Below are 57332 nucleotides of genomic sequence, written 5' to 3' on the forward strand. Positions count from 1 at the left end.
AGGGCACCATCACCGCCGTGCGCGTGCTCGCTCACAACGAGACCCCCGGCCTTGGTGACAAGATCGAGCTGAAGAAATCGGACTGGATCAACCGCTTTGCCGGAAAATTCCTGACCCATGACAACGAGCCCCAATGGGCGGTGAAGAAGGATGGCGGCGAGTTCGATGCCTTTACCGGCGCCACCATCACCCCGCGAGCCGTGGTCAAGGCGGTGAAGAACCTGCTGAAACTGCAGCAGGAGCAACCCGAACTGCTCAGCAACGCCCCGGCTTGTCCGGCGGCGCACTAACGGAGTCGAGCCATCATGAACCAGATGGAACAGATTGAAACGAGCGCAGCCCCGATTGCCGAGCTGGAAAGCCGCAAGGGCGAGCTCAAGGAGCTGATGAGTCAGGGGCTGTGGAAGAACAACCCCTCGCTGGTGCAGGTGCTGGGTCTGTGCCCGACCCTCGCCGTCTCCTCCACCTTTACCAATGCGCTGGGGCTGGGCCTTGCCACCATGGCGGTGCTGGTCTGCTCCAACCTTGCGGTCTCGCTGGTACGCAATTGGGTGCCGAAGGATATTCGCATCCCGGTCTATGTGATGATCATCGCCTCGCTGGTGACCAGCGTGCAGCTGCTGATGAACGCCTACACCTATGGCCTCTATCAGGCGCTCGGCATCTTTATCGCCCTGATCGTCACCAACTGCATCATCATCGGCCGCGCCGAGGCGTATGCCTCCAAGAATCCGCCGCTGCTGGCGGCCCTCGACGGCCTGATGATGGGCCTTGGTTTTACCCTGGTGCTGCTGGTACTGGGCGGCATGCGCGAGATCATCGGCATGGGCACCCTGTTTGATGGCGCCGAGCTGCTGCTGGGCGAGTGGGCCAAATCCCTGCGCATCGAGCTGTTCCACGCCGATGCCAGCCTGCTGCTGGCGATTTTGCCGCCGGGGGGCTTTATCGGGCTGGGGCTGCTGATCGCTGCCAAGAATGCCATCAACGACTGGCGGGATCGCAAACAGGCAACCACTCTGGTTCACAGTAATGGGGCCCACTGCAACGTTGCCCCGGCTCGCGTCCGGGCGACCGAGCTATGATCGGACGCAAGGCATGAACAACCAGAAACGCAGAGAGATCCTGGATCGGCTGCGGGAAAACAATCCCCACCCCACCACAGAGCTCAACTTCAACTCGCCGTTCGAGCTGTTGATTGCCGTGCTGCTCTCGGCGCAAGCGACCGATGTCAGCGTCAACAAGGCAACCGACAAACTCTATCCGGTGGCCAACACCCCGCAAGGGATGCTGAGCCTCGGGGTGGACGGGCTCAAGGAGTACATCAAGACCATTGGCCTGTTTAACACCAAGGCCGAGAACGTCATCAAGACCTGCGCCATCCTGCTGGAGCGCCATGGCGGCGAGGTGCCGGAAAACCGCGAAGCGCTGGAAGCCCTGCCCGGCGTCGGCCGCAAGACCGCCAACGTGGTGCTCAACACCGCCTTTGGCTGGCCCACCATCGCCGTCGATACCCATATCTTCCGGGTATCGAACCGCACTGGCTTTGCGGTAGGCAAGAACGTGGATCAGGTGGAGGAGAAGCTGCTTAAAGTGGTGCCCACCGAGTTCAAGCTGGATGTCCACCACTGGCTGATCCTGCACGGGCGTTACACCTGTCTCGCTCGCAAGCCCCGTTGTGGTTCCTGTATCATCGAGGACTTATGCGAGTATAAAGAGAAGGTCTATCCGGAAAACTGACCGATCTCCTTTCTAGCCTCACGGCATACAAATCACCCACCCGGAGAACTGAGCAATGAGAATTCTGCATACCATGCTGCGTGTCGGCGATCTGCAACGCTCCATCGACTTCTACACCCGCGTGCTCGGCATGAAGCTGCTGCGCAAGAGCGAGAACAGCGAGTACAAGTACACCCTGGCCTTCGTCGGCTACGGTGACGAGAAAGATGAAGCGGTGATCGAGCTGACCTACAACTGGGGGGTGAGCGAGTACGAACTGGGCTCTGCCTACGGCCATATCGCGCTGGAAGCGGACGACATCTATGCCACCTGCGACGCCCTGCGCGCAGCCGGTGCCAAGATCACCCGCGAGCCGGGCCCGGTCAAGGGCGGCACCACCGTCATCTCCTTCGTCGAAGATCCGGACGGTTACAAGATTGAACTGATCGCCAAGAAAGATGCCGGTACTGGCCTGGGTGACAGCTTCTAAGCGACCCGACTGCTGCCGGATGGCAGGATCAAAAAAGAGCGCAGATGCGCTCTTTTTTATGCCTCTCTGCCGGGGACTGCGCTAGATCTCGCCGTTGCGCCCCATGCTGATCACCACCCGCCGGTTCTTGGCACGACCCTGCTCGGTTTCATTGGAGGAGACATGCTGCTTCTCGCCGTGCCCTTCCACCGAGATCTTGCCGGGTTCCAGCCCCAGATCGACAAACACCTTCTTGATGGCATCGGCCCGCTTCTCGGAGAGCTTCTGGTTCGGCCAGCGGCCGCCGTAGCTGTCGCTGTAGGCGTCGATCACCACTACATCGATGCTCTTGTCCGCCTTGATAAACTCGCTGATCATCGCCAGTCGCCGTTTGGAGGGGATGGAGAGCTGATCGCTGTTCTTGTCGTAGGTGAGCACGCTAAAGGCGATGTCGTTGAAGCTGTAGGGCAAGAGCCCGCTCAAACAGTCGATAAAGGCCTGATATTTGACCCGAAAATTGACTGACGACAGTGACACCCGCACCGCGCGGTTCTGGCGATACCAGTCCCGATACTGGAAAGTCGGCATCCGCCCCCCCTCCAGCTCGTCGAGCATGGTCCAGGCGGTTTGCCCCTCCACCAGCCCATCGAACTGCTGATAGAAGCGCAGCTGGCTCACTTCTCGCCCGGCAATCCCCGGGCGCCATACCGGCGGCATGATGCCAAGGCTCACCGTCTGGGTCTGGGCCTGTGGCCGCTTGCCCTTGAGCTCAAAGTCGAGGTTGATCTTGCGCCCTGCGCGGCTGACAAAAGCCCCCGTTCCCCAGTTGGGAATGGGGTGCTCGAGGCGACACTCAATCTGGGTATCGGAGGTCAAACGCCAGACGGATTGATCCAGACCGGCACCGAATTCGGTGACCCCAGCCTGTAACTGCATACTCACGGATATGCTGACCAACCCCAACAACCAAGCGTTCAATTGCCTGCCCTCCACACGATCTCACAAGAGATATCGGCGGCAAGGCGCCAAGCTTTAGCGACAAACTGCAAAGTGCTGCCGTGTGTGTGGCAAAAGCTTGCCCCGTTGGCAGCCAGCAACAATCGGCTCTCATTGGCCACATTTCCCCCGTGCCAACCAACGGGAAGCTCGCTACAGTAAAGCCAGAACAGCCAGAGGCCGCTTATCGGGAACCACTCGCATGCTCCGACCTTTATCCTCATTGCAGATATTGTTGCTGATGCTGCTGGCGCTATCCGGCAGTGCCGTCCATGGCGCGACACAAGAGCAGGAGTGGGCACAGGATCGTGCCAATGCGGTGCTCTCGCTGATGACGTTCACCGTGGTGCCCGACATCACCGCCAGCAACCTGGATATCGGCAGCGGCACCGATCAATCCGCCGCCCTCAACATGACCCAGATCGGCGGCGGTGCCACCATGAGCGAGGCCGTGCCCATCTATCTGGAAGGGGCGATCGGTTTTAGCCGCTACGATCCCCAGTTTGTGGTGAGCAACGGCACCGAGAGCCGCACCATCCCGACCAAATGGAACAGTGTGACCGCCTCGGGCGGGGTCGGCTGGGATATCGCTCTTCATGAAGACCCGCGTGGCGGTCACTGGGTACTGCGCCCCATCGCCAACGTCTCGCTGGGCACCATGGCCAGCGATCTGCGGATCGGCAACTGGCTGCTGAATCGCACCAAGGGCTACTCGCTGGATTTTCTCGATAACGGTCAGCTCAATATGTACGGGCTGGGGGGCTCGCTGATGCTCGACTACGAGCTCTTCTCCAAAACCCAGGATATCGATGCCGAATTGCGTTACTCCTACCAGCACCTGCAGAGCTTTGGCAACACCACGCAAAGCGTGCGCGGCAGCGCCGAGGCGGAGAACCTCGGCCTCTATCTGCGCCGCCGGGCTCCGGTGTTTGACTGGACCCTGCTCGATCGCCCGCTGCGCTATGTGATGGAGGGGGCGCGCACCGAATACCTCGGCGCGCAGCGCGGCCTGCTCGGGTTCAACTCCCTCAACTCACTTGGTCTGGGGCTGGAGATCGACAGCAGCAAATACGACATCATCGTCAGCCGCACCCGTCTGGTCGCCCGCTACATGTTCAGCCACAACACCAACGGTTATTCCATCGGGCTGGCCATGAGTTTTTAAGCTGTCGTTTCACGCCCGGCAAAACCGGGCACTTTTCCGATATATAGCCGCGACAATCCCGATAACCACGTCCACATTGACGGTCGTTTTATGCATTAGCCTACAGCCATTCCGTATTTCCCCCAGCTTTCCCCCTGCGCAGTGATATCTGGCAAAGAACAAGCTGTCTGTTTGGCAACAACTTTGCCACAGCAAAATCATCGTACACCGATTTTTGATGTCGTAGTGGTCATACAGGCTGTGAGTAACGGCTGATTTGCCCTGTGCTGGCAACGACCAGTGCCTGTTCGATTGCCCCCCCACACATGCCTTGCCAGACACCAAACCCTGTCAGGAGCTCTTGTGCAACTGACCAACACCGGATCTGGCTCCCGTCTCGCCACATCCCGTCCGCTTGTTGATAAAAAACCGGTCAGCAATGACAGCGGTCTGAACAAGGAAGGTTTTCAATAGGGTCATAACCAATAAGGAGTGGCCTCATGATCCACCAGCAAACATTACTCGATGCCTTTAGCGAACAACATGGCTTTCCCCCGCTGCAACTCGATGACGAGGGGGGTTGCCAGCTGCTGATCGACGATAAACTCCCCCTCTCACTGCTCGCTTATTCCCTCCAACACGAACCGGCCCTGATGCTGAGAGCCTCCATCGGCTTGCTGGCTGCAACGGGAATCCTTCGTCAACAGAGCCTCGAGCTGCTCGCTCGCGCCAACTACAGCACAACCGATGCGCCGGGACACACCCTGGCTCTGGCTCCTGATGGCTGCCAGCTGGTGCTGTTCGGGTTGCGCCCCCTCGCCACTCTCACACCGCAGGATCTGGCCGAATGGCTGACGCAGCTGACCCGACAGGCCCTCGAGTGGCAATCCCGCTTTGCCCTGCTGCCAGAGCAACTGGCCCTGAGCAGTACACTTCCGTCACAGCACGATGCCATTCGCATCTAGGAGGCCCCATGAAAACCAGCTTTATCACAGGTGCACCCGTTCCCGATCTTGCCAGTTTCATCACTCATGCCGCGCCGGACGATACCCGGCTTCTCAGCAAACGGGGTGACGTAAATGCCGCCCCCCTGTTCCACCGAGGCCACAAATATGAACTGCTCAACAAGCATCTGCTGCACAGCACTACCAGCCGTGTCAAGCAGGAGAACATCAAGACCCACCTCGATCTTAAAGAGGCGCTGAAAAATGCAGCCCCTCAAGATATCGCTCTGCAAGCCTTCTCCCTGTTGAGTCCGGCTGCTTACCGGGGCGAACCTTTGACTCGGGAGACGATGATGGAAGTCACCGCCCTACTGGCAGATCTCAAGGCCGATCCCACCAGTTATGGTCAACTCAAGCAGCAGTTTGACCAGATCAGCCAGGATCCGAGGCTACAGGTCTGCCTGGAGCAGCAATACCCAGGCAAGATGGATGGGCTGGGCAAGGAGCTGAAAAATAAAATCATAGATTTTACCAGTACCACTGGCGTCAATATCGCCATCAGCCTACTGTTGCCCGGGATAGGCACTTTCATTGCCGCCGGACGGGAATTTTATCAAGTGGCAAAACACAGCGACCGGCTGAACCACCATCATCAGGTTGCCCAGATCGGAGAACTGCCCGGTCGCACCAGTCGACTCGCCAGACTAAGCCAGCAGACATTGAGTCAGGGCCATGACAAAGCCGCCATTGAAGGGGCAACCAGCGTCACCTTGGGCGTCGCCCTCTCTGGTCTCGGCAACTTCGGCATTAGAGGTGCGACAACCGGCGTGGCAACCATCGCGGCCAAAGCCTTGCCCACAATAGCAGATACGGTGTTGATGACGGGGCTGCCTGCCGCAACCAAGATGGGCGCCGCCTACCTGATCAATCAGCAGGCCAGCACGATGCCACAAGGGAACCAGCTCTTGCCCGTATTACCGCGCCTTGAAATCTGCAATACCAAAGGGAACTTCAGTTTCAGCATGCTGGACGGGGCCGCGGTGCGCGCCCTGCTCACCTATCTTGGGCCAAAGGCCGACGAGAGCCTGCTCGGGGTCGATACGCCGGTGGCGATCAAAGAGATGGAACAAGCCAGATTGACCCTCAAAGCCCAGCTCGGCTCACCGGCCCATGAACACCTGTTGCCGGGTGACAAACAAGCAAACGCCCCAACCACCGAGCTCAAACTCAGTCATGAGGTGTTCGAGAAGTTGTTGGCAGAGGATTACACCTGGCTACTACACGCCGTGCGTCTGCTCGACAAAGGAGAGAGCAGCGACCTCAACCATGAGCTGACTTACAAGGTGCCCCTCGAGTTCGACAATCGCACTGTCTATCTGGATAAGAGCCCCGACCTCAGCCAACCCCAGCTGGATGCCCTCAAGGTGTGCGGTGCCCCCAGCCAGCTCAAGCTGATTTATCTGGCCGAAGGTTGGTTATAACTCCCCCGTTGACCCATGGCCGCAATCCTGCGGCCATCTTCTCCCGGCAAACTCGAGCCGCGTCACAGTTAGTGCAATCAATCACATATTCCTTTTGATGGAATGGGTAGAATGGTTCAATTTGGCACCCTACGCCCCCGTTCCAAAGCGAGTTGAAATGGACTTCACACCCGTTATTACGGTTCTGCTGGGCCAGTTCTGGTATCTGCTGCCCCTGCTGTTGATTGGCACCCTGATCAAAACGCCCAGGTTCAAGGGGATGATCGGGGAGGCATTTATCAATTTGGGCATCCGGCTTTTTCTCGACAAGCGGGAGTACCATCTGCTCAAGGATGTGACGCTGCCAACCCCGCAGGGCACCACCCAGATCGACCATGTGATCGTCTCGCGCTTCGGGCTGTTTGTGATCGAGACCAAAAATATCAAGGGGTGGATATTTGGCAATCCTGCTCACAAGAGCTGGGCCCAGCAGCTCTATCGCCGCAGGCATACCTTTCAAAATCCGCTGCGCCAGAACTATCTGCACCTGATGACGCTCAAATCCCTGCTGGGTCTTGCTGATCATCAGCTCCATTCGATCATCTACTTTATTGGCGACTGCACCTTTAAAACCCCGATGCCGGATAACGTGATGAACCGCGGGCTTATTCGCTATATCAAAGGCAAAACCACGCCGGTGTTGACCCCTGCCGAAGTTAATCGGGTGATCGACACCATCCAGCGGGGACGACTGGCCGCCAATTGGCAGACCCATAAACAGCATGTGGCGCAGTTAAAAACGCGCCACAGCGAGGTTCCCCACCCGCCTTTATCCGTAGCTGCGATGCCAGTCATACATGAGGTGGTGAAGGCCGTGCCAACCATCACCGAATCGCTCACCAAGCCAAATCCGCTATGCCCCAGATGCGGCAACCAGATGGTATTGCGTACCGCCAAACGGGGGGATAACAAAGGCAATCAGTTTTGGGGATGCAGTGGATATCCAACATGTCGGGGAATTACACCACACCAATAAACATGCCGACTTAAAGTACGACCCGAGCCATAAAATTTTCACCCATATTCACATTCACAAACCAAAACACATCTATTCAAAGGGAGTTGATTAATGAACATCAAGAAAATGTCGGTATTAGCAGCAGTGGCCAGCATCAGCATGCTAATGACATCCTGTGCATCACCACCACAACCGACATGGAAAAAAGAAGGCGTTACAGATGACGATACCCTCACTGCATTATCTCAATGCAAATATGAGATACGTCTTAACGATATTTCTGCTGAAGAAAAAAACGAAGTCATCACTGATTGCATGCAAGCTAAAGGCTTCCGTTGGAGAGTCTATTAAGCATGTCTGCGGGTTGTCATTAACAATGGCAACCCGCATGGTAAACCCAGCCCTACCTAATAGTCGCCATCTGCCGCACGCAGCGTTGTTCCCTGTCATCCACCCGCTTGGCAAACCAGGCGGTGGTGAGGTTGCGGGTGATTTTCGGGCTCTTTAGCACAATGCCGGGCAGGATGGCGCGGGGCTGCCGCTTGCCCGCTTGCTTGTCGGCCAGGGTAAAGATGCGATGGTAAAGATCGGTCTCGGCAAACTCGGCGGTATCGCCAAGTTTGAGGCTCTGGTGGATCGCCTGTTTGCTCATATTGACCCGGTTGGCGAGGGTGTAGACGGCCAGCTCAGTGTTGCCCGGCAGATCCGAGTCATAGCGGATAAGGTCTCCGTCCAGCGCCAGGGTTTTGCCACTCAAACGGCTGACGGCGGCCTGAAAGGCGGCGTTGCGGCTGGCATACCAACCGGCGTTGAAGTCGGCAAAACGATAGAGGGTATCGGGGTACTCCGCCTCATAGCCGAAGATATGCTTGGTGCCAAACCAGATGCCGCCGCGACGGGTAAAGACTTCGTGGCGAATGGAGTCCTTGATTGGATAGGGGTAGCCACGGGCGTTGGCCTCGGCAAAGGCGATACTCACCTGCATCGGACCACCAGTATGCACCGGGTTGAGGTTGCCAAACAGCGTCTTGCCCATCGGCAGCATGCTGATCATGTCTTCGAAAATTTCGCTCATCTCCCGCTCGGTACGCAACTTGTCGATCCGCTCGGCGTAGCTCTTGCCGGTGGGCGAGTTGATGGAGAGCGCAGCCCGCACCATAAATTCGGGGATCAGCAGCTTGGCCGCCCGCGAGTTGATCTCTTTCCAGGCGATCTTGCCAAGGCCCGGCACCACAGGGTCGGCCTGATAGGTCGCCTCCTGCTCAGCCACCGCCAGCACGGTACAGACGTTGTGATCATTGACCGTCACCCCCTGGGTGGTGAGCGCCGTCACCACGTCGTTGGCCCACCCCTGTTTGTCAGACACCTGACGGGGCAAGAAGCGCACGATGCGGCTCTTCATATCCGCCGGTTTGCGCGGCTGCATGGCGGGTGGTGTCGTTTTTTGGGCTGGCGTGGTGGTGCCCGTTGCGTCGCTCGGCGTAGGGGCAGAAGCAGGATCGCTGGCACAACCGGCCAGCAGCAAGGCAGAGCAGAAGGCGAGAAGACGACAGGAAGGCAAAGCGGTCATAAGCATGTCCATTTTTTGTTGGCCCTACAGGCAGCGCCGCTGGCACTGCACTGACAAGCAAAGTGGCGCCATTGTAGAGGATTGGCTGCTGCAGTTGAAACCCGCGCTCACAGCATCCCCTCCCCTTGCCTGCTTTTGCCACCCCACGCGCCATCCGCTGTCTGCAATGCAGCACTCATCACCGTCCTCAATGACTCACTCGTCCCGAACCGGGCGGTTAGCAACAGATAAAAAGAAACCCCCGCCATCGCTGGCGGGGGTTGATCGTCTGGCGAGTCGGGCTGATGCCCGATGCAAACCGTTTAGCGGTTTTTCACCTTCTGGTGCAGCTCCTGCACCGAGTTGACGTTGGCGGTGGCATCCACGCTGATGGCCATGCAGGTGGCAAACGCCTCATTCATGGTGGTGGTATACGCCACCTTGTTCTGCAAGGCGGCGCGGCGCAGCTGCTTGGAGTCCTGGATCGCTACCCGCCCTTCGGCGGTGTTGACGATGTAGGTGTACTCACCATTCTTGATGCGGTCGAGAATGTGCGGGCGCCCCTCGTGCACCTTGTTGACCAGACGCGGGTTGATGCTCGCCTCGCCCAGCGCCACTGCGGTGCCGTGAGTGGCATCCAGCTCGTAGCCCAGCTCCAGCAGCTTGGCGGCCAAGTCGACCACCTGCGCCTTGTCGCTGTGACGCACCGACAGCAGGGCGCGCCCCTCTTTCGGTACGGCGTGGTTGGCACCCAGCTGCGCCTTGGCATAGGCCTCGGCAAAGCTGCTGCCCACCCCCATCACCTCACCGGTAGAGCGCATCTCCGGCCCCAGCAGCGGGTCAACCCCAGGGAACTTGGCGAACGGCAGTACCACCTCTTTCACCGAGTAGTAGGGCGGGATGATCTCTTTGGTAAAGCCCTGTGCTTGCAGTGACTGACCGGCCATCACGCGAGCGGCAATCTTGGCCAGCGGCGCACCGGTCGCCTTGGAAACGAACGGTACGGTACGGGCGGCACGCGGGTTCACCTCGATGAGGTAGATGTCATCGCCCTTGACCGCGAACTGCACGTTCATCAGGCCGATAACGCCGAGCTCCAGCGCCAGTTTGCGCACTTGCTCGCGGATCTCGTCCTGAATTTTCCTGGACAAGGTATAGGGAGGCAGAGAGCAGCCGGAGTCACCGGAGTGGATACCGGCCTGCTCGATATGCTCCATGATGCCGCCGATGACCACATCGGTGCCGTCGCAGATGGCATCCACGTCCAGCTCGGTGGCATCGTCCAGGAAGCGGTCCAGCAGTACCGGCGATTCGTTGGAGACGCTCACCGCCTCGGCGAAGTAGCGACGCAGGTCGGTCTCGTCATAGACGATCTCCATGGCGCGGCCACCCAGCACGTAGGAAGGGCGCACTACCAGCGGGTAGGTGATCCGCTCGGCGGTCAGCACCGCCTGCTCCAGCGCGGTGACGGTGCCATTTTCCGGCTGCTTGAGGCCGAGGCGCTCAACGGCAGACTGGAAGCGCTCGCGGTCTTCGGCGCGGTCGATGGCATCCGGGCTGGTACCGATAATCGGCACGCCGTTGGCTTCCAGCGCGCGGGCCAGTTTCAGCGGGGTCTGGCCACCGTACTGGACGATGACACCCTTGGGTTTTTCGATGCGCACGATTTCCAACACATCTTCCAGGGTCACCGGCTCGAAGTAGAGGCGATCCGAGGTGTCGTAATCGGTGGAGACGGTCTCCGGGTTGCAGTTGACCATGATGGTCTCGTAACCGTCTTCGCGCAGGGCCAGCGCCGCGTGCACGCAGCAGTAGTCGAACTCGATACCCTGACCGATGCGGTTCGGGCCGCCGCCGATGATCATGATCTTGTCGCGGTTGCTCGGCGCCGCTTCGCACTCCTCGTCATAGCTGGAGTACATGTAGGCGGTGTTGGTGGCGAACTCGGCGGCGCAGGTATCGACCCGCTTGTAGACCGGGAAGATGTTGTGGCGGGCACGCAGTTTGCGCACTTCGCCTTCGGCCACGCCGAGGATCTTGGCCAGACGGGCATCGGCAAAGCCTTTGCGCTTGAGGGCGCGCAGGAAGTCGGCATCGAGACCGGCCATGCCGCGCTCTTTCACCTCTTCTTCCAGCTTCACCAGATCTTCAATTTGCACCAGGAACCAGGGGTCAATCTTGGTCAGCTTGAAGATACCGTCCATGGAGAGACCGGCGCGGAACGCATCGGCGATGTACCAGATACGGTCGCAGCCAGCGTCCTGCAGCTCGTGGCGAATGCGGGTCAGGGAGTCCGGGGCATTGAGGTCAACCATGGGGTCGAAGCCGGTTTTGCCGGTCTCGAGGCTGCGCAGCGCCTTGTGCAGGGACTCCTGGAAGTTGCGGCCGATGGCCATCACTTCACCGACCGACTTCATCTGGGTAGTCAGACGGTCGTTGGCACCGGCGAACTTTTCAAAGTTGAAGCGCGGCACCTTGGTGACTACGTAGTCGATGGCCGGCTCGAAGGAGGCCGGAGTGCGACCGCCGGTGATGTCGTTCATCAGCTCGTCGAGGGTGTAACCGATGGCGAGCTTGGCAGCGATCTTGGCGATGGGGAAACCGGTCGCCTTGGAGGCCAGCGCGGAGGAGCGCGACACCCGCGGGTTCATCTCGATGATGACCATTCGGCCATCTTTCGGGTTGATACCGAACTGGACGTTGGAGCCGCCGGTCTCGACGCCGATCTCGCGCAGCACCGCCATGGAGGCGTTGCGCATCAGCTGGTACTCCTTGTCAGTCAGCGTCTGGGCTGGCGCGACCGTGATGGAGTCACCGGTGTGGATACCCATGGGGTCGAAGTTTTCGATGGCGCAGACGATGATGCAGTTGTCGTTGCGATCCCGCACAACTTCCATCTCATACTCTTTCCAGCCGATCAGCGACTCATCGATGAGCAGCTCTTTGGTCGGCGACAGGTCCAGACCGCGCTCGCAGATCTCGACGAACTCTTCGGTGTTGTAGGCGATGCCGCCGCCCGAGCCGCCCATGGTAAAGGAGGGACGGATGATGCAGGGGAAGCCCACCATCTGCTGCACACCCCACGCCTCTTCCATGTTGTGGGCGATACCGGCGCGCGGGCACTCGAGGCCGATGCTCTTCATGGCGATGTCAAAGCGACGGCGATCTTCGGCCTTGTCGATGGCATCGGCAGTGGCGCCGATCATCTCGACACCGAACTCGGCCAGCACGCCGTGCTTCTCCAGATCCAGTGCGCAGTTGAGCGCAGTCTGGCCGCCCATGGTGGGCAGGATGGCGTCCGGGCGCTCTTTCTTGATGATCTCGCGCACCACTTCCCAGGTAATGGGCTCGATGTAAGTGGCGTCGGCCATCTCCGGGTCGGTCATGATGGTGGCCGGGTTGGAGTTGACCAGAATGACGCGGTAGCCCTCCTCACGCAGGGCTTTGCACGCCTGGGCGCCGGAGTAGTCAAATTCGCAGGCCTGGCCGATGACGATGGGGCCGGCGCCGAGGATCAGGATGCTCTGAAGGTCGTTACGTTTTGGCATGAAACTCTTTCCTCTATTCCTTAGGCGCGATACTGCTTAATCAATTCAATAAAGTGGTCAAAGAGACCGGCACAATCGTGCGGGCCCGGGCTCGCTTCGGGGTGACCCTGGAAGCTGAAGGCCGGACGGTCGGTGCGATGGATGCCCTGCAGGGAACCGTCGAACAGGGAGACGTGGGTGGCACGCAGGCAATCCGGCAGGCTGTTCTCGTCTACCGCAAAGCCGTGGTTCTGGGCAGTGATCATCACGGTGTTGTCATCGAGGCTCTTCACCGGGTGGTTGGCACCGTGGTGGCCAAACTTCATCTTGACGGTCTTGGCACCGGAGGCCAGACCCAGCAGCTGGTGGCCCAGACAGATGCCAAATACCGGCGTGTTGGTATTAAGGAAAGCCTTGATGGCCTCGATGGCGTAGTCGCAGGGCTCGGGGTCGCCGGGGCCGTTGGAGAGGAAGATGCCATCCGGGTTCATCGCCAGTACCTCGGCGGCCGGGGTCTTGGCGGGCACCACGGTCAGGCGGCAGCCACGGTCAACCAGCATCCGCAGGATGTTGCGCTTGACGCCAAAGTCATAGGCCACCACGTGGTATTTCAGCTGGTCGGCATCCGGGGTAACGTGCCCCTTGCCAAGCTGCCAGCTCCCTTCGGTCCAGTTGTACGCCTCACCAACCGTGACCTCTTTGGCCAGATCCATCCCTTTAAGACCGGGGAAGGCGCGGGCCTGCTCGAGGGCGAACGCTTCATCTATCTGCTTGCCAGCCAGAATGCAGCCAGCCTGAGCGCCTTTCTCGCGCAGGATGCGGGTCAGTTTACGGGTGTCGATGTCGGCGATGCCAACGATGTTGTGAGACTTGAGGTATTCGGAGAGGGATTGCTGATTGCGGAAATTGGAGGCAAGTATCGGAAGGTCCCGGATGATCAATCCCTGAGCGTGGATTTGACTGGACTCTTCATCTTCGCTGTTGGTGCCGGTGTTGCCTATATGGGGGTAAGTGAGGGTGACTATCTGACGGGAATAAGAGGGATCGGTGAGGATTTCCTGATAGCCCGTCATCGACGTATTGAAAACCACTTCACCAACGGAACATCCCTCGGCGCCTATCGACACGCCTTTGAACACAGTTCCATCTTCCAGCACTAGCAATGCAGTGTGATTCAAGACAACCTCCAGTTATTTAGCTTTAAATTCAGCAATTTACCTGGGTGTTGCGGGCTCGGTTCCGGTCTTGGACAGGACTCGAACCCGGCAGATTTCTGGCAAATTGGGCGCATTCTACTTAAAAAAAGTGGCATTTCAACGTCTTTTCTCAGATGAAATGCATCTAAATTCAATAAACAAGCAACATTACCCATTATCTATGCACTCTATCGCTTTGCAACCCCCTCTCGCGAAAGAAAAGGAAAAACCACTACCAAAAGACGCACCCAAACCCGTAATAACGACAAAAACAAAAAAAAACCCAATAAAAACAATTGGTTTATTTTTAAAGTAAAAATGATTGTTGATGAATTTGACTTCTTTTTGGCGACAAAGCTGAACGGGAAAAATAGAAAACGTTTTTCTGTGTTTGAATTTTTAGTCTTTTTCGTGATGTGTAAAAAAATGGCTGCGCCAGCCATAAAGATGCTCAAATCCGTTACCTGGCGATGACATTCAGAAAGGAAAAATCTGGAGGATAAATCAATAATGCGATTTATAAGGCGTTTGGATGAAAAATTGCCACAAACCATCTTTTTACACAAACTCTGAACAGCAGACAGCAAAAACCCCGGCAAGCCGGGGTTCTTCACTGGGTACCAGTCGCACAACCGTGCCGCACAGAGGCATCACTTGAGATTGAGCACGTCCTGCATGTCATAAAGACCGGCACCCTGCTGGCCAAGCCATTTGCCCGCCCGCACCGCACCGTTGGCGAAGGTCAGGCGGCTGGAGGCCTTGTGGCTGATCTCCACCCGCTCGCCGATATCGGCAAACATGACGGTGTGCTCCCCCACCAGATCGCCGGCGCGGATGGTGGCGAAGCCGATGGTGTTGCGATCCCGCTCACCAGTGATCCCCTCGCGGCCATAGACGGCGCACTCCTTGAGATCGCGACCCAGCGTTTTGGCGACCACCTCCCCCATGGAGAGCGCTGTGCCGGACGGCGCATCCACCTTGTGGCGATGATGGCCTTCGATGATCTCGATGTCGGTGTAGTCGCCCATCACCTTGGCGGCCTGCTCCAGCAGCTTGAACACCAGGTTGACCCCGACCGAGTAGTTGGAGGCGAAGACGATACCGATCTGCTTACCCGCCTCTTTCAGGGCGGCCTTGCCTGCCTCGTCAAAGCCGGTGGTACCGATCACCATCTGCTTGTGGTGGGCCTGCGCAAAGGCCAGATTGGCCAGCGTCACCTCGGGGCGGGTAAAGTCGATGATAAGATCAAACTCATCGCGCACCTTGTCGAGACTGTCGCTGATCGCCACCCCCAGATGGCCCAGCCCGTTGAGCTCACCGGCATCGAGACCGATCACCGCAGAGCCCGGCCGCTCCAGCGCTGCCCCGACCACCACGCCATCGGCATGAGTAATGGCCTCCAGCAGCACCTTGCCCATACGACCATTACAGCCCATCACGGCCACACGGATCGGATTGTCCATCTCCACCCTCTCATCTCTTTATTATGGAAAGAGACCGTTTTACCAGCCCGCGCCCGCTTTGAAAAGCTCACTCTGCGCCGCCACACCACCTCGACATATAAACGGAAATATTGGATAAATCAGAATATTTGACGGATTTATTCACACAGACAAAATCACCAAACAAAAACACCTATCCGTCTGGACGTCTATCTTGACCTTGCAGGGTTGACTCACTACTGTGGGCCCCCCAATGCGGCAGGATGCCCGCCCTGTTTTCCCCCTATCCCTATCCGATACAGGCACAAAGCAGTTCATGACAGGAGGTCATTGTTCAATTTCAGAGGAACACATGATCCAGACTCAACCCAGTGCCAGGGCCTTGCTGCCACTTCTGGTTTTTCTCGCACTCTTTATCGGTACCGGTACCTGGCTGACCCTGCAGGGGGTCGAGTTCGCCTTCTATCAGCTGCCCGCCCCCGTGGCGGCCCTGCCTGCCGTGATGCTCGCCCTGCTGCTTGGCAAAGAGGGCTTCAACAGCAATCTGGAGACCTTTTTCAAAGGGGTCGGCCACAGCAACATCATGGCGATGTGCCTTATCTATCTGCTGGCGGGGGCCTTCGCCAGCGTGGCCAAGGCCACCGGCGGGGTTGATGCCACTGTGGCGCTGGGTCTGTCGCTCATCCCCGGCTGGGCGCTGTTGCCCGGGCTGTTCCTGATCTCTGCCTTTATTGCTACCGCCATGGGCACCTCCATGGGCACCATTGGTGCCGTAGCGCCGGTGGCCCTTGGCGTGGCGCAGGCAGCCGGTATCGATCCGGTGCTGATGGCAGGCACCATTCTCTCCGGCGCCATGTTTGGCGATAACCTCTCCATCATCTCCGACACCACCATTGCGGCCACCCGCAGCCAGGGCTGCGAGATGAAGGACAAGTTCCGCGAGAACTTCAAGATTGCCGCCCCCGCCGCCATCACGGTGATCCTGCTCTATCTGACCCTGGGGTCTGTGGGTGAAGCCCCTGCCAACGACACTGCCATCGAGCTGTTCAAGGTGATGCCTTACCTGCTCATTCTGGGGCTGGCGCTCGCCGGGGTGAATGTGTTCGTGGTACTGGGGATCGGCATTCTGGCCGCCGGTGCAGTGGGCATGATCAACGGCTACGCCATCGGTCAGTTCAGCAAGGATATCTATCAGGGCTTTACCGGCATGCAGGAGATCTTCCTGCTCTCAATGCTGATCGGTGGCCTCGGCGCCCTGATGGAGCGTCAGGGGGGGCTGGCCTGGATCAGCGAGCGCATCAGCGCCCTGATTGCCCGCTTTACCCGCGAGCATAACGGTGAACAGAACGAGAAAGCGGCCGAGCTCGGCATCGCAGGGGTGGTGAGCCTCACCAACCTCTGCACCGCCAACAACACGGTGGCCATTATCGTCGCCAGCAAGGTAGCCCGCGATCTGGCCGAACACCACGGTGTCACCCCGCGCCGCGCCGCCTCCATGCTCGATATCTTCTCCTGCGTGGTACAGGGTCTGATCCCCTGGGGCGCACAGGCGCTGCTGCTGGGCTCCATCTTCGCCCTGTCGCCGCTGGCGGTGGTGAGCATGAGTTTCTACCCGATGGCGCTCGCTGTGGCGGCACTGATTGCCGTGTTCGTGAAGCATCAGATGCGCAGCAAGGCTGACAAGTAACAGACCAGACGCTGGCGTGCTGAGATGCCATCAACAGGGGCCGCACCTTAGCCCTTGTTGATTCACTATCGGATACGCCAGCATTTATCCCACCGCCCCTTGGCATCAGCCGTTCGGGGCGAGTGTTCCCCTGTCACCCCCCCTTAACGTCCAGAGTGAATGTGCTAAGGTAGAGCGCGTTCAAGCCATCGATGCGCAGCTATACCAGAGGTTCCCCATGCATGAGTCCCAACCCGAACGTCAATCCCTGCGCCAACTGGTTCGTCAACGCCGCAAAAATCTGAGTCCGGCCGAGCAGCAAGCGGCGGCCCAACAGCTGCTGGCCCAGTTCAAGCAACACCCCGAGATCCTCGCCGCCAAGCGCATTGCCCTCTATCTGGCCAATGACGGGGAGATCAATCCCCTGCCCACCATCCACTGGCTGTGGGCCCAGCACAAAGAGGTCTACCTGCCGGTGCTCCACCCCTTTACCCCGGGTCACCTGCTCTTTTTGCGCTACACCGCCACCAGCCCCATGGTGCGCAACCGCTACGGCATCGAAGAGCCGGAGCTGGATATCCTGCAGGTGGTGCCCCACAGCACCCTTGACCTGATTTGCACCCCGCTGGTTGCCTTCGATGCCCAGGGCAATCGCCTTGGCATGGGCGGCGGCTACTACGATCGCACCCTCGCCATCTGGCATGAGCACAAACTGGGCCCCAAGCCACTCGGTATTGCCCACGACTGCCAGCAGGTGGATGCGGTCCCGCAAGAGGAGTGGGATGTGCCACTGCCCCAGATCATCACCCCGAGCTACTGCTGGCGCTTTGAATAGGCTGTTTTTGGCCGGCAACCCCGGCTTTGTGCGCGCAAACGCAGAATAAACAGGCAAACGATTTACCTATCACCGCTTTTTGCCCCGGAACGTGAGCAACAAGGTCGCGACGGGGTACAGGGTTGGATATAATGCGCCCGCTTTTTTCTTAAGGAACGATCATGACTCAAGATGAAATGAAGAAGGCGGCCGGTTGGGCTGCGCTCAAGTATGTGGTTCCCGGCACCATCGTCGGGGTGGGTACCGGCTCTACCGTCAACCACTTTATCGACGCGCTGGCGACCATGAAGGACGAGATCAAGGGGGCGGTATCCAGCTCCGTGGCCTCCACCGAGCGCCTCAAGGGCTTCGGCATCACCGTGTATGATCTCAACGAGATCGACGCCCTCTCCGTCTATGTGGATGGCGCCGACGAGATCAACGGCACCCGCGACATGATCAAGGGCGGTGGCGCGGCCCTGACCCGCGAGAAAATTGTTGCCGCCGTGGCTGACAAGTTCATCTGCATCATCGACAACACCAAAACCGTCGAGGTGCTGGGCCAGTTCCCGCTGCCGGTGGAAGTGATCCCGATGGCCCGCGAATACGTGGCCCGCGAAATCCGCAAACTGGGTGGCAACCCGGTCTGGCGTGAAGGGGTGGTCACCGACAACGGCAACCACATTCTGGATGTGAAAGGCATGGCCATTACCGACGCCAAGGCGCTGGAAGTGCAGCTCAACGCCATCGTAGGCACCGTCACCAACGGCCTGTTCGCCGCCCGTGGCGCCGATGTGGTCCTGATCGGTACGCCGGATGGCGTGATTACCCAGTAATCCCGACCCCGATGGCACAGTGCAGCGGCATAGTCCCTCGTCCGCCATCGCCACTCTGCCCGTTCTGGAGCAGTAGCGGCGTTGATTGGCCCCCGGGATGGGATACTGACCCAAACATTGCACTGTGAATAAATGACGGCGCCTGATGGCGCCGTTTTTATTTATCCCTCAACAAGTTGCATACGGATGTTTACAACAATCGTTGATAACTTCAAAGAATTTGACTTTCGTCACAAATATTCCCTCTCCCAAACGTTTTTGCTACTTTACGGTTTTCTTCGCACACCAAATCTGCACTTACGTTTGCACATACAGAGGGATCGTCATGACTGCCAAGTTTTCGTTGGACAAGGATAAAATCAAGGTTCTGCTGCTGGAGGGAGTCCATCCCAACACCGTAGAGACCTTTCGTGCCGCAGGTTACACCAGTGTGGAGTATCTGAAGACCTCTCTCTCCGAAGAGGAGCTGATCGAGCAGATCCGCGACGTTCATTTCATCGGGCTGCGCTCCCGCACCCAGATCACCGAGAAGGTACTCGACGCCGCCAACAAGCTGGTCGCCATCGGCTGCTTCTGCATCGGCACCAACCAGGTCGAGCTGGAAGCGGCCCAGATCCGCGGCATTCCGGTCTTCAACGCCCCCTTCTCCAACACCCGCTCGGTCGCCGAGCTGGTACTGGGTGAGATCCTGCTGCTGCTGCGCGGCATCCCCGAGAAAAACGCCAAGTGCCATCGCGGCGTGTGGGAAAAACTGGCCAATCGCTCGGTGGAAGCGCGCGGCAAGAAGCTTGGCATCATCGGCTATGGCCACATCGGTACCCAGCTTGGCATCATCGCCGAGAGCATCGGCATGAAGGTTTATTACTACGATATCGAGAACAAGCTCTCGCTGGGTAACGCCATTCAGGTGCCGAGCATGATCGAGCTGCTCAATATGTCTGACGTCATCAGCCTGCACGTGCCGGAGACCGCCTCCACCAAGAACATGATCGGTGCCGAGCAGCTGCGGATGATGAAACCGGGCGCCATCTTCATCAACGCCGCCCGCGGTACCGTGGTGGATATCGACGCGCTGGCAGACGTCATCAAGAGCGGCCATATCGCCGGCGCCGCCATCGACGTCTTCCCGGTCGAGCCCAAGTCCAATGACGAGGAGTTCCAAAGCCCGCTGCGTGGGCTGGAGAACGTCATCCTTACCCCGCACATCGGTGGCACCACCCATGAAGCGCAGGAGAACATCGGGCTGGAAGTGGCCAACAAGCTGGTCAAATACTCCGACAACGGCTCCACCCTCTCCGCCGTCAACTTCCCGGAGGTGTCGCTGCCGGGCCACAAGGGCTCCAGCCGCCTGCTGCACATTCACCGCAACCAGCCGGGCGTGATGAACAAGATCAACCAGATCTTCGCCGAAGAGGGGATCAACATCGCCGGTCAATACCTGCAGACCAGCAGTCATATCGGTTACGTGGTGATCGACGTGGAGACCGAGCACAGCGAGAAGGCGCTCGCCAAGCTCAAGGAGATCAGCGGCACCATCCGCGCCCGCATCCTGCACTGATTAACCTGCAGAGCCACCCAGCAAAAAGCCCGTCGTGATGACGGGCTTTTTTATGATGCGATGCTCAACGCACGTCCGCGTCTTGGCGCTTTTGCCCCCTTCTCCCCTCGCGGGAGAAGGGTTGGGGATGAGGGGCAGAAGATTCAACCCTCACCCTGCCCTCTCCCGGAGAGAGGGTGCAAACGCACCCGCAAGATATGTGATCTACCACCAGCCCAACAGATTGCGGCCTACCAGCGCGCCCCAAACCAGCGCATTGAGGGCCAGCGCGATAAACACCGCAGCAGAACCGAGATCCTTGGCGCGGCCGGAGAGCTCGTGATGCTCGGAGCCAACCCTGTCAACCACGGCTTCGATGGCGGAGTTGAGGATCTCGACGATCACCACCAGCCAGCTGATGACGATAAGCAGCAGGATCTGGTTGAGAGAATCCCCCAGCCAGAAGGCCAGTGGCATCAGCAACAGGATCAGCATCAGCTCCTGCCGAAACGCCGCCTCATTAATCCAGGCTGACTTGAGCCCCTTGATGCTGTAACCGGTTGCGTTGATGATGCGGGTGACCCCGGTTGCCCCTGGCTTTGCCACGCTATCTACCTCATTTGGAATCGATTTTGGCCTCACATCCTATCAGAGCCCCCCAAGGTTTCAATCAGGGGACTTTTGCTTTATTTTATCTCTTTGCTTTTTCGCCCCTTGCGGCTGACACCACCCACTCGAGACTTGAGTTGTATGTCCATTCACACAGATGAATTGCGCACCCGTCGCCTGGAGTCACTGATCACTCCGAGCGAGCTCGCACACGCGTTTCCGATCACCGATACCATTGCCCAGAATCTGCTGGATGCCCGTCGCGAAGTGGAAGCCATTCTGGCCGGAGACGATCAGCGCCTGCTGGTCATCGTCGGCCCCTGCTCTATCCATGATCCCGCTGCTGCTCGCGAGTATGCCCTGCGTCTCAATGCCCTGCGCGAGCAGTACAAAGAGAGCCTCTGCATCGTGATGCGCACCTACTTCGAGAAGCCGCGCACCATCGTCGGCTGGAAGGGGCTGATCAACGATCCACGCCTCGATGGCAGTTTCGACGTCAACGAAGGGCTGAAACTGGCGCGCAAGCTGCTGGTCGATATCAATGAGCTCGGCATGCCTACCGCCACCGAATTCCTCGATATGGTGACCGGCCAGTATATTGCCGACCTCATCACCTGGGGCGCCATCGGCGCGCGCACCACCGAATCCCAGGTACACCGCGAGATGGCTTCGGCCCTCTCCTGCCCGGTCGGCTTCAAGAATGGCACCGACGGCAATACCCGTATCGCCATCGATGCGGTGCGCGCCGCCCGCCACAGCCACATCTTCTATTCGCCGGACAAGGACGGCAAGATGACCATCTACCGCACCGCCGGTAACCCCTTTGGTCATGTGATCCTGCGTGGTGGCCACCGACCGAACTACGACACCGCCAGTGTCGATGAAGCGTGTGAAGCGTTGGCCGATGTGGGCCTGCCGGAGCGTCTGGTGGTCGATTTCAGCCACGGCAACAGCATGAAGGATCACCGCCGTCAGCTGCTGGTGACGCAAGATATCTGCGATCAGCTGCGCCGCGGCCGCACCGGCATCGCCGGTATCATGGCCGAGAGCTTCCTGGTGGAAGGGCGTCAGGATGTGGAGAACGGCTGCGCCGCCACCTTTGGCCAGAGCATCACCGATGCCTGCCTGTCGTGGAACGACACCGAAACCCTGCTGGCCATGCTGGCAGAGGCGGCGCAGGTGCGGTTGAACAAAGCAAACCTGCGGTAACGGCTGCGTCATCACCCTTCGGCCAGAGCATCACAGATGCCTGCCTGTCAGGGAGCGACACCGAAACCCTGCTGGCCATGCTGGCAGAAGCAATGCCGGTACGTCTGAGCAAACAGGCTTGCACTGCGAAGAAAACCAAAAGGGGCCGGTATTGTTGATACCGGCCCCTTCTTCTTGCTGTCGGCCGATTACGCTTCGCTAATCGACCCTACACGCGCACTCTTTCCTATACCCCGCTTATAAACTGGGCATAAACCAGACTCGGCCAGCGGCTTCGATGCGGTCGGTGCGGATCTGGAATACCTGCGCCAGTAGCGCCTCATCCACCAGCTCGACGCCCCCTTCGCGCACCACGGCGCCCTGTTGCAGACAGAGGATGCGGTCGGCCCAGTCGATGGCCAGATTGATATCGTGGATGGCGAGCACTACCAACAAACCCTGAGCGGCGAGGGTTTTCAGCAACCGCAACAGCGCCAGCTGATGATGCAAGTCGAGCCCCGCCAGCGGCTCGTCCAGCAGCAGCACCTTGCCGGTCGGATTGAGGCTCGGCCACACCTGCAGCAGGGTGCGGGCAATCAGTACCCGCTGCTGCTCGCCTCCCGACAAGCGGCTGAAATCACGTGCCAGCAAAGCCTCCAGCTCCAGGGCCTCGCACAGCGCCCCGATCGCCTCGTTCTGTCTGGCGGGCACAACCCCTTGATCGAGCCCCAGGCTCAACACCTGAAACACCGGAATATGAAACAACTGAGGCTGGCGCTGGGGCAACATGGCACGCCGTTTGGCAAGCTCCGGCCAACTCAGGTCAGTGAGCACTTCCCCCCCCAGCAGCACGGCGCCATCGGCGGGCAAGATCCCCGCCAACGCGCCGAGCAGGGTCGACTTGCCACTGCCATTGGGGCCGAGCAGAGCCACCAGCTGGCCGCCATGCCAGCGCAGATCGAGGGGGGAGAGCCGCCCGGCAATGGCGAGTGCACGCGCCTCCAGCAACGTGTCAGCAGCAAGAGCAGCAACAGAGATGGGATCAGCAGGCGACATCGGCATCTAGCCTCAACAACGGGTAAATAAGGAGACTGCGCGCCCCGACCAAATCATGCAGATATTCATGCAGCACCATCGGCAGTTTGCCTCAATAGCAGGTAGATAAAGAGCGGCGCCCCCACCGAGGCGGTGATGACGCCGATGGGCAACTCACCGGCACTGAGTGCCGAGCGGGCTAACAGATCGGCCGCCAGCAGCAGGGCCCCGCCGCCGAGCGCCGAGGCGGGCAGCAGGAAGCGCTGATCGCTGCCGCCACAGAGCCGCAGCAGATGGGGCACCACCAGCCCGACAAAACCGATCACGCCGCACAGCGACACCGCCACACCGGTAAGCAGGCAGACCGCCAGCACCAGCCGCACCCGCATCCTGTCCACATCCATCCCCATCAGGCGGGCCTGGGTCTCCCCCAGCAGCAACTGTTGCAGCGCCTTGCCCTGCCAGCATAGCCAGCTCAGAGTGAGCGGCAGCACCAGCCACCACCAGCCGAACTGCTGGCTGCCGTAAGAGAGGCTGCCCATCATCCAGAACATGAATTCACGCAAGGAGCCGTCGTCGGCAAAGTACATCAGCCAGGTCATGGCGGCATTGGTGAGAATACCGATGGCCACGCCAAACAGCAGCAAGCGGGCATGGCCGAGACGAGCACGGCGAGCCAGCCGAATGAGCAGCATGGTGACCAGCAAGGCGCCACCAAAGGCCGCCAGCGACAGCCCCCAGCCTGGCAAATATAAGCCTAGGGATTTGGCCACCGCCATCGCCACCATAGCGGCCAGTCCTGCTCCGCTCGAAACGCCAAGAAGCCCGGGCTCCGCCACCGGATTGTGCAGCATCACCTGCAGCACGGCGCCGCCACAGGCGAGCGCTGCGCCTGCCAGCAGGGCCAGCAGGGCACGCGGCAGCCGCAGCTCCAGCAGGATGCGCTGTTCGAGATCGCCAAGGGGCTGCCAGGGCAGCAGCACAAACTCGCCCCAGATGAGGGAGAAGAGAAACAGCAACAGGGTCAACAGCGTCAGGCCACAGAGCCAGCGCCGCTGCCAGCGCTGCTGGCGGGCGATAAGGGAGAGGTACAAGGATGATCCCCGACAATAACTAGGCTTTATCCCCGGCCCTGTCGCAGAGCCGGGGGAAAGCAGGAAAAGGGCATGATAACAGCGGCTTGCCACCCAAGGTCAAGGCTGGTAACGCTTGGCCATCACGCTTATCTCGCCACTGGCCACCAGATTTTGCAGCGCCACCAACAAGGGCTGGCGCAGCGACTGGTGAGGTGAGTGCTTGCTCATCCCCAGATAGAGGGTCACCGGACTGGCGGGGCGGTAGTCCGCCTTACTCACCCGGTTGGCATTTCCCTGACTCAGGGCATAGTCCACCTGACAGTCGGTGCCAATCATCAACGGCAGGCGACCGCGCTGCACCATGCGCAGCAACTGCTCCTCGGTGGCTTGTCGAGACGACTGTCAGAGTTGAAGGGCTCAAAGTAGGCGGAGTTGAGCACATAGCCCACCTTCACCCCCTGCAAATCGTTGTATTGGTGGATCCGGGCCACATTGACTGGCTGACCATAAAACGCGGGCCAGCACTGGTAGTAGGCAGGCAGCAGATAGTCGATGAACTGCGCCCGCTCGGTGGTATAGGCGAGGCCAATCATCAGATCGACCCGACCGGTCTGCATCTGCTTGAGCGCCCGTCCCCAGGGCATCCGTTTCACCTTGAAGCGAATGCCACTGCGGCTCTCCAGCTGTTGCAGAATATCCATGTCCAGTCCGTAAAACCGGCCATCCGGTTGCAGGATACGAAACGGCGGCCACAGATCGGTGGCCACCGTCAGCGTCGGGGTCGCTCGCACCGGCATGGCAAATAACAGTAACAACGCTATCCAACTTAACTTGCCCATCCCGTCGCATACCTCGCACGGCCCGATCCTGTTGGTTAAAAATACCCTTCCGCACCACGTATGAAAACCCGTAGTTCAGGGATAAAATGCGCCGGATTTTAAAGGAGAACCCTATGAACCCGATTTTCGCCAGTATCGGCCTGCTGCTATGCAGCAACGTCTTCATGACATTCGCCTGGTACGCTCATCTCAAGAGCATGAACCACAAACCCTGGATCATTGCCGCCCTGGTGAGCTGGGGCATCGCCCTGTTCGAATACCTGTTGCAGGTGCCCGCCAACCGCATCGGCCACACGGTGATGAGCGTGGGGCAACTGAAAATCCTGCAAGAGGTGATCACCCTCACCGTATTCGTCCCCTTCTCTATCTTCTATCTCAAGGAAGATCTGAAATGGGACTACCTCTGGGCAGGGCTCTGCATTATGGGTGCGGTCTTTTTTGTCTTTCGCGAGAAACTGACCGGCGCCTGACGCTGTACACTCAATATCATCCCGCTCATGGCATCTCATTGATCGACGAGGCAAAAAAATGGAATTGCGAGACATGTTACAGATCCTGGCCAAGCAGGATGGCTCAGACCTCTATCTGTCGACCGGCGCCCCTCCCTGCGCCAAGTTCAACGGAGGCCTGCGCCCCCTGAATGAAACGCCGCTGGAGCCGGGAGAGGTGGCACGGATCGCCGCCGAGATCATGGATGGCGAGCAGAAACTGCAGTTTGACAAGGAGCTGGAGATGAACCTCGCCATCTCCCTGCCCCAGATCGGCCGCTTTCGGGTCAACATCTTCAAGCAGCGCAACGAAGTCTCTCTGGTGGCGCGCAACATCAAGACCGAGATCCCCCGCTTTGAAGACCTGAAACTTCCGCCCGTGCTGCTCGACACCATCATGGAGAAACGGGGTCTGGTACTGTTTGTCGGCGGCACTGGCTCGGGCAAATCGACTTCGCTGGCGGCCCTTATCGACCACCGCAACCGCAACAGCGGCGGCCACATCATTACCATCGAGGATCCGGTGGAGTTCGTTCATCGCCACCGCAAGAGCATCATCAACCAGCGGGAGGTTGGCGTGGATACCCGCAGCTTCCACGCCGCCCTGAAAAACACCCTGCGTCAGGCGCCGGACGTCATTCTTATCGGCGAAATTCGCGATCGCGAGACCATGGAGCATGCGCTGGCCTTCTCCGAAACCGGCCACCTTGCCATCTCCACCCTGCACGCCAACAACGCCAACCAGGCGCTGGATCGCATCATCAACTTCTTCCCCGAGGAGCGCCGCCCGCAGCTGCTCAACGATCTGGGCAACAACCTCAAGGCTTTTGTCTCCCAGCGACTGGTGAAAACCACCGATGGCGGCCGCCGGGCCGCAGTGGAGATCATGCTCGGCACCCACACCATCCGCGACATGATCAAGCGCGGCGAATTTGGCGGCCTCAAGGAGGTGATGGAGAAATCCAAGGCCCTCGGCATGGTCACCTTCGACAGCGCCCTGTTTGATCTGGTGGTGGAAGGGGTGATTGAGGAAGAAGAGGCGGTGAAAAACGCCGACTCGGCCAACAACCTGCGCCTCAAGATCAAGTTGTGGAAGGAGAAGGGGCAGATTGCCAGCAGCAGCGATGCCACCGGCTGGAGCCTCGAACCCACCAAGGACGAGAAGGGCGATTTTTTCTAACTAGCCCCTCGAGAACCCCGGGCCCGCCCGGGGGTCTCTTTATCCAGCACGGCTGACCCGACTTATCCCTCAGATCACGCAGATCACAGTCAGTCAGCACCAACGGCGAACGCGCTGGCAATAATCCACATACTCGTTGCCGAAGCGGGCGCGCAGCAGCCGCTCCTCCGGAATGATCTGGAAACGGGTCAACCAGGCCACCAGCACGATCGGCCCAACCCAGACCCAGATTCCACCGAGATAACAGCCCCAGGCGGCCAGCCAGCAGAGCAACCCCAGATACATGGGATTGCGGCTGAAGCGATAGACGCCACAGGTCACCAGACGACTGGTGTGCTGAGGCTTGGTGGGGCTGACCGTAGTCTTATGGTGACGAAACCGTTGCTGGGCGCCAAAGCCCATGATGGCGCCTACCACGATCAGCGCAGCCATCAGCACCATTGACCAGATGCCGGGCTGGCTCTCCCCTCTTAGCCACCACATGGCTCCCGCACAGAGCAGGAAGATCAGCGGTGGTGGCAAACGTAACTCAAGATTGACCATTTTCTTCCCCTGACAAGTGTCAGCCGACCCCGTGTTGCGGTAGACTCCCAACCAGTCAGCGCCTGTTTAGAGTGACAAAGATCATAATAATAACAACAAGTTGTAGTTACACCACAGCCAATGTTGACGCTCTCATCCAAACTATCCAACGCGAACAACAAAAAGGAATCACCATGCACAAGAAAACGCTATTGGCCACCCTGATCTTCGGCCTGCTCGCGGGCCAAGCCGTTGCGGCTCCCTACCTGCCCCTTGCGACGGATCATCGCAATGGTCAGGAGCAAACCGCCAGCAACGCCTGGTTGGAAGTGGATCTGGGCGCCTTCGAACACAATATCCAGACCCTCAAGGATCGCCTCGGTGACAAGGGCCCGCAGATCTGCGCCATCATGAAGGCCGACGCCTATGGTCATGGCATCGACCTGCTGGTCCCCTCCGTGGTCAAGGCCAATATCCCCTGCATCGGCATCGCCAGCAACGAAGAGGCGCGCGTTGCCCGCGAGAAGGGCTTTACCGGCCGTCTGATGCGGGTGCGTGCCGCCACACCGGCCGAAGTGGAGCAGGCGCTGCCCTACAAGATGGAAGAGCTGATCGGCAGTCTGGTGAGTGCCCAGGGGATCGCCGATATCGCCCAGCGCCACCACACCAATATTCCGGTACACATAGGTCTCAACTCTGCCGGCATGAGCCGCAACGGCATCGACCTGCGTCTGGCCGATGCCAAGCAGGATGCGCTGGCCATGCTCAAGCTCAAGGGGATCACCCCGGTCGGCATCATGACCCACTTCCCGGTGGAGGAGAAAGAGGACGTCAAGATGGGGCTGGCCCAGTTCAAACTGGACTCCCAGTGGCTGCTGGAAGCGGGCAAGCTGGATCGCAGCAAGATCACCATCCACGCCGCCAACTCCTTCGCCACCCTGGAAGTACCGGACGCCTACTTCGACATGGTGCGCCCGGGTGGCCTGCTCTACGGTGACTCCATCCCCTCCTACACCGAATACAAGCGGGTGATGGCATTCAAGACCCAGGTCGCCTCGGTCAACCACTACCCGGCCGGCAACACCGTCGGCTATGACCGCACCTTCACCCTCAAGCGTGACTCCTGGCTCGCCAACCTGCCGCTGGGCTACTCCGATGGCTACCGCCGTGCGCTCAGCAACAAGGCCTATGTGCTGATCCAGGGTCAAAAGGTGCCGGTGGTCGGCAAGACCTCCATGAACACCATCATGGTGGACGTCACTGATCTCAAAGGGGTGAAACCCGGTGATGAGGTGGTGCTGTTTGGCCGTCAGGGTGAGGCCGAAGTGAAACAGGCTGATCTGGAAGAGTACAACGGCGCCCTGTTGGCGGACATGTACACCATCTGGGGCTACACCAACCCCAAAAAGATCAAACGCTGATACGCGATATGAAAAAGGGCTCCCACTGGAGCCCTTGCTGTTATTACTTCATTGTCTGCCGCGCTCAAGCGGCTTTTTTACGGGTCACAAACAGACTCAGCCCCATGGATGCCAGCAGGATCAGCGCGACTACGCCAAGCGCAATGCCGGTCGGGATTTTGAAGATATCCAGCAGCAGCATCTTGACCCCGATAAACATCAGGATCAGCGCCAGACCGTACTTCAGCAGAGCGAAGCGATCAGCCACACCGGCCAGCAGGAAGTACATGGCACGCAGACCCATGATGGCGAAGATGTTGGAGGTCAGCACGATGAAGGGATCCGTGGTCACCGCGAAGATGGCCGGAATACTGTCCACCGCGAAGATGAGATCGCTCACCTCCACCAGCACCAAAATCAGCAGCAGCGGGGTGGCATAACGCACACCGTCACGCCAGACGAAGAACTTCTCCCCTTCCAGGGTCTCGGTCACCTTGAAGCGACGGCGCATCCAGCCCAGCAGCGGGTTGTTGGCCAAGTCCGGCTCCTTGTCAGCCGCCCACAGCATCTTGGCACCGGTCAGCAGCAAGAAGGCGCCGAACAGGTAGAGGATCGAGTGGAACTGCTCGATGAGCCAGCTGCCCGCGAACACCATACCGGCACGCATCACGATGGCACCCAGTACCCCGTAGAGCAGTACCCGACGCTGCAGCTCGGCCGGAATGGCAAAGTAGCCAAACAGCATCAGCCAGACGAAGACGTTGTCCACCGCCAGCGCTTTCTCGATGAGGTAGCCGGTGAGGAACTCCAGCCCTTTCTGGTTGGCAATTTCACGGCCTGCGCTGTGATCCAGCCAGAGCCAGATCGCGAGGTTGAAGAGCAGGGCCACACTGATCCAGATGAGGGACCAGACACCCGCCTCTTTGAGAGACACCTTGTGTGACTTGCCGCCACCGACAAAGCGTATGTCTATCCATAACAGGACCAGCACTATGCTGAAGAAACCGGTCCACATCCACCATTCACCCATTTTCACTTCTCCCCAAAAACGACAAAACCCACGACCGAGAGGCGTGGGTTTGCGTTTGGAGCAGATACACCTTGCCTCTCGGCAAGGTCTCACTTACAGCTGATTTTCATCAACTGCCCAGCTGCCGGGTGCACTGCAGGATATGGATGCACCGTAATGACGACAAACCGGCGAGAAGTTACTCCCCTTGTGCGGCGGATATTAACAGCGGAAAAAGATAACGCCAAGAGGCATCTTCATCTGTTGCCAAAATTAATCGGGGCTCCATCAAGGAGCCCCGTAAACAGGTTCAACACATCCCCATCAGAGCGGATCGACCTTGAGGCAGGAGACCGCGTGATCGAAATTCCCCTCCAACACGGGCCGGGTCTTGGCGCACTCGGGGCCAGCCACCGGGCAGCGGGTGCGGAACACGCAACCGGACGGCGGGTTCATCGGTGAGGGCAAGTCCCCCTCCAGGATCTGGATCACCTTGTTGCGCTCCAGCTCCGGGTCCGGGATCGGCACCGCTGACATCAGCGCCTTGGTGTAAGGGTGCAACGGATTGGCGAAGATCTCCTTGCGGGTCCCCAGCTCGACGGCGTTGCCCAGATACATCACCAGCACCCGATCGGAGATGTGTTTGACCACCGACAGATCGTGGGCGATGAAGATGAGCGACAGCCCCATCTCCTTTTGCAGCGACTTGAGCAAGTTGACCACCTGCGCCTGAATAGAAACATCCAGCGCCGAGACCGGCTCGTCGCAGATGATCATCTTGGGCTCGAGGATCAGCGCCCGGGCAATCCCGATCCGCTGGCACTGGCCGCCGGAGAACTCGTGGGGATAGCGGTTGACCAGGTTGGGCAGCAGCCCCACCTTGCTCATCATGGCGCGCACCTTCTCCTTCACCTCTTCCCGTGGCAGCTTGGGATAGAAGGTGATGAGCGGCTCGGCGATGATGTCACCGATAGTCATGCGCGGGTTCAGCGAGGCCAGCGGGTCCTGGAAGATCATCTGGATCTCTTTGCGCTTCTCACGCAGGGCATTCTGGTCGAGCTTGGTGAGGTCATCGCCGAGCCACACCACCTTGCCATCGGTGGCCGGTACCAGACCGATGATGGCGCGGGCAAAGGTCGACTTGCCGCAGCCGGACTCGCCTACGACCCCCAGGGTCTCCCCTTCGTAGAGACGCATGGTCACGCCATCGACTGCTTTCAGATCAGACGGTTTGGCCCAGGGCCACGCCTTGCCACTCTTGATACTGAAGTGGACCTTGAGGTCAGACACTTCCAACAGCAATTTTTTGTCGGCACCCATTTAGTTGGCCCCCTTGTTGATGGCATCCGAAACCCAGTGGCAAGCACGTTCCCGACCGTCGTTGAACGGGGTCAGGATCGGTGACTGCTGGCCGCAAATCTCGCTGACCCGGTGGCAACGCTCCTGGAAGGGGCAGCCGGTCGGCAGACGCAGCAGGTTGGGCGGATTGCCCGGGATGGTGGGCAGCACTTCCCCTTCGGTATCGAGACGGGGAATGGCGCGCAGCAAGCCTTCGGTGTAGGGGTGGCTCGGGCGATAGAAGATATCGTCTACCTTGCCGTACTCCATGGTACGACCGGCATACATCACCAGCACCTTGTTGCAGATACCGGCAACCACGCCAAGGTCGTGGGTGATCATGATGATGGCGGTGTTGAACTCGCGCTTGAGCTCGTTCATCAGGGTCATGATCTGGGCCTGTACAGTCACGTCGAGCGCTGTGGTCGGCTCATCGGCGATCAGCAATTGCGGCCGGCAGAGCAGCGCCATGGCGATCATCACCCGCTGACGCATGCCGCCGGAGAACTCGTGGGGATACATCCCCATCCGCTTGCGCGCTTCGGGAATTTTCACCGCATCGAGCATCCGCACCGACTCTTCGAACGCTTCCGCCTTGCTTACCCCTTTGTGCAGCATCAGCACTTCCATCAGCTGATCCTTCACCTTCATGTAGGGGTTCAGCGAGGTCATGGGGTCCTGAAAGATCATGGCGATCTTCTCGGAGCGGATCTTGTTGAGCTTGGACTCCGGCAGGTTGAGGATCTCCTCCCCCTGAAACTTGGCGGAACCGGTAATAATGCCGTTTTTGGCCAGCAGGCCCATGATGGCAAAGGCAGTCTGGGACTTGCCAGAGCCTGACTCACCCACGATCCCCAGGGTCTCGCCCGCGGCGAGGGAGAAGTTGAGGTCGTTGACCGCCACCACATTGCCGTCCGGGGTCTTGAACTCGACCCGCAGATCTTTCACATCCAGTAACTTCATATAAAAACTCCTTATCGATCTTTCATGATGCTTTCCTGTCGATCCGATGCTCGATTAACGATCTTTCGGATCGAGGGCGTCACGCAGACCATCCCCGAGGAAGTTGAAGCAAAACAGGGTCACCACCATAAAGCAGGCGGGGAACAGCAGTTGCCAGATGGCCACTTCCATCGACTTGGAGCCTTCATCCAGCAGGGCACCCCAGCTGGTCATCGGTTCCTGAACACCAAGGCCCAGGAAACTCAGGAAGGATTCAAACATGATCATGCCCGGCACCAGCAAGGTGGCGTAAACGGCCACGATACCGAGTACGTTCGGTACGATGTGACGGGTGATGATCTTCCACTTGGAGACGCCACAGACGTGGGCCGCCTCGATAAACTCCTTGCTCTTGAGACTCAGGGTCTGGCCGCGCACGATCCGCGCCATGTCGAGCCAGCTCACCGCCCCGATGGCGATAAAGATGAGCGCCAGATTGCGACCAAAGAAGGTGACCAGCATGATGACGAAGAACATGAAGGGGAAGGCGTTGAGGATCTCCAGTACCCGCATCATCAGGCTGTCGACCCGACCACCGATAAAGCCGGAGGCCGCGCCATACAGGGTGCCGATGATGACCGCCACCATGGCGCCCATGATGCCGACCATCAGGGAGATACGGCCGCCCAAGAGGGTACGCACAAACAGATCGCGCCCCAGACTGTCGGTGCCGAAGTAGTGACCCGCTTCCATATCCGGCGGCGACTGCATCGCACCCCAGTCCGGATCGTCAAAGGTGTATTGGGACAGATGGGGGCCAAAGATGACCGCCAGACCGATGATGGTCAGAATGATCAGGCTGGTCAGTGCCGCCTTGTTGCGCAGGAAACGGCGACGGGCATCCTTCCACAGGGAGCGCCCCTCCACCACTTCTACTTTTTGCGCGAACGCCTCGACGGCATCGCGTTTTTCAGTTGAAACAACCATGATGAACTCCCGAATTAGTAACGGATCTTGGGATCGATAAAGGCGTAGAGAATATCGACCACAGCGTTAAAGGTGATGGTGAGGGCGCCGACCAGAATGGTCAGGCCGAGCACCATGGAGTAATCACGGTTAAGGGCACCGTTGACAAACAGCTGACCGATCCCCGGCAGGCCGAAGATGGTCTCGATCACCACAGACCCCGTGATGATGCCGACAAAGGCCGGGCCCAGATAGGAGACCACCGGCAACATGGCCGGACGCAGCGCGTGTTTCAGGATGATGTGGCGCAGCGGCAAGCCCTTGGCACGGGCGGTACGGATGAAGTTGGAGTTCATGGTCTCGATCATGCTGCCCCGCATGATCCGCGAAATGGCGGAGATGTAGTACATCATCATGCCGAACACCGGCAGCACCATAAACTGCACACCACCACCCTGCCAGCCACCGGCAGGGAACCAGCCCAGATGAATACTGAAAAACAGCACCAGCAAGGGCGCCAGCACAAAGCCCGGTATCACCACCCCGGCCATGGCCGACGACATCAGCAGATAGTCGATGATGGTGTTCTGTTTCAGGGCCGCTATGGTGCCGAAGGTGACCCCCAGCAGCACGGCGAAGAAGAAGGCCGCGGTCCCGATCTTGGCAGACACAGGCAGCGCCTGACTCACCAGATCATTGACGGTGAAATCCTTGTATTTGAAAGATGGCCCCAAATCACCCTGCACCAGATTGCCCAGGTAGGTGAGATATTGCATGCCAATGGGTTTGTCGAGCCCGTATTTGGCCTCGATGTTGGCGATGACTTCGGGGGGCAGTGAGCGCTCGCTGGTAAAGGGGTTACCCGGGGCGAAACGCATCATGAAGAAAGAGACGGTGATCAAGACCAGCAGAGTCGGGATCGCTTCCAATAGCCGTTTAAAAATGAATTTCAACATAGACATTACCTGTCCTGAACTGCTTCCAAATGGTCGCGGTTGTAATAAAGGCCCGCCGTCTGGCGGGCCCTGCTTGTTATGCGACTTGTTGCTTTAAATCAGTGAGCAATGATGTACATATCTTTGCTGTAGAGGTTATCCAGCGGGTTGGCCGGGTAGCCGCCTACATAGGGTTTGACCATACGGGCAGTCACGTACTGGTAGATGGGCGCAATCGGCATGTCCTTGGCCAGGATCTCTTCAGCCTGAACGTAGAGCTTGTTGCGGGCCGCCACATCGACCTGATCACGGGACGAATCCATCAGCTTGTCGAACTCCGGATTGGAGTACTTGCCGTCGTTGTTGCCGTGGGTGGTCTGCATCAGATCCAGCATGGACGAGGCTTCGTTGTAGTCGGCGATCCAGCCGGCACGACCCACGTCAAACTGGCCCTGTTTCTTGGTTTCCAGGTAAGTTTTCCACTCCTGGTTGACCAGGCTCACCTGCACGCCCAGCTTCTTCCACATGGAGGCAACGGCCACAGCCACTTTCTTGTGGTTGTCGTCGGTGTTGTAGAGCAGCTCGAACTTCAGCGGCTTGCTGGCATCGAAACCGGCCTCTTCCAGCAGCGCCTTGGCCTTGGCATCACGCTCGGCCTGGGTCATCTTCGACCACTCGGGGGCGACCGGCTTGAAGCCATCGACGAAGTCCGGCACCAGGGTGTAACCCGGCGTCTGACCCTGACCCATCACCTTGTCGGCGATCACGTTACGATCGATGGCATAGGAGAGCGCGGTACGGACACGCACATCATCAAACGGCTTCTTCTTGACGTTGTACTGGTAGTAGTAAGTGCCGACATAGCCAGTCACTTTCAGCTCGTCCGGCTTCTCTTTCTTCATCTGCTTGAAGCGCTCGATGGGCATCTGATAGGTAATGTCCACTTCGCCCGCCAGATAGCGGCTCAGATCGGCGTTGGTAGACTGGATCGGCAGATAGACCACCTTGTTGATAACAGTCTTGCCATCGTTCCAGTAGTGCTTGTTGCGTTCCACTTCGACGCGCTCGTTCACCACCCAGCTCTTCAGGGCATAGGCACCGTTGGATACCATATTTTCCGGCTGGGTCCACTTGTCACCGAACTTCTCGATCACCTTCTTCGGCACCGGATAGGTGGTGGTGTGGGAGAGCATGCTGACGAAGTAAGGGATCGCTTTCTCAAGCTGCACTTCGAAGGTGTAGTCGTCGGTCGCCTTCACGCCCAGAGTATCCGCAGGCTTCTTGCCGGCGATGATCTCGGATGCGTTGGCAATGGTCGGGATCTCCAGATACCAGGAGTAAGGAGAGGCGGTTTTCGGATCAACGGCGCGTTTGAAGGCAAATTCGAAGTCGTGCGCGGTGACCGGGTCGCCGTTGGACCACTTGGCATCTTTACGCAGGTGGAAGACGTAGTGCTTGTTATCCTTGGTTTCCCAGGATTCGGCCACCGCCGGGAGAATTTCCCCTTTCGGGCCGGAAGCAACGAGCCCCTCGAACAGGTCGCGCAGGATATTGGATTCGACCGTTCCTTCGGTCTTGTGCGGGTCAAGGGTCGCAGGCTCCGAGCCGTTGCCTTTTACCAGTTGCTGGATTTCAGCCAGCTTGGTTCCCGCCGGGACATCGGCAGCCTGAGCCACATTGACGCCACCAAACAGTGCAGCCATCAGCAGTGTGTTAATCATTGTTTTTTTATGAGTCATTTCCCTACTCCAACAAGAACATTCCATGCGTTTTTTAAAGTGACGGGGTTAAAACCCGCTCCCAGCATAATTCCCTGCCAATTCCGATAATGCAACAGATATTGTCAGGGTAATCGGCATTTTCTGGTCAAAAAACCAGCAACGGCGCGCTTTCTCAGTATTAAAACACCAGCGCCACGCTCATTTTTTACACAAACGACCGATTCTAGAAAAGTGCGGGCAAAAAGCAACCAATAAAAAGCCGGTCACGAGGACCGGCTTTCATAAAACAGACCTGGCTCACATCAGGCTGGGGAAGACACCCTTGATACCCGCCACCATGATCTCGATACCGAGCGACATCATGATAAGACCCATAATACGGGTCACCACGTTGATGCCGGTGTTACCCATGATCTTGAACAGCAGCGGCGCGGCACGGAAGATGAGCCAGGAGCAGAAGGAGAAAACAACGACAACGACTGACATGCCGAGCAGTTGCTGCCAGTGACTCTGGCTGGCATAGACGATGACCGAGGAGATGGCACCGGGGCCAGCCATCAGCGGCAGCGCCAGCGGCACCACGGCGATAGACTCGCGCACCGCCAGTTCACCCTTCTCCTGCTTGTTGTGCTTCACTTCACCGAGCTTGCCTTGCAGCATCGACCAGGCGATCAGGGTAATCAGCGACCCCCCGGCAATGCGGAACGACGCCAGCGAGATGCCAAACCCATCGAGGATCAGCTGCCCCATATACATGGAGACCAGCAGGATCACCATCACCGCGATATTGGCGGTGGTATTGGTTTTCATCCGCTCGGCCTGGGTATGGTGGCTGGTCAGGCTGACAAACACCGGCAACAGACCCAGCGGGTTGATAATTGCGAACAAACCGACAAAAAACTTCAGATACAGCGAGACGTCAATTGCTGCCATAGGCGCCTTCCAATAGAGTTTCGGGCCCAGCGGGCCAGTCCATTAATTTCGTGCGTAAATTTACATCATAGCCAGAGCGGGCACCAATCAAATAATCTCACCATTTTTGGGGGTTTTTAGTTAGTTCATCTAATGCATCCGCGCTAACTGGCATAAACAAATGCCAAAAGCCCCTGCCACCGCCCGACCCGCGTCACAAGCGTGAACGCAAGTCTGTTTAATCAGGCCCGGCAGCGCTGACGATGACTAACCGAATGGAAAAGCGACCCGAGAGACTCCACCTGCGACGCTCCCCATCTTTCAGGCCCGGCACCACTGACATGACTCGGCCGGAGAGCCGCAATGCCAAAACGGGTAAAGCGGACAGAAATGGCCCCCTCGGGCAATAAAGCAGATTAGTCATGGATTAAAACAACAATCATTTTCGCAACAAATGCGGAAATAAAGCGCGTTTGTCGGTGGTTTTGAAACCGATTCACTCATATCTGCTAACCAATACCGCCAAAACAGCTCTGAACCCCACTCTCGAAGTGCAATTAACCATTTGATAAATGTGGTTTATTACCATGTATTAACAAGTCTCTCGCCTTCCCCTTGCCAGCACACTCCTGTAACATCAGTCAAACAAGGATTGTGAAATAAAATTTCTTTTGTTCTTTTGTTACACATGATCCAGATCAAGTTTTTCTGAGTCAGCCCCGCTCTATAATCGACTCAGAAAGCGATTTAGTAAGGCATGTGAAAACGCTGTTGCAACGATACCGCCTTGACAGGGCGACTATAATTGCCGGGCATTGCCAACGTCTTACTAAACAGTTTTCAAATAATCAGGAGATAAACATGGCAGTAACCAATATGGCTGAACTGGATGCACTGGTCGCCCGCGTTAAGGAAGCCCAGCGTGAATTCGCCAGCTTCTCACAAGAGCAGGTAGACAAGATCTTCCGTGCCGCCGCCCTGGCCGCCAGCAATGCCCGTATCCCCCTGGCCCAAATGGCCGTGGAAGAGTCCGGTATGGGTATCATCGAAGACAAGGTTATCAAGAACCACTTCGCCTCCGAATACATCTACAACAAGTACAAAGAAGAGAAGACCTGCGGCATCCTCAGTGAAGATGACGAGATGGGTACCATCACCATCGCCGAGCCGGTAGGTATCATCTGCGGTATCGTACCGACCACCAACCCGACTTCCACTGCGATCTTCAAATCCCTGATCTCCCTGAAGACCCGCAACGCCATCATCTTCTCCCCGCACCCCCGTGCCAAGAACTCCACCAATACCGCTGCCAAGCTGGTACTGGATGCAGCCATTGCCGCCGGTGCACCGAAAGACATCATCGGCTGGATCGATCAACCGACCGTTGAACTGTCCAACGCCCTGATGAAGCACAACGACATCAACCTGATCCTGGCCACCGGTGGCCCGGGCATGGTGAAAGCTGCTTACTCCTCCGGTAAGCCGGCTATCGGTGTGGGTGCCGGTAACGTACCTGTTGTTATCGACGAAACTGCCGATGTGAAGCGTGCTGTCGCCTCCATCCTGATGTCCAAAACCTTCGACAACGGCGTAGTCTGTGCCTCCGAGCAAGCCGTTATTGTGGTTGACTCCATCTATGACCAGGTGAAAGAGCGTTTCGCGACTCACAACGGTTATGTGCTGACCAAAGAAGAAGCTGACAAGGTCCGTAAGGTCATCCTGATCAACGGTGCCATGAACGCCAACATCGTGGGCCAGCCTGCTACCAAGATCGCCGAAATGTCTGGCGTGACCGTACCTGCTACCACCAAGATCCTCATCGGTGAAGGTCTGGAAGTGTGTGAAGAGGAAGAGTTCGCTCACGAGAAGCTCTCCCCGACTCTGGGTATGTTCCGTGCCAAGAACTTCGAAGAAGCCGTCGAAATGGCCTGCAAAATGGTCAACCTGGGTGGTATCGGCCACACCTCCGGTCTGTACACCGACCAGGATCGCAACGCCGACCGCATCAAGTACTTCGGCGACAAGATGAAAACCGCCCGTATCCTGATCAACACCCCGACCACTCAGGGTGGTATCGGTGACCTGTACAACTTTGCCATTGCTCCGTCCTTGACGCTGGGTTGCGGTTCTTGGGGTGGTAACTCCATCTCCGAAAACGTGGGTCCCAAGCACCTGATCAACAAGAAGACAGTCGCAAAACGGGCAGAAAATATGCTGTGGCACAAACTTCCGAAATCCATCTACTTCCGTCGTGGTTCCCTGCCGATCGCTCTGGGCGACCTGGAAGGTAAAAAGCGCGCACTGGTCGTGACCGACCGCTTCCTGTTCAACAACGGTTACGCCGACGAAGTGGTTCGTCTGCTCAAGGGCCTGAAGATGGAAGTGGAAGTGTTCTACGAAGTAGAAGCTGACCCGACTCTGTCTGTGGTACGCAAAGGTGCCGAGATGGCGAACTCCTTCAAGCCTGACGTTATCGTTGCGCTGGGTGGTGGTTCACCGATGGATGCGGCCAAGATCATGTGGGTCATGTACGAGCACCCGGAAACTGCGTTCGAAGATCTGGCCATGCGCTTCATGGACATCCGCAAGCGTATCTACAAGTTCCCGAAAATGGGCGTGAAGGCCGAACTGGTCTGTATCACCACCACTTCCGGTACCGGTTCTGAAGTGACTCCGTTTGCGGTCGTAACCGACGACGCCACTGGCATGAAGTACCCGCTGGCTGACTACGAGCTGACCCCGAACATGGCCATCGTTGATGCCAACCTGGTTATGGGCATGCCGAAATCCCTGTGTGCCTTCGGTGGTATCGATGCCGTGACTCACGCCATGGAAGCCTACGTCTCCGTACTGGCTAACGAGTACTCTGATGGTCAGGCGCTGCAAGCTCTGAAACTGCTGAAAGAGTACCTGCCGTCCAGCTACCTGAACGGTGCCAACGACCCGGTTGCTCGCGAGAAAGTACACAACGCCGCTACCATCGCCGGTATCGCGTTCGCCAACGCCTTCCTGGGTGTGTGCCACTCCATGGCTCACAAACTGGGTGCTGAATTCCACATTCCGCACGGTCTGGCCAACGCCCTGCTGATCAGCAACGTGATCCGCTACAACGCCAACGACAACCCGACCAAGCAGACTGCGTTCTCCCAGTACGACCGTCCGCAAGCTCGCCGTCGTTACGCCGAAGTGGCTGACCATCTGGGTCTGAGCGCTGCCGGTGACCGCACCGCTGCCAAGATCGAGAAGCTGCTGGTATGGCTGGACGACCTGAAAGCCACTCTGGGCATCCCGGCCTCCATCCGTGAAGCTGGCGTGTCTGAAGCTGACTTCCTGGCCAAGGTTGACCAGCTGGCCATCGAAGCCTTCGATGACCAGTGCACCGGCGCCAACCCACGCTACCCGCTGATCAGCGAGCTGAAAGCCATCCTGATGGACACCTACTACGGCCGTCCGTTCACCGAAGGCGTTGCTGCTCCTGCTGCTGCACCGGTTGAAGCCAAGGTTGAAGGCAAGAAAAAATCCAAGGCCTGATAACCAGCCCTGAGATTACAAGCCCGCGCATTGCGCGGGCTTTTTTTATCTGCCACTTATCACCACCCTCCTCTCCCTGCCGATTGCGGTACTCTCCCCATCAACCAACCAACCTGCAAACCCGGCCCTGGCTAATCCGTTATCAGCATCCCAACCGGTAACTCAGCATTGCTGGCCACCCTGTGATAACAAGGGTGCGCCCCCATCACCTCGTCTCCCTTACCCGCAACGCAATTGCCCTGACGGGCAGATGTGAGCAGTCAACGCCATCTAAAGAGCTGAGCGCGTGATAAACAGGATAAGCGGAGCCGCGCCATCACCACGCAACGCAACGCAGCAGAACGATGATCAGCGTATGTTCGGGGCGAACCAACCCACAGGAAGCCTGGAATGACCATCAACAGAGAAAACGGAATAGGAATAAGTGGAGAGCGCTGTTGCAGCGGCGGATCACCTGACTCGTCAGCAGTTGCCCCGATGCAAAGATAAAAAAATGGCAGCCATCTGGCTGCCATCGGGAGAGCACGATTCAGCGATCAGAGGGTCGCAGCAACTTCATCGGAGATGGAGCCGTTGTGATACACCTCTTGCACGTCGTCCAGATCTTCCAGCATGTCGATCAGACGCATCAGCTTGGGCGCAGTTTCAGCATCCAGCTCGGCTTCGGTGGAAGGGATCATAGTCACTTCGGCGCTCTCGGCCTTGAAGCCAGCAGCTTCCAGACCATCCAACACGGTGCCGAAGTCGTTCGGGGTGGTGTACACCTCGATGGAGCCATCCTCTTCGGTGACCACGTCATCGGCACCCGCTTCCAGTGCGGCGTCCATCAGGGCATCTTCGTCAACGCCCACGAAGGTCAGCAGACCTTTCTTGCTGAACAGATAGGCGACAGAGCCGTCGGTGCCCAGGTTGCCACCGCACTTGCTGAAGGCGTGACGCACTTCGGCAACGGTACGGTTGCGGTTGTCGGTCAGGCACTCCACCATCACGGCAGAGCCAGCCGGGCCGTAGCCTTCGTACACGATGGTCTCGAGCTGCTCGCCATCGCCACCACCGGCGCCACGCTGGATGGCACGGTTGATGGTGTCGCGGGTCATGTTGTTGGTCAGGGCGGCAGTCACCGCGGCACGCAGGCGCGGGTTGTTGGCCGGATCCGGGTCACCAAGACGCGCGGAAGTGGTGATTTCGCGGATCAGTTTGGTGAAGATCTTGCCACGCTTGGCGTCCTGAGCGGCCTTGCGGTGTTTGATGTTGGCCCATTTACTGTGACCTGCCATAGAGACTCTCCGTTATTTTTTAAATGTCAGTAACACTGGTCATGACTAACCCAAGGGAAACACGGAGGCCGCACGGCGGCGGCCTCCGGTGCCGGTATCGGCTTACTCGTCGCCCTTGACGGTGGTTGCAATCGCCAGCTCACCCAGTTGGGCGGCGTTGGCAAGGCTGGGGGCGTCTGTCATCAGACAGGCAGCCGCGGTCGTTTTCGGGAAGGCAATCACGTCCCGAATGTTTTCGGTGCCGGTCAGCAGCATGCTGAGACGATCCAGACCGAAGGCCAGACCGGCGTGCGGCGGGGTACCGTACTTCAGGGCATCCAGCAGGAAGCCAAACTTCAGGCGCTGCTCGGCCGGAGTGATACCCAGAATGTCGAACACGGTGGACTGCATTTCGCTGTTGTGGATACGGACAGAACCGCCACCCACTTCGTAACCGTTGATCACCATGTCGTAGGCGTTGGCGTAAGCCGCCACCGGGTTGGCTTTCAGCTCGGCGGGGCCCATGTTGCTCGGTGCGGTAAACGGGTGGTGCATGGCAGCCAGACCGCCTTCGCCATCTTCCTCGAACATCGGGAAGTCGATGACCCACAGCGGCTTCCAGCTGTTCTCCAGCAGACCCAGATCGCGGCCCACTTTCAGGCGCAGAGCGCCCATGGCATCGCAGACCACTTTCTTGCTGTCAGCGCCGAAGAAGATGATGTCGCCGTCAGCTGCACCGGTACGGGCCAGGATCTCGCGCACGATCTCGTCGGAGAGGAACTTGGCAACCGGAGACTGCACGCCTTCGAGGCCGTTGGCGGCTTCGTTGACCTTCATCCAGGCCAGGCCCTTGGCACCGTAGATGCCGACAAACTTGGTGTACTCGTCGATCTGCTTGCGGGAGAGCTCGGCGCCGCCCGGGACTTTCAGGGCTGCTACGCGGCCTTTCGGATCGTTGGCAGGACCGGCGAACACGGCGAACTCGACGGCGGTCAGCAGATCTGCCACATCGACCAGCTCCATCGGCAGACGCAGGTCCGGCTTGTCGGAGCCGAAGCGACGCATGGCTTCGTCGAAGGTCATGATCGGGAAGTCGCCCAGATCCACGTTCAGGATGTGCAGCCACAGTTTGCGGATCATCTCTTCCATGATTTCACGCACTTGCGGCGCGGTCATGAAGGAGGTCTCCACGTCGATCTGGGTGAATTCCGGCTGGCGGTCGGCACGCAGGTCTTCGTCACGGAAGCACTTGACGATCTGGTAGTAGCGGTCGAAGCCGGACATCATCAGCAACTGCTTGAACAGCTGCGGAGATTGCGGCAGCGCGTAGAACTTGCCCTTGTGCACGCGGCTCGGCACCAGATAGTCACGGGCACCTTCCGGGGTGGCCTTGGTCAGCATCGGGGTCTCGATATCGAGGAAGCCGTGCTCGTCCATGAAGCGGCGTACGAAGGCGCTGGCCTTGGCACGGGTCTTCAGGTACTTGGCCATCTCGGGGCGACGCAGATCCAGGTAGCGATACTTGAGGCTGATCTCTTCGCTGTTGACCTGATTGAAGTCAAGGGGCAGCGGCTCGGCACGGTTGATGATGTTGAGTTCGTGGGCGAACACTTCGATGGCGCCAGTGGCCATGTCGCTGTTGCGCTGGGAGTCCGGACGGGTACGCACCACACCGGTCACCTGGATGCAGAACTCGCCGCGCAGCTCGGAGGCCAGCGCGAACGCGTCCGGCTTGTCCGGATCGAAGAACACCTGAACGATCCCTTCCCGGTCGCGCATATCGATAAAGATCAGACCGCCGAGATCACGACGACGATGAACCCAACCGCACAATGTAATGGTCTGCCCTGCATGGGCCTCATTGACCTGTCCGCAATAGATAGAGCGCATGGACTTCTTCCTTCGAAATTGTAGAGAGACGGTTAACCTTGGGCCGCCGGGCACGACTGGCAAGCACCGTCTGTCTCACAGCTGGCCAGATTCTTTTTCTTACCCGGTTTGAAATCAGTCTCGTACCATCCGGTTCCCTTGAGCCGGAAGCCTGCCGCCGATATCAGCTTGACCAGATTCGGCTTGCTACAGGCCGGACAGTCGGTCAGAGGGGCATCGGAAAGCTTTTGCAGTTTTGCCAATTCATGGCCACAGACGTCGCAACGATATTCGTAGATAGGCATGGGTCACAAGAAATTGAAAAACAAAAGGGCTGGCATTATAGAGGAAAACCCCCTTTTGGGTAAAATGGCCAGCAGCCTCCTTTCGCCAGTTTTTTGCACTCGATGGCAAAAAGCGGGCAAAAAATCGGCACGAATGCACCAAGAGCGAAGAGAATAGCCACCATGAGCCTCTATTTGGGCCTGCCGCAGTGGTCCCACCCCAGCTGGCCCGGTCAGTTGCTGGGCCTTGGCGCCAAGCCTGCCGAACACCTCGCCCACTACGCCACCGTGTTCAATTCGGTGGAGGGCAACACCACTTTCTACGCCCTGCCGACCCCCGATACGGTGCAGCGCTGGGCCGATGCGGTGCCCGATTACTTTCGCTTCAACTTCAAGTTTCCGCAAACCATCAGCCACCAGAGCGATCTGGTGAGCGCAGACAAACAGGTAGCCGACTTTATCCGGCTGCTTGCCCCATTGCATGACAAGCTGGGACTGCTCACCCTGCAGTTGCCAGCCCGTTTCGGCCCGGAGGGGATGGCCAGACTGTCGGCCTTTCTCGAGCGGCTGCCGCAGGCGTTTCGCTACGCCCTCGAGGTGCGTCACCCCGACTTCTTCGCCAAGGGAGAGGCCGAGCGGGCATTGAACCGGCTGCTGATGGAACAAGGGGTCAACCGGGTGATGCTCGATAGCCGCCCGCTCTTCTCGGTGCCAGCAACCACGGCGGCCCTTGTCGATGCCCAGGGCAAGAAGCCGCGCCTGCCGGTGCATCTGCTGGCCACCGCCAGTGCCCCCATGGTGCGCTTTATCGGCCTGCCGGATCCGGCGGCGAACCACCCCTTCCTGCCAAGCTGGCTCCCCCACTGGCGTCAGTGGCTCGCGGAAGGGAAAGATCTCTACCTCTATATACATACTGCCGACAACGCCCAGGCACCGGAATTGGCCCGCCAGATCACCCGCTTGCTGGAGCAGGAGATGGCCCCCTGGCCGGGGGAAAACGATCGCGCACGTCAGGGAGTGCTGCGCTTTTAGCCAACCCATTCTGCGGCCATCGTTTCGCTGCAAAAAAAGCGCTTTTTTGTGGCGAGGCAAGCCCTGGCGTCAAGACAAACGGCCATCAATCCTCTACACTACCGCCCCAAGTAAGGGTCCGGAACATGGCCCGTACGAACAGGACAGGTCCAAAGGATTTCATGACCAGCCACCCCGTTCGTAAACAGATGATTGACCTACTCTTATGGGTGTCATCCAACGACTCAATTGAACAATACAGCCGGGTGATGTCCCGACTGTCAGGTTGCGCCAGCATGCAGACCAAAGACCAAATTTTTGCCGCCCCGATCGCCCGATTGGGCGACTTCTGTTTTGACGAACAGGTCGTCGACGTATTTCCCGATATGATCCAGCGCTCGGTGCCGGGTTACAGCAACATCATCTCCGCCATCGGCATGATGGCCGCCCGCTACGCTCAGCCCGAGAGCCGACTCTATGATCTGGGCTGTTCACTGGGCGCCGCCACTCAGGCGATGCGTCGCCATATCAGCCAGCCCGGGTGCCGCATCACCGCGGTGGATCTCTCCCACCCGATGATCGAGCGTGCCCGCGCCCACCTCTCCGGTTTCAAATCCGAGGTGCCGGTGGAGCTGGTGGAAGCAGATATCTGCGACATCGAGATTGAGAACGCCTCTGTGGTGGTGCTCAACTTCACCCTGCAATTTGTCGAGCCAGAGAAACGGGCTGCCCTGATCCAGCGCATTCACCATGGTCTGCGCCCGGGCGGGATCCTGATCCTGAGCGAGAAGTTCCGCTTCGAAGATGAGCCGGTCAACGAGCTGCTTATCGAGCTGCACCTGGATTTCAAGCGGGCCAATGGCTACAGCGAGCTGGAGATCAGCCAGAAACGCACCGCCCTTGAGAACGTGATGCGCACCGACAGCCTGGAGACCCACCGTGCCCGCCTGCGGGATGCCGGTTTCACCCATCAGGATCTCTGGTTCCAGTGCTTCAACTTCGGCTCCATGATTGCCATCAAATCCAGCGACGCCCAGCCATGATCGACTTTGCCAATTTCTATCAACTGATTGCCAAAAACCGGCTGAGCCACTGGCTGCATACCCTGCCCGCCCAGCTGCATGCCTGGCAACATGACAACCAGCATGGCGATCTGCCGCGCTGGAATCGTGCCCTCAACAAGCTGCCGGTGGTATCCCCCGGCAACATCGAGCTGAAAAGCCGGGTCGAGATAGGCTCGGCCGAGAGCCTTGGCGAAGGGGAGCGAAAGAAGGTCGAGAGCCTGCTGCGCCACTTTATGCCATGGCGCAAAGGTCCGTTCACCGTGCACGGCATCCACATAGATACCGAGTGGCGCTCTGACTGGAAGTGGGATCGGGTGTTGCCCCATATCAGCCCGCTCGAGGGACGCTACGTGCTGGATGTAGGCTGTGGCAGCGGCTACCACCTCTGGCGCATGGTGGGTGAAGGGGCCAAGCTGGCAGTCGGCATCGACCCGAGCCCACTGTTCCTCTGCCAGTTCGAGGCTATTCGTCACTTCGCGGGCAATGATCAACGCGCCCACCTGTTGCCGCTCGGTATTCAGGAGTTGCCGGAGCTACGCGCCTTTGACACCGTCTTCTCCATGGGGGTGCTCTATCACCGCAAATCCCCCATCGAGCACATCGAACAGCTGCGCAATCAATTGAAAGACGATGGCGAGCTGGTGCTGGAGACCCTGGTGATCGATGGTGGCGTCAACGATGTGCTGGTGCCGACCGACCGATACGGCAAGATGCGCAACGTCTGGTTTATTCCCTCCAGTGCCGCCCTCAAGCTGTGGGTCGAGCGCTGCGGCTTCACCGACGTGCGGATAGTAGACGAGAATATGACCAGCACCGACGAACAGCGTCGTACCGACTGGATGATTAATGAATCCCTGAGTGACTATCTGGATCCAGACAATCCGGCACTCACGGTAGAAGGACACCCGGCGCCGAAACGTGCCGTACTGATTGCCCGCAAGGCCAAAGACTAGCCGGTGGCGCTTGTGGAAGTTACACTGACCCCATTCCAGGAAGCACAGTTAAATGAATGACATGAAAAGCAAATTAAAAGGAATGACCCTGCTCTCCCTGCTTAGTCTCGGCGGGTGTGTCAATATGGAAAAAGCGCCTCAGGTTCCAGCTCTGACGCTGGCCGAGCTTCGTAGCGAGCTGAGCCAGAGCGAGCAGCGCCTGCAAACATCCATGGAACAGCAACAGAAGCAGTATGTGCAGCAACAGCACCTGCTGGTTCAGCTCAACACAGATGTCACCAATATGAAAGAGTCCGTCAAGCAAGTAGACCACAAGCTCGCCACCCTCCCGTCCGAGCCGCCCAAGCCGATGGCCATCCCCACCGAGAAGTGCCCGGCCCCCAATCAGGGTCACACCATCGATGGCAAGCTGATGGTCGGTGAAGCAGAGTGGATCTGGGTTGATGCCGCCAACGACGCCTTCCAGGCACGGGTCGATACCGGTGCGACCACCTCCTCCATCAGTGCGCAGGAGATCACCATTTTCGAGCGCAACGGCAAAAACTGGGTGCGCTTCTTCCTGAGCCATCAGGATGTGGACGACAAGATCCAGATCGAAGCGCCGCTGGTACGTCACGTGCGGGTGCGTCAGGCCTCTGCCGACGATCTTGACCGCCGTCCGGTGGTGCGTCTGGCCGTGCGCATTGGCGACATGACCGAGAAAGCCGAATTTACCCTGAAAGACCGTAGCGACATGACCTTCCCTGTGCTGCTGGGTCGCGAATTTTTGAAAGACATCGCCGTGGTTGATGTGGCCCGCGAATATATCCAACCCAAACCCAAGCTCAAGGATGTGAAATAATCCATGGTTTCCCGTAAGCCGTTCTATTTGCTGGTAGCCCTGCTGTACATTGTCGGCCTGGGGATGACGATCTATCACCATATCGCGTTGGATGTGCCGCTGACGCCCGGTGAAAAGCGCCAGATCTGGTCCATCGAAGCCAAGCTGGAGTTCGAGGCGACCGGTGATCCGGTGATCGCCTCCCTGGCCATTCCGGGCACCCAGCCCGGTTTCACCCTGATGAACGAGAACGCCGCCAGCCCCGGCTACGGTCTCTCCTTTGTCGAGAAAGATGGCGATGCCCGCGCCGAGTGGTCCATCCGCACCGCCTCTGGCCGTCAGGAGCTCTACTACCGCGTCGACATGATGGCGGATGCCCATGCCAAACCGGCGGCCAATCCGCAGCCGCCCGCCATCGAGAAGCAGATCGAGAGTGAGCCTTATGCCACCGCGATGAAGCAGATCCTCGAGCGGGCGCAGGAGCGCTCTGCCGATGGCTACACCCTGACTCGCGAGATCATCAAGGAGATCGAGAAGCAGGAGCAGAACGCCGAGCTGCTGAAAAAGCACAAGAGCCGCGCCAACCTGATCGCCGAGCTGCTCAACAATGCTGACGTGCCGACCCGCGTGGTACATGCCCTGAATCTGGAAGATGGCCGCCGTCGTCAGGAGCTGGTGGATTACCTGCAGGTGTTCAACAGCCCGACCGACTACAAGCTGTTCAACCCGCAAACCGGTGAGCAGGGCCGTCCGGCCAACCTGCTGCTGTGGGAATACAACTCCGGCGCCCTGCTGGACGTGACCGGTGGTCATAACTCCCGAGTCAGCTTCTCGATGATCGAGCAGGAGCAGCCAGTCAGCGTGGCGCTGGCGCAGAAGTTCGAGAAATCAGAGATGATGAACTTCTCCATCCACAGCCTGCCGCTGGAAGAGCAGACCCTGTTCAAGGGCTTGCTGCTGATCCCGATCGGCGTGCTGATGGTGGTGTTCCTGCGGGTGCTGGTGGGGATCAAGACCTCCGGTACCTTCATGCCGGTGCTGATCGCGGTCGCCTTTATCCAGACCTCGCTGGTCACCGGTCTGATCGGCTTCCTGCTGATCGTCGGTACCGGTCTTGTTATCCGTTCCTATCTGTCGCGGCTTAACCTGCTGCTGGTCGCCCGAATATCGGCCATCATCATCATGGTTATCTCGATGATCGGTATCTTCTCCGCGTTCGCCTTCAAGCTGGGGCTGACCGACGGGATGAAGATCACCTTCTTCCCGATGATCATCCTCTCCTGGACCATCGAACGGATGTCCATCCTGTGGGAAGAAGAGGGCCCGAAAGAGGTGTTCCGCCAGGGTGGTGGCTCTCTGCTGGTTGCCGTCATCGCCTATCTGGCCATGGATAACGAGCTGATCCGTCACCTCACCTTCAACTTCCTCGGCCTGCAGCTGGTGCTGATGGCGACCGTACTGTTGATGGGTAACTACACCGGCTACAAGCTGAGCGAACTGAAGCGCTTCAAGCCGCTGGTGGACGAGATGAAATCTGGCGTCACCCCGGGTAAGGACAAGTAACCGATGTGGTTCTGGGAAAAATACACCACCCCGTGGAGCCTGTCCCAATCAGGCATCCTCGGCATGAACAAGCGCAACCACTCCTACATCAGCCGCTACAATCCGCGCAGCCTCTACCCGCTGGTGGATGACAAGCTGCAGACCAAGCGGATTGCGCTGGATGCAGGGGTCACCGTGCCGGAGCTTATCGGCACCATCCGTGCCCAGCACGATGTGGGTCGCATCACCGAGCTGGTCAAAGATTGGCCGGGCTTCTGCATCAAGCCGGCCCGTGGCTCGGGCGGCAAGGGGATCCTGGTGATCCTGCGTCAGGAAAATGGCCTCTTCTACAAGCCCAATGGCAGCGCCTCTACCGGTCAGGATCTGGAGCGCCATGTCTCCAACATTCTGGCGGGGCTCTATTCGCTGGGCGGCAAGCCAGACGTGGCGCTGGTCGAAGGCCTCATCAACTTTGATGATGTGTTCGACGGTTACTCCTTCGAAGGGGTACCCGATGCCCGGGTCATCATCTTCAAGGGGTTCCCGGTGATGGCGATGATGCGCCTCTCCACCGCCGCCTCGGACGGCAAGGCGAACCTGCACCAGGGCGCCGTGGGGGTGGGTCTGTGCCTGCGTACCGGTCGTGCCCTGCGGGCGGTGCAGTTTGGCAATCCGCTGCGTCACCACCCGGATACCGGCCTCGATCTCTATGAGCTCAAGGTGCCCCACTGGGATACCCTGCTCACCCTGGCTGCCTCCTGCTACGAGATGTCGGGTCTGGGCTATATCGGAACAGACATGGTGCTGGACAAGTTCCGCGGCCCCATGCTGCTGGAGCTCAACGCCCGCCCGGGTCTGGCCATTCAAATCGCCAACGGTCGCGGCCTGGTGCCCAATCTCAAGACCATCGAGAAGCTGGGCCAGGTGAAGATGAACGTGGAGCAGCGGGTCAATTTCGCCAAGGATCACTTCGGGATCTTTGAGGAGTAACGCCTCTGCTTGTGAACTGAGCGCGCCTATGGCGCGCTTTTTTTTTATGGCTCATGTTTGTCTGTCGGCCCATCCCGTTCCCAACCATAGGGTCAGCATCTCATCCCGAAACGGCGAGTGCGCCAGCGAACAGCAGCTTGGAATAGCGTGGAGCGAAGGAGCGAAGGAGCGAAGGAGCGAAGGAGCGAAGGAGCGAAGGAGCGAAGGAGCGAAGGAGCCAGAAGAGTGTGACCGCTATGTCAGGGGATAGGTAAATCGCGGGTATAAAAAAACCGGCGCCAAGGCGCCGGTTCTTCACGCAGAGTGCGACCCGATTACAGGGAGTCAGCATTCTCGGACAGGTACTTGGCAACGCCATCCGGAGAGGCTTGCATACCTTTTTTGCCTTTTTCCCACTGAGCCGGGCACACTTCGCCGTGCTCTTCGTGGAATTGCAGGGCATCGACCATGCGCAGCATCTCATCGATGTTGCGGCCCAGCGGCAGATCGTTGACAACCTGATGACGAACGACACCGTTCTTGTCGATCAGGAAGGAGCCACGGAACGCCACACCAGCTTCCGGATGTTCAACGTCATAGGCTTTGCAGATTTCGTGTTTCACGTCGGCGATCAGCGGGTACTTGACCTGACCGATACCGCCATCTTCCACTTTGGTATTGCGCCATGCGTTGTGGGAGAACTGGGAATCGATGGAAACACCGATCACTTCCACGCCACGCTTCTGGAACTCTTCATAACGGTGATCGAAGGCAATCAGCTCGGACGGGCAGACGAAGGTGAAATCGAGCGGATAGAAGAAGACAACGGCAGCTTTGCCTTTGATGTGGGATGACAGGTTGAATGAATCAACGATCTCGCCATTACCCAGAACAGCAGCGGCGGTAAAATCGGGTGCGGGACGGCCTACCAATACCATATTCAATTCCTCTTTATGTGAAGTGAACAATCCGGTGAGGATTGGGCTACCTAGAGCCAAGTCCATCTAATTCAAGCGACAAACTATAGACCCGGTGGTAGATTAGTTAAATCAAATTAAATAGATAGCATTAATCGGGTTTTTCTATGCAACGTTGGCCCAGCCTCAAACAGCTGCAATATCTGGTCGCTCTCGATGAGCACAAAAACTTCAACCGCGCCGCCAAGGCCTGTCATGTCAGCCAGTCGACCCTGAGTACCGGGATCCAGACGCTGGAGGACATGATGAACCTGCAACTGGTGGAGCGGGACCACAAGAGCTTCATTATGACCCCGGTCGGCATGGAAATCGTCGAGCGCGCTCGCAATTTGCTCTCCGATGCGCGGGATCTGATGGAGCTCGGGCAACATCAGGGTGGCGTGATGCAGGGGACTGTGCGTCTGGGCTGCATTCCCACCATCGCCCCCTTCCTGCTCAGCAAGCTGCTCAAAGAGTGCAGCAAAACCTATCCTGACCTCGAATTGTTGCTGCGTGAAGACACTACCAGCAATCTGCTCAAGCAGCTGGAACAGGGTCAGCTCGATCTGCTGATCCTCGCCCTGCCCATCGAGATCGGTGGATTTCACTGCAAGACGGTCGGTCAGGATCCGTTCCATATGGTGATGCCCGCCAGCATGGCAGCCGGTCTGCATACCCCGTTCGACTACAAGGAGCTGCCCAACCAGAGCATCTTCCTGCTGGAGCGGGAGCACTGCCTCACCGAACACGCAGTGAGCGCCTGCCGCCTGCGGGACAAGAGCAAGATCAACCCGTTCGCCGCCACCAGCCTGCACACCCTGGTACAGATGGTGGAAGCGGGTCTCGGGACCACCTTCCTGCCGCAGATGGCCATCGATGCCGGCATTCTCGCCAACTCCGATCTGGTGGCCATCCCGCTGCCGGGAGAGACCCCCTATCGCGAGATAGGGCTGGTCTGGCGCCCCAGTACCACCCGGGTGCAGACCTTCTACAAGCTGGCCGAGCTGCTGACCCCGCTGGTCAGCCACTGCGAGTGACAGCAAACGCCAGCCCCCGGGCTGGCGTTTTTCAATCCCCCACCACATTTTTCCCTCCAGAGACTAGGTATGAAGCCAGATCCCTGTTTATGATGGAAAAGTTGTCGCGCCAGCGCCTGTAGCCAAAACGCTGTGGCAGAAACTGGCGCGCGATGAATGTCTCGTTTGGTAGATCCGTCCGTGGAGAGAGCCCCGATGTATCGCACGCTGCTGCTATCCCTGCTGACTCTGTTGCTGGCCGCCTGCTCCAGCACGCCGGAGCCGCCTCCGGCCCTCCGGCAGAGCAGTGCCTTTGATGGCTTCTACCAGCAGTGGCGAGGTGTCCCTTACCGGATGGGTGGCGCCAGCCGCGCCGGGCTCGACTGCTCCGCTTTTACCCAGCTCGCCTACAGTCAGGTGCTGGGCTTCAACCTGCCAAGAACCACCGAATCCCAGGCCAGCATTGGCAAACCGGTGGATCGCTACCGGCTGCAACACGGGGATCTGGTCTTCTTCAAGACCGGCTGGCAGCAGTACCATGTGGGGGTCTACACCGGTGCCGGCGAGTTTATTCACGCCTCCACCAGCAAGGGAGTGATCCGCTCGCGCCTCGACAACGTCTACTGGAACAGCCGCTACTGGCAGGCACGTCGGGTGACCCAGTAACGGCTCATACCCCTGCTCGTGGCACAAGTTGCGCGCCGACACCCTCCGTCAATCCCTGTCGTTATATCGAGGCACTCAGCCCACGCTTATAACTCAATTGGCCCCAAAGCCTGCATATCACACCATTTTGTGATAAGGTGGTGGCCAATTTTTAACACTTTCGCTGATTTCTCATACGCTCTCTGTCCTGATTGACAACAAGCGAGGCGATAACAAGCAGCGCGCGGCGAAGGTGGAGTGTGGTGCAACACTGCCGGACAGGTGGCCCACAGCAGCAGTATCAAGGGTTAAATAGATAAGGAGATCTGCAATGAAACAGTATCAAAGCTGGCTGGGGCAATACCTGATGAGTCGCCGTGACGGTGACCACGCCATGGCATGCGAGATGGCGAGTTCCATCTGCGAGTTCTGGCAGCAACAGGGTGATGAAAACGAACTGGACAAGTGGCAGCAGATTTACCAGAACCATCTGGAAAAGACCACCTGATCCCAACCGTTGCCTTGCTGCCAGCCTTCCGGTGTTGGCAGCAAGGCAACTCGCAACCAACCACCATCAGCCAACCTCTCTCCCCCAATATTCCCGCCATGTTAAACCGCGCTTTACCGTCTTCATTTTGCGCTTGCGCACCGGCCTCTGTTCATTCCATCTCGGCAGCCATCCCCTGTGCCCAGTCGATAAAGGCCTGGATCTTGGGGCACTCGCGGTTGGGCAGGGTCGCCATGTAATAACGCTGCTCGCACTTGACCTCCAGCCCGGCAAAAGGGGCCACCAGCTCGTTGCGCGCCAGCCGCTTGCTCACCAGATTCTTGCGCCCCATGGCGATACCTGCGTGATTCATGGCGGCGATAATGGCGAGATCCGAGCGATCAAAGCCCATGCTCAGCTGACATGCCTCGAGGCTAACCCCCGTCTGGCGAGCCCAGCAGCTCCACTCGTCGGTGTCCGAGTCAAATCCCCATGCCTGCCGATCATGGAGCAGACGACACAGGGACAAGTTGGCGGGATTGCCGACAAGCCCGTGCTGCTCGGCATATTCCGGGCTGCAAACCGGCAGCATGAACTCATCCATCAGCGGGTGGATGGCGAGCCGATCCGGGCTCTTCTCATCGAAATAGAGGGTCAAATCGATGCCATAACCGTGCAGGTTGATGTTCTCGTTGCCGGTGATGATATTGAGCTCGATCTGCGGGTAGAGACGAGAGAAATCCGCCAGCCTGGGCACCAGCCAGCACTGGGCGATGGAGGGGCGCGAATAGATGGTCAGGGTGCCGGAGAGCTCCTGATTCTTGATCTCCAGGATCTCCTGATTGATGAACTCCAGCGAGGATTTGAGCGCCCAGAAGACTCGCTGCCCCTCCGCCGTCAGTACCACCTTGCGGTGGAAACGCTCAAAAAGCTTAAAACCCAGCTCCTCTTCCAGCGCGCTGATCCGGTGGCTCACGGCACTGGGGCTCAGCGACAGTTCATCGGCCGCCATGGCAAACGATCCGTAGCGGGCGGCCGCCTCGAAGGTATGCAACTTGGCCAGCTGGTAGCCACTCAGCAGCTTATTGCGCGATATGTAATTATCCCCGTTATACATTCATCCCCCTCTTCGCAATGGCCGCCGATGATACACCCAAGGACCCGCCTTCAGGGTGATCTGAGAAGAACCAAAAAATGTAGTTTCGAGAAAATGTGATGAATGTGGCGAATTAGCATCATCTCAATTCACCCAAGAGCCGAATTTCATCATTTGTCAGCGACCCGCCATTTTCATTCAATAGCGCATAAACAATCACACACAACAGATGTCGAGGCGCAGTATGAGTTCAGAATTGTGGGTCATCGCAACATTGCTAAGCAGCATCATTCTTATCGTGGTTACCATAGTGAAGGGCAAGGTACACCCTTTCCTCGCCCTGCTGCTGGCAAGCTTCTATGTCGGCACCATGATGGGGATGAACCCTCTCAAGATGGTCAGCGCCATGGAAGAGGGCATTGGTGGCACCCTGGGCTTTCTCGCCGCCGTCATCGGCCTTGGCACCATACTCGGCAAAATGATGGAAGTATCTGGCGCGGCGGAGCGCATCGGTCTCGCCCTGCAGCAATGCCGCTGGCTCTCGCCCCAGGTCATCATGGTGCTGGTCGGTCTGGTGTGCGGCATCACCCTGTTCGTCGAAGTGGGGGTAGTGCTGCTCATTCCGCTCGCCTTCTCCATCGCCCGCAAGACCAGAACCTCGCTGCTGACCCTGGCCATTCCGCTCTGCACCGCCCTGATGGCCGTGCACTGCATCGTGCCGCCTCACCCTGCCGCCCTCTATGTCACCAATCAGCTGGGTGCCGATATCGGTTCCGTCATCGTCTATGGTCTGGCGGTGGGACTGTTTGCCTCTCTGGTGGGCGGCCCGCTGTTCCTGAAGCTGCTGGGTAAACGGGTGCCATTCAAGGAAGTGCCCGCAGCCTTTGCCGACATCAAGGCGCGCGATGAGGCAACTCTCCCGACCTTAAGCGCCTCACTCTTTACCGTGCTGCTGCCCATCCTGCTGATGCTGGCCAAGACGGTGGCCGAGCTCAACATGGATCACGCAAGCCACCTCTATGTTGTGCTGGAGTTTATCGGCAACCCCATCACCGCCATGTTTATCGCCGCCTTCACCGCCTACTACGTGCTGGGGATCCGCCAGCAGATGAAGATGGAAGGACTGCTCAACAAGACCGAGGAGTGCTTCTCCTCCATCGCCAACATTCTGCTGATCATCGGCGCGGGGGGCGCCTTCAACGGGGTACTCAAGGCAAGCGGGCTGGGCGACTCTCTGGCCACCATCCTCTCCCAGCTGGACATGCACCCCATACTGCTGGCCTGGCTGGTGGCCATCGTGCTGCACGCCGCCGTGGGCTCCGCCACCGTGGCCATGATGGGCGCCACCGCTATCGTCTCCCCCATCATGGTGCACTACCCGAACATCAGCCCGGAGATCATGACCCTGGCCATCGGCTCAGGCGCCATCGGCTGCACCATGGTGACCGACTCCCTGTTCTGGCTGGTCAAACAGTATTGCGGTGCCACCCTGAACGAAACGCTCAAGTACTACACCACCGCCACCTTTGTTGCCTCCCTGATGGCACTGGCCGGTACTTTCCTGCTCTCCTATATCGTGTAACAAGACCGAGAACCCTATGAAAAATATCGACGTACAACAGCTCACCAACCAATTCCCGCTGGTACAATCCCTGATCTCGCTCGAGCAGGTCAGCTGGTTCAACCTCAACGCCACCACCCTGGCAGTCGGTCTGCCCTATGTCGGGCTCGATAGCCGCAATGTGGCGGATGCCTCAGCCCGCCTGGCCCGCTTTGCCCCCTACATGTGCGAAGCCTTCCCGGAGACCCGCGCCAGCAACGGCATTCTGGAGTCAGAGATCGCCGCCATTCCGGCGATGCAACGCACCCTCAATGAACGCTACGGGGTCGAAGTGACCGGTAAGTTGCTGCTGAAAAAAGACAGCCACCTGCCCATCTCCGGCTCCATCAAAGCGCGCGGCGGTATCTACGAGGTACTGACTCACGCCGAACAACTGGCGATCAAGGCCGGTCTGCTCTGCGAAGAGGATGACTACCGCAAGCTGTTCAGCGACGAGTTTCGCCAGTTCTTCAGCCAGTACAGCATTGCGGTGGGCTCCACCGGCAACCTCGGCATGTCCATCGGCATCATGAGCGCCAAGCTCGGCTTTACCGTCACCGTCCACATGTCTGCCGATGCGCGGGAGTGGAAGAAACGCAAGCTGCGCGAGCATGGTGTCATCGTGGTCGAATATGCCGAGGATTACGGGGTGGCGGTGGAACAGGGGCGCAAAGAGGCCGAACGCGACCCCAACTGTTTCTTTATCGATGACGAGAACTCCCGCACCCTGTTCCTCGGCTATTCGGTCGCGGGCGAGCGGGTGAAAAAGCAGTTCGACCAGATGGGCATCAAGGTGGATGCCGAGCACCCGCTGTTCGTCTATCTGCCCTGCGGTGTCGGCGGCGGCCCCGGCGGGGTGGCATTTGGTCTCAAGCTCGCGTTCGGGGATAACGTTCACTGCTTCTTCGCAGAACCCACCCACTCCCCCTGTATGTTGCTGGGGGTCTACACCGGATTGCACGATGCCATCGCGGTGCAGGATCTGGGCATCGACAACCTCACCGCCGCCGATGGTCTGGCGGTAGGTCGCGCCTCCGGTTTCGTCGGTCGCGCCATGGAGCGGCTGCTCGATGGCTTCTACACCCTGAGCGATCAGGAGATGTATGACCTACTGGGGCTGCTGGCGCGCGATGAGCAGATCAAACTCGAACCGTCCGCCCTGGCGGGTATGGCAGGCCCGTGGCGCGTGGCGGCCAACCCGGAGTGGCAGGCGGCGCGTGGTTTCGATGCGACCACCATGGCACAGGCCACCCATCTGGTATGGGCCACCGGTGGTGGCATGGTGCCCGCCGAGGAGATGGCAAAGTACCTGGCCAGCGCCAAGATCTAGGCTGTTTCGCCACATTTATCTGCAAACAAACCCGCCATCACGGCGGGTTTTCTGTTTTGGGAACAAGGGGATGGGGCCGATCCATTGCAATCCGTGGCGACAATTTCCCCAAGTTGCTCAGTTTGTGCTAAAATGGCGCTCGTTTTTTGACATCTCGCGTCACGTTCGCAGCCAGATTGCCCATCGGGCACTCTGCCAGGGTCGTGACTCTGCACCATCATGTCTGGTGATGTCACCCCTCATGGCGAGCCATCCGGTTCCCATCAGAGAGGACACCATCAAGGGCACATGAGATAAGGAGATCGGGTAATGAAACAATATCAAAGCTGGCTGGGAGATTATCTGATGAGTCGCCGTGACGGAGATCACGCGATGGCCTCGGAGCTCGCCAACACCATCTGCGCCTTTTGGAAGGCACAGGGAGACGAC

Annotated in this window: 52 protein-coding genes and 1 pseudogene (2 of these 53 only partly in view); 30 read left to right on the top strand and 23 right to left on the bottom strand. The window is 58.6% G+C overall.

What is annotated here, in order from left to right:
* The 4 genes in view from rsxG to gloA are tightly spaced (at most 55 nt apart) and all read left to right on the top strand, a layout consistent with a single transcriptional unit that may run on beyond the window.
* Positions 1 to 290 carry the final stretch of an electron transport complex subunit RsxG gene (gene rsxG / locus OKC27_RS00285; protein WP_270805774.1) on the top strand. 343 nt of this gene lie to the left of the window's left edge, so only the last 290 of its 633 coding nucleotides appear in the window; the start codon falls outside the window, past its left edge; it ends in the stop codon at positions 288 to 290.
* 15 nt (positions 291 to 305) lie between these two features.
* Complete coding sequence (locus tag OKC27_RS00290; RefSeq protein ID WP_442866060.1) at positions 306 to 1082, top strand: electron transport complex subunit E; 777 nt, start codon at positions 306 to 308, stop codon at positions 1080 to 1082.
* A gap of 13 nt (positions 1083 to 1095) precedes the next feature.
* A complete protein-coding gene (gene nth / locus OKC27_RS00295) occupies positions 1096 to 1737 on the top strand; it encodes an endonuclease III (protein ID WP_270805776.1) in 642 nt (213 codons plus the stop codon).
* 55 nt (positions 1738 to 1792) lie between these two features.
* Entirely contained in the window at positions 1793 to 2206 is a 414-nt protein-coding gene (gene gloA / locus OKC27_RS00300) for a lactoylglutathione lyase (protein WP_270805778.1), read from the top strand.
* Between the two features lie 81 nt (positions 2207 to 2287).
* On the opposite strand, the gene OKC27_RS00305 is transcribed toward gloA, so the two are convergent.
* The gene (locus tag OKC27_RS00305; RefSeq protein WP_171971590.1) at positions 2288 to 3163 is read right to left on the bottom strand and encodes a flagellar protein MotY; all 876 of its coding nucleotides are present in this window, start codon (positions 3161 to 3163) and stop codon (positions 2288 to 2290) included.
* A 259-nt stretch (positions 3164 to 3422) separates the two neighbouring features.
* Here OKC27_RS00305 and OKC27_RS00310 point away from each other — a divergent pair, with 259 nt between their 5' ends.
* From OKC27_RS00310 to OKC27_RS00330, 5 genes are all read left to right on the top strand, one after another.
* Positions 3423 to 4346, top strand: coding sequence for a hypothetical protein (locus tag OKC27_RS00310; protein ID WP_442866063.1), 924 nt, complete (start codon positions 3423 to 3425; stop codon positions 4344 to 4346).
* A gap of 479 nt (positions 4347 to 4825) precedes the next feature.
* The gene (locus OKC27_RS00315) at positions 4826 to 5290 is read left to right on the top strand and encodes a type III secretion system chaperone (protein ID WP_270805780.1); all 465 of its coding nucleotides are present in this window, start codon (positions 4826 to 4828) and stop codon (positions 5288 to 5290) included.
* Positions 5291 to 5298: 8 nt separating this feature from the next.
* Entirely contained in the window at positions 5299 to 6750 is a 1452-nt protein-coding gene (locus OKC27_RS00320; RefSeq protein ID WP_270805781.1) for a hypothetical protein, read from the top strand.
* Between the two features lie 157 nt (positions 6751 to 6907).
* Positions 6908 to 7765 carry a nuclease-related domain-containing protein gene (locus OKC27_RS00325; RefSeq protein WP_270805850.1) on the top strand — a complete coding sequence of 286 codons (858 nt, stop codon included), beginning with the start codon at positions 6908 to 6910 and terminating at the stop codon, positions 7763 to 7765.
* Positions 7766 to 7858: 93 nt separating this feature from the next.
* The gene (locus OKC27_RS00330) at positions 7859 to 8098 is read left to right on the top strand and encodes a hypothetical protein (protein ID WP_075113096.1); all 240 of its coding nucleotides are present in this window, start codon (positions 7859 to 7861) and stop codon (positions 8096 to 8098) included.
* 52 nt (positions 8099 to 8150) lie between these two features.
* Here OKC27_RS00330 and OKC27_RS00335 read toward each other — a convergent pair whose 3' ends face one another.
* From OKC27_RS00335 to dapB, 5 genes are all read right to left on the bottom strand, one after another.
* Entirely contained in the window at positions 8151 to 9317 is a 1167-nt protein-coding gene (locus tag OKC27_RS00335; RefSeq protein ID WP_270805782.1) for a DUF1615 domain-containing protein, read from the bottom strand.
* 302 nt (positions 9318 to 9619) lie between these two features.
* Complete coding sequence (gene carB / locus OKC27_RS00340) at positions 9620 to 12844, bottom strand: carbamoyl-phosphate synthase large subunit (protein WP_111806696.1); 3225 nt, start codon at positions 12842 to 12844, stop codon at positions 9620 to 9622.
* Between the two features lie 20 nt (positions 12845 to 12864).
* Positions 12865 to 14001: a glutamine-hydrolyzing carbamoyl-phosphate synthase small subunit gene (gene carA, locus OKC27_RS00345; protein WP_058054049.1), complete on the bottom strand. Its 1137-nt coding sequence runs from the start codon at positions 13999 to 14001 to the stop codon at positions 12865 to 12867.
* Between the two features lie 206 nt (positions 14002 to 14207).
* Positions 14208 to 14633 (bottom strand): hypothetical protein, encoded by a 426-nt coding sequence (locus tag OKC27_RS00350; protein WP_270805783.1) that lies wholly within the window; start codon positions 14631 to 14633, stop codon positions 14208 to 14210.
* Positions 14634 to 14669: 36 nt separating this feature from the next.
* Positions 14670 to 15482, bottom strand: a complete 813-nt coding sequence (gene dapB, locus OKC27_RS00355; protein WP_058054116.1) for a 4-hydroxy-tetrahydrodipicolinate reductase — start codon at positions 15480 to 15482, stop codon at positions 14670 to 14672.
* 331 nt (positions 15483 to 15813) lie between these two features.
* On the opposite strand from dapB, the gene OKC27_RS00360 reads away from it, so the two are divergent.
* The 4 genes from OKC27_RS00360 (at position 15814) to serA (ending at position 20335) form a co-directional block, all read left to right on the top strand.
* Positions 15814 to 17148 (top strand): Na+/H+ antiporter NhaC family protein, encoded by a 1335-nt coding sequence (locus tag OKC27_RS00360; protein WP_075113091.1) that lies wholly within the window; start codon positions 15814 to 15816, stop codon positions 17146 to 17148.
* Between the two features lie 217 nt (positions 17149 to 17365).
* Complete coding sequence (locus OKC27_RS00365) at positions 17366 to 17962, top strand: 5-formyltetrahydrofolate cyclo-ligase (RefSeq protein WP_042057745.1); 597 nt, start codon at positions 17366 to 17368, stop codon at positions 17960 to 17962.
* Between the two features lie 161 nt (positions 17963 to 18123).
* The gene (gene rpiA, locus OKC27_RS00370) at positions 18124 to 18777 is read left to right on the top strand and encodes a ribose-5-phosphate isomerase RpiA (protein WP_042656049.1); all 654 of its coding nucleotides are present in this window, start codon (positions 18124 to 18126) and stop codon (positions 18775 to 18777) included.
* A 325-nt stretch (positions 18778 to 19102) separates the two neighbouring features.
* A complete protein-coding gene (gene serA / locus OKC27_RS00375) occupies positions 19103 to 20335 on the top strand; it encodes a phosphoglycerate dehydrogenase (RefSeq protein ID WP_075113090.1) in 1233 nt (410 codons plus the stop codon).
* Positions 20336 to 20539: 204 nt separating this feature from the next.
* Here serA and OKC27_RS00380 read toward each other — a convergent pair whose 3' ends face one another.
* Positions 20540 to 20920 (bottom strand): diacylglycerol kinase, encoded by a 381-nt coding sequence (locus tag OKC27_RS00380; protein ID WP_075112066.1) that lies wholly within the window; start codon positions 20918 to 20920, stop codon positions 20540 to 20542.
* A 144-nt stretch (positions 20921 to 21064) separates the two neighbouring features.
* Between OKC27_RS00380 and OKC27_RS00385 the strand changes: the two genes are divergently transcribed.
* Positions 21065 to 22132, top strand: coding sequence for a 3-deoxy-7-phosphoheptulonate synthase (locus tag OKC27_RS00385; RefSeq protein ID WP_270805784.1), 1068 nt, complete (start codon positions 21065 to 21067; stop codon positions 22130 to 22132).
* A 237-nt stretch (positions 22133 to 22369) separates the two neighbouring features.
* Here the strand turns inward: OKC27_RS00385 and OKC27_RS00390 are convergent, their stop codons facing one another.
* From OKC27_RS00390 to OKC27_RS00400, 3 genes and pseudogenes are all read right to left on the bottom strand, one after another.
* On the bottom strand, positions 22370 to 23167 hold the full coding sequence (locus OKC27_RS00390) for an ATP-binding cassette domain-containing protein (RefSeq protein WP_270805785.1): 798 nt from the start codon (positions 23165 to 23167) through the stop codon (positions 22370 to 22372).
* Positions 23168 to 23232: 65 nt separating this feature from the next.
* Entirely contained in the window at positions 23233 to 24240 is a 1008-nt protein-coding gene (gene btuC, locus OKC27_RS00395) for a vitamin B12 ABC transporter permease BtuC (protein ID WP_270795045.1), read from the bottom strand.
* A 99-nt stretch (positions 24241 to 24339) separates the two neighbouring features.
* A pseudogene (locus tag OKC27_RS00400) lies at positions 24340 to 25061 on the bottom strand (substrate-binding periplasmic protein).
* A 113-nt stretch (positions 25062 to 25174) separates the two neighbouring features.
* Here OKC27_RS00400 and OKC27_RS00405 point away from each other — a divergent pair.
* Both OKC27_RS00405 and tapW read left to right on the top strand, forming a co-directional pair.
* Positions 25175 to 25531 (top strand): DMT family protein, encoded by a 357-nt coding sequence (locus OKC27_RS00405; RefSeq protein WP_075112061.1) that lies wholly within the window; start codon positions 25175 to 25177, stop codon positions 25529 to 25531.
* A 58-nt stretch (positions 25532 to 25589) separates the two neighbouring features.
* Entirely contained in the window at positions 25590 to 26729 is a 1140-nt protein-coding gene (gene tapW, locus OKC27_RS00410; protein ID WP_019446654.1) for a type IVa pilus ATPase TapW, read from the top strand.
* Between the two features lie 93 nt (positions 26730 to 26822).
* Here the strand turns inward: tapW and OKC27_RS00415 are convergent, their stop codons facing one another.
* Positions 26823 to 27272: a methyltransferase family protein gene (locus OKC27_RS00415; RefSeq protein ID WP_270805786.1), complete on the bottom strand. Its 450-nt coding sequence runs from the start codon at positions 27270 to 27272 to the stop codon at positions 26823 to 26825.
* 173 nt (positions 27273 to 27445) lie between these two features.
* On the opposite strand from OKC27_RS00415, the gene alr reads away from it, so the two are divergent.
* Positions 27446 to 28672 carry an alanine racemase gene (gene alr / locus OKC27_RS00420; RefSeq protein WP_058054059.1) on the top strand — a complete coding sequence of 409 codons (1227 nt, stop codon included), beginning with the start codon at positions 27446 to 27448 and terminating at the stop codon, positions 28670 to 28672.
* Positions 28673 to 28736: 64 nt separating this feature from the next.
* Here alr and OKC27_RS00425 read toward each other — a convergent pair whose 3' ends face one another.
* The 7 genes from OKC27_RS00425 to OKC27_RS00455 form a co-directional block, all read right to left on the bottom strand.
* The gene (locus tag OKC27_RS00425; RefSeq protein ID WP_270805787.1) at positions 28737 to 29681 is read right to left on the bottom strand and encodes a TerC family protein; all 945 of its coding nucleotides are present in this window, start codon (positions 29679 to 29681) and stop codon (positions 28737 to 28739) included.
* Positions 29682 to 29984: 303 nt separating this feature from the next.
* The gene (oppF, locus tag OKC27_RS00430) at positions 29985 to 30980 is read right to left on the bottom strand and encodes a murein tripeptide/oligopeptide ABC transporter ATP binding protein OppF (protein WP_042057772.1); all 996 of its coding nucleotides are present in this window, start codon (positions 30978 to 30980) and stop codon (positions 29985 to 29987) included.
* Positions 30981 to 31961, bottom strand: a complete 981-nt coding sequence (locus OKC27_RS00435; RefSeq protein WP_033137998.1) for an ABC transporter ATP-binding protein — start codon at positions 31959 to 31961, stop codon at positions 30981 to 30983.
* Between the two features lie 54 nt (positions 31962 to 32015).
* Positions 32016 to 32927, bottom strand: coding sequence for an oligopeptide ABC transporter permease OppC (gene oppC, locus OKC27_RS00440; RefSeq protein WP_005337670.1), 912 nt, complete (start codon positions 32925 to 32927; stop codon positions 32016 to 32018).
* 14 nt (positions 32928 to 32941) lie between these two features.
* On the bottom strand, positions 32942 to 33862 hold the full coding sequence (gene oppB / locus OKC27_RS00445; protein WP_042057779.1) for an oligopeptide ABC transporter permease OppB: 921 nt from the start codon (positions 33860 to 33862) through the stop codon (positions 32942 to 32944).
* 98 nt (positions 33863 to 33960) lie between these two features.
* Positions 33961 to 35580: an ABC transporter substrate-binding protein gene (locus OKC27_RS00450; RefSeq protein ID WP_163129808.1), complete on the bottom strand. Its 1620-nt coding sequence runs from the start codon at positions 35578 to 35580 to the stop codon at positions 33961 to 33963.
* Positions 35581 to 35859: 279 nt separating this feature from the next.
* Positions 35860 to 36495, bottom strand: a complete 636-nt coding sequence (locus OKC27_RS00455; RefSeq protein ID WP_005337678.1) for a YchE family NAAT transporter — start codon at positions 36493 to 36495, stop codon at positions 35860 to 35862.
* 840 nt (positions 36496 to 37335) lie between these two features.
* Between OKC27_RS00455 and adhE the strand changes: the two genes are divergently transcribed.
* Complete coding sequence (gene adhE / locus OKC27_RS00460) at positions 37336 to 40005, top strand: bifunctional acetaldehyde-CoA/alcohol dehydrogenase (protein ID WP_075112056.1); 2670 nt, start codon at positions 37336 to 37338, stop codon at positions 40003 to 40005.
* Positions 40006 to 40541: 536 nt separating this feature from the next.
* On the opposite strand, the gene OKC27_RS00465 is transcribed toward adhE, so the two are convergent.
* The 3 genes from OKC27_RS00465 to OKC27_RS00475 form a co-directional block, all read right to left on the bottom strand.
* Positions 40542 to 41282, bottom strand: coding sequence for a YebC/PmpR family DNA-binding transcriptional regulator (locus OKC27_RS00465; RefSeq protein ID WP_033137210.1), 741 nt, complete (start codon positions 41280 to 41282; stop codon positions 40542 to 40544).
* Between the two features lie 102 nt (positions 41283 to 41384).
* Positions 41385 to 43151, bottom strand: coding sequence for an aspartate--tRNA ligase (aspS, locus tag OKC27_RS00470; protein WP_163129807.1), 1767 nt, complete (start codon positions 43149 to 43151; stop codon positions 41385 to 41387).
* Between the two features lie 32 nt (positions 43152 to 43183).
* Positions 43184 to 43435: an FmdB family zinc ribbon protein gene (locus tag OKC27_RS00475; RefSeq protein ID WP_005337686.1), complete on the bottom strand. Its 252-nt coding sequence runs from the start codon at positions 43433 to 43435 to the stop codon at positions 43184 to 43186.
* Positions 43436 to 43597: 162 nt separating this feature from the next.
* Between OKC27_RS00475 and OKC27_RS00480 the strand changes: the two genes are divergently transcribed.
* From OKC27_RS00480 to OKC27_RS00505, 6 genes are all read left to right on the top strand, one after another.
* Entirely contained in the window at positions 43598 to 44446 is an 849-nt protein-coding gene (locus tag OKC27_RS00480; RefSeq protein WP_182937774.1) for a DUF72 domain-containing protein, read from the top strand.
* Between the two features lie 275 nt (positions 44447 to 44721).
* Positions 44722 to 45468 (top strand): carboxy-S-adenosyl-L-methionine synthase CmoA, encoded by a 747-nt coding sequence (cmoA, locus tag OKC27_RS00485; protein WP_182937775.1) that lies wholly within the window; start codon positions 44722 to 44724, stop codon positions 45466 to 45468.
* A complete protein-coding gene (cmoB, locus tag OKC27_RS00490) occupies positions 45465 to 46442 on the top strand; it encodes a tRNA 5-methoxyuridine(34)/uridine 5-oxyacetic acid(34) synthase CmoB (protein WP_042656037.1) in 978 nt (325 codons plus the stop codon). Before cmoA ends, cmoB begins: the two co-directional genes overlap by 4 nt.
* Positions 46443 to 46494: 52 nt before the next feature.
* Complete coding sequence (locus OKC27_RS00495) at positions 46495 to 47283, top strand: ATP-dependent zinc protease family protein (protein ID WP_040067873.1); 789 nt, start codon at positions 46495 to 46497, stop codon at positions 47281 to 47283.
* A gap of 3 nt (positions 47284 to 47286) precedes the next feature.
* Positions 47287 to 48825, top strand: a complete 1539-nt coding sequence (locus tag OKC27_RS00500) for an inactive transglutaminase family protein (protein ID WP_040067874.1) — start codon at positions 47287 to 47289, stop codon at positions 48823 to 48825.
* A 3-nt stretch (positions 48826 to 48828) separates the two neighbouring features.
* Entirely contained in the window at positions 48829 to 49794 is a 966-nt protein-coding gene (locus OKC27_RS00505; RefSeq protein WP_040067876.1) for an alpha-L-glutamate ligase-like protein, read from the top strand.
* A gap of 314 nt (positions 49795 to 50108) precedes the next feature.
* Here the strand turns inward: OKC27_RS00505 and OKC27_RS00510 are convergent, their stop codons facing one another.
* Complete coding sequence (locus tag OKC27_RS00510) at positions 50109 to 50711, bottom strand: peroxiredoxin C (RefSeq protein ID WP_005337701.1); 603 nt, start codon at positions 50709 to 50711, stop codon at positions 50109 to 50111.
* A gap of 146 nt (positions 50712 to 50857) precedes the next feature.
* Here OKC27_RS00510 and OKC27_RS00515 point away from each other — a divergent pair, with 146 nt between their 5' ends.
* From OKC27_RS00515 to OKC27_RS00525, 3 genes are all read left to right on the top strand, one after another.
* Positions 50858 to 51766, top strand: a complete 909-nt coding sequence (locus tag OKC27_RS00515) for a hydrogen peroxide-inducible genes activator (protein WP_042057802.1) — start codon at positions 50858 to 50860, stop codon at positions 51764 to 51766.
* 195 nt (positions 51767 to 51961) lie between these two features.
* Positions 51962 to 52411, top strand: a complete 450-nt coding sequence (locus OKC27_RS00520) for an NlpC/P60 family protein (RefSeq protein ID WP_234604188.1) — start codon at positions 51962 to 51964, stop codon at positions 52409 to 52411.
* A 310-nt stretch (positions 52412 to 52721) separates the two neighbouring features.
* Positions 52722 to 52898 (top strand): hypothetical protein, encoded by a 177-nt coding sequence (locus OKC27_RS00525; RefSeq protein WP_005337704.1) that lies wholly within the window; start codon positions 52722 to 52724, stop codon positions 52896 to 52898.
* 151 nt (positions 52899 to 53049) lie between these two features.
* Here OKC27_RS00525 and dsdC read toward each other — a convergent pair whose 3' ends face one another.
* On the bottom strand, positions 53050 to 53994 hold the full coding sequence (dsdC, locus tag OKC27_RS00530) for a DNA-binding transcriptional regulator DsdC (RefSeq protein WP_042656035.1): 945 nt from the start codon (positions 53992 to 53994) through the stop codon (positions 53050 to 53052).
* Between the two features lie 223 nt (positions 53995 to 54217).
* On the opposite strand from dsdC, the gene dsdX reads away from it, so the two are divergent.
* The 3 genes from dsdX to OKC27_RS00545 all read left to right on the top strand — a co-directional run.
* Positions 54218 to 55555, top strand: coding sequence for a D-serine transporter DsdX (dsdX, locus tag OKC27_RS00535; RefSeq protein WP_042057809.1), 1338 nt, complete (start codon positions 54218 to 54220; stop codon positions 55553 to 55555).
* Positions 55556 to 55571: 16 nt separating this feature from the next.
* Positions 55572 to 56903 (top strand): D-serine ammonia-lyase, encoded by a 1332-nt coding sequence (locus OKC27_RS00540; protein WP_270805788.1) that lies wholly within the window; start codon positions 55572 to 55574, stop codon positions 56901 to 56903.
* Between the two features lie 309 nt (positions 56904 to 57212).
* Positions 57213 to 57332, top strand: partial view of a hypothetical protein gene (locus OKC27_RS00545; protein ID WP_181221740.1) — the 5' portion only. It continues 57 nt past the right edge of the window; only the first 120 of its 177 coding nucleotides appear in the window; it begins with the start codon at positions 57213 to 57215; the stop codon falls past the right edge of the window.

This window comes from Aeromonas sp. QDB62, assembly GCF_027705695.1.
Taxonomy (GTDB): Bacteria; Pseudomonadota; Gammaproteobacteria; order Enterobacterales; family Aeromonadaceae; genus Aeromonas; species Aeromonas allosaccharophila.

What these genes read in the sequence shown, in the direction of transcription:
- tapW (WP_019446654.1), top strand. Translation starts at nt 25,590, where the DNA reads ATGGAATTGCGAGACATGTTACAGATCCTGGCCAAGCAGGATGGCTCA.
- cmoB (WP_042656037.1), top strand. Translation starts at nt 45,465, where the DNA reads ATGATCGACTTTGCCAATTTCTATCAACTGATTGCCAAAAACCGGCTG.
- OKC27_RS00520 (WP_234604188.1), top strand. Translation starts at nt 51,962, where the DNA reads ATGTATCGCACGCTGCTGCTATCCCTGCTGACTCTGTTGCTGGCCGCC.
- oppF (WP_042057772.1), bottom strand. Translation starts at nt 30,980, where the DNA reads ATGGGTGCCGACAAAAAATTGCTGTTGGAAGTGTCTGACCTCAAGGTC.
- OKC27_RS00415 (WP_270805786.1), bottom strand. Translation starts at nt 27,272, where the DNA reads ATGGTCAATCTTGAGTTACGTTTGCCACCACCGCTGATCTTCCTGCTC.
- OKC27_RS00540 (WP_270805788.1), top strand. Translation starts at nt 55,572, where the DNA reads ATGAAAAATATCGACGTACAACAGCTCACCAACCAATTCCCGCTGGTA.
- dapB (WP_058054116.1), bottom strand. Translation starts at nt 15,482, where the DNA reads ATGGACAATCCGATCCGTGTGGCCGTGATGGGCTGTAATGGTCGTATG.
- OKC27_RS00500 (WP_040067874.1), top strand. Translation starts at nt 47,287, where the DNA reads ATGGTTTCCCGTAAGCCGTTCTATTTGCTGGTAGCCCTGCTGTACATT.
- oppC (WP_005337670.1), bottom strand. Translation starts at nt 32,927, where the DNA reads ATGGTTGTTTCAACTGAAAAACGCGATGCCGTCGAGGCGTTCGCGCAA.
- OKC27_RS00455 (WP_005337678.1), bottom strand. Translation starts at nt 36,495, where the DNA reads ATGGCAGCAATTGACGTCTCGCTGTATCTGAAGTTTTTTGTCGGTTTG.
- OKC27_RS00405 (WP_075112061.1), top strand. Translation starts at nt 25,175, where the DNA reads ATGAACCCGATTTTCGCCAGTATCGGCCTGCTGCTATGCAGCAACGTC.
- OKC27_RS00330 (WP_075113096.1), top strand. Translation starts at nt 7,859, where the DNA reads ATGAACATCAAGAAAATGTCGGTATTAGCAGCAGTGGCCAGCATCAGC.
- OKC27_RS00425 (WP_270805787.1), bottom strand. Translation starts at nt 29,681, where the DNA reads ATGGGTGAATGGTGGATGTGGACCGGTTTCTTCAGCATAGTGCTGGTC.
- OKC27_RS00335 (WP_270805782.1), bottom strand. Translation starts at nt 9,317, where the DNA reads ATGACCGCTTTGCCTTCCTGTCGTCTTCTCGCCTTCTGCTCTGCCTTG.
- OKC27_RS00475 (WP_005337686.1), bottom strand. Translation starts at nt 43,435, where the DNA reads ATGCCTATCTACGAATATCGTTGCGACGTCTGTGGCCATGAATTGGCA.
- OKC27_RS00450 (WP_163129808.1), bottom strand. Translation starts at nt 35,580, where the DNA reads ATGACTCATAAAAAAACAATGATTAACACACTGCTGATGGCTGCACTG.
- OKC27_RS00505 (WP_040067876.1), top strand. Translation starts at nt 48,829, where the DNA reads ATGTGGTTCTGGGAAAAATACACCACCCCGTGGAGCCTGTCCCAATCA.
- OKC27_RS00315 (WP_270805780.1), top strand. Translation starts at nt 4,826, where the DNA reads ATGATCCACCAGCAAACATTACTCGATGCCTTTAGCGAACAACATGGC.
- OKC27_RS00390 (WP_270805785.1), bottom strand. Translation starts at nt 23,167, where the DNA reads ATGTCGCCTGCTGATCCCATCTCTGTTGCTGCTCTTGCTGCTGACACG.
- OKC27_RS00515 (WP_042057802.1), top strand. Translation starts at nt 50,858, where the DNA reads ATGCAACGTTGGCCCAGCCTCAAACAGCTGCAATATCTGGTCGCTCTC.
- OKC27_RS00510 (WP_005337701.1), bottom strand. Translation starts at nt 50,711, where the DNA reads ATGGTATTGGTAGGCCGTCCCGCACCCGATTTTACCGCCGCTGCTGTT.
- OKC27_RS00320 (WP_270805781.1), top strand. Translation starts at nt 5,299, where the DNA reads ATGAAAACCAGCTTTATCACAGGTGCACCCGTTCCCGATCTTGCCAGT.
- gloA (WP_270805778.1), top strand. Translation starts at nt 1,793, where the DNA reads ATGAGAATTCTGCATACCATGCTGCGTGTCGGCGATCTGCAACGCTCC.
- OKC27_RS00365 (WP_042057745.1), top strand. Translation starts at nt 17,366, where the DNA reads ATGCATGAGTCCCAACCCGAACGTCAATCCCTGCGCCAACTGGTTCGT.
- OKC27_RS00495 (WP_040067873.1), top strand. Translation starts at nt 46,495, where the DNA reads ATGAATGACATGAAAAGCAAATTAAAAGGAATGACCCTGCTCTCCCTG.
- adhE (WP_075112056.1), top strand. Translation starts at nt 37,336, where the DNA reads ATGGCAGTAACCAATATGGCTGAACTGGATGCACTGGTCGCCCGCGTT.
- aspS (WP_163129807.1), bottom strand. Translation starts at nt 43,151, where the DNA reads ATGCGCTCTATCTATTGCGGACAGGTCAATGAGGCCCATGCAGGGCAG.
- alr (WP_058054059.1), top strand. Translation starts at nt 27,446, where the DNA reads ATGCACAAGAAAACGCTATTGGCCACCCTGATCTTCGGCCTGCTCGCG.
- OKC27_RS00385 (WP_270805784.1), top strand. Translation starts at nt 21,065, where the DNA reads ATGTCCATTCACACAGATGAATTGCGCACCCGTCGCCTGGAGTCACTG.
- OKC27_RS00310 (WP_442866063.1), top strand. Translation starts at nt 3,423, where the DNA reads ATGCTGCTGGCGCTATCCGGCAGTGCCGTCCATGGCGCGACACAAGAG.
- dsdX (WP_042057809.1), top strand. Translation starts at nt 54,218, where the DNA reads ATGAGTTCAGAATTGTGGGTCATCGCAACATTGCTAAGCAGCATCATT.
- OKC27_RS00435 (WP_033137998.1), bottom strand. Translation starts at nt 31,961, where the DNA reads ATGAAGTTACTGGATGTGAAAGATCTGCGGGTCGAGTTCAAGACCCCG.
- OKC27_RS00480 (WP_182937774.1), top strand. Translation starts at nt 43,598, where the DNA reads ATGAGCCTCTATTTGGGCCTGCCGCAGTGGTCCCACCCCAGCTGGCCC.
- serA (WP_075113090.1), top strand. Translation starts at nt 19,103, where the DNA reads ATGACTGCCAAGTTTTCGTTGGACAAGGATAAAATCAAGGTTCTGCTG.
- OKC27_RS00465 (WP_033137210.1), bottom strand. Translation starts at nt 41,282, where the DNA reads ATGGCAGGTCACAGTAAATGGGCCAACATCAAACACCGCAAGGCCGCT.
- dsdC (WP_042656035.1), bottom strand. Translation starts at nt 53,994, where the DNA reads ATGTATAACGGGGATAATTACATATCGCGCAATAAGCTGCTGAGTGGC.
- OKC27_RS00325 (WP_270805850.1), top strand. Translation starts at nt 6,908, where the DNA reads ATGGACTTCACACCCGTTATTACGGTTCTGCTGGGCCAGTTCTGGTAT.
- OKC27_RS00290 (WP_442866060.1), top strand. Translation starts at nt 306, where the DNA reads ATGAACCAGATGGAACAGATTGAAACGAGCGCAGCCCCGATTGCCGAG.
- carB (WP_111806696.1), bottom strand. Translation starts at nt 12,844, where the DNA reads ATGCCAAAACGTAACGACCTTCAGAGCATCCTGATCCTCGGCGCCGGC.
- oppB (WP_042057779.1), bottom strand. Translation starts at nt 33,862, where the DNA reads ATGTTGAAATTCATTTTTAAACGGCTATTGGAAGCGATCCCGACTCTG.
- nth (WP_270805776.1), top strand. Translation starts at nt 1,096, where the DNA reads ATGAACAACCAGAAACGCAGAGAGATCCTGGATCGGCTGCGGGAAAAC.
- OKC27_RS00525 (WP_005337704.1), top strand. Translation starts at nt 52,722, where the DNA reads ATGAAACAGTATCAAAGCTGGCTGGGGCAATACCTGATGAGTCGCCGT.
- rpiA (WP_042656049.1), top strand. Translation starts at nt 18,124, where the DNA reads ATGACTCAAGATGAAATGAAGAAGGCGGCCGGTTGGGCTGCGCTCAAG.
- cmoA (WP_182937775.1), top strand. Translation starts at nt 44,722, where the DNA reads ATGCAGACCAAAGACCAAATTTTTGCCGCCCCGATCGCCCGATTGGGC.
- OKC27_RS00360 (WP_075113091.1), top strand. Translation starts at nt 15,814, where the DNA reads ATGATCCAGACTCAACCCAGTGCCAGGGCCTTGCTGCCACTTCTGGTT.